Origin of the sequence: Polynucleobacter sp. IMCC30063, assembly GCF_021395235.1 — a bacterium.
Classification (GTDB): domain Bacteria; phylum Pseudomonadota; class Gammaproteobacteria; order Burkholderiales; family Burkholderiaceae; genus Polynucleobacter.
Genome location: NZ_JAJVCQ010000002.1, coordinates 344169 through 385729, shown reverse-complemented (window position 1 = coordinate 385729; position 41561 = coordinate 344169). Strand labels below are relative to the sequence as shown.

Sequence of the window (41561 nt, the reverse complement as noted above, 5' to 3'; positions counted from 1 at the left end):
GTGCGCATTCGGAATCTGCTAATGGTGTGCCGCTCACTGCGTACACCGTCCAATCGCCTTTAGGGTTTTCGCCATAAAACGCATATGAGCCTAAAGCATAAAGAGTCTGTGAGCTAATCTTGCCACCATCCCGCTGATCTTTTGTATTGCCCGTGTCGTTATAAAATAGGTTGTAGGGTGTGCTTAGAATAGAGACGGTACCTTGAGGCGACTTTAAGAAAATGCCAACGCTGCCCATACAAACCTCCGCGCTTCCTACTGCTTGCATCTGAAGTTGCACCATATCAATTTCGCCTTTTGTTGCTACGCTAAATTGCCCCACCTTTTTAACTTTTCCATAATCAAGTGACTCTTCTATAGCTGAACTAGTCTCAACTTCTTTCCATTCTGGTTGAACTAAGGCGGAAGGCTTGTAGCTTGTATAGTTCCTAGCCATTTCAACCGCTGCCCTAGCATCAGCAAGTCCAAATCCATACCAATTAGAATAGTAAATTCCGGCTTGGTTCTTTTGCCAACCATAGTCAATTCTGGCTGAGGTTTGTCCATCAACCAATTCCTTACTGGTTTGATTTGAAATCGTCGGGTTTAATGTTAAATTGACCTGATGATTGCGATACCCTTGATTGCCGTAATCAACATCGATAAGCCGTGCTGTTTTTCGCAAAATATCGCGCACATCTCGCCAACCCAAATTCGGATTAGCGCTTAACATTAATGCTACAACTCCGGTAACAGTGGGTGTTGCAGATGAAGTGCCGTTCATTTGATCAAAATCACAATTTGGGTTTTTTTCTTTATTAATGGGCGAGCCACCAATCATGAATTGAGGATTACGAACTGCAGACACCCCATTTTTGCTATAGCCTCGCTCACAACCCATTAAATCTGTAGAATAAATCTGTGGCCCCTGCTTATTGGCTGCGCTACCTGCCTCGCCGTAATTACCAATTGACCTCAGCTCTCCGCCAAGCCCTGTAATCCAGATCACCGAGCCTGCCGAGGAGTAGCTTGATTTATAGCCCATGGCATTGGCCGCTGCAGTGACAATGACTGGCAGCTCAAGGGTTTCAGTATCAGAAGATGGATTTGCACAACTGACAAGGCGATAGAAAGAATTGCCGTATTGGAATTGTGGGCAATCGTAGATTGTGGTCGAGTTTGGTTTTTCATCTTCGAAACCATTTGCGGCACCTTTAACCATGACTGCACCTTTACCACCTCGCAAATTCGGCAAGCTCTGAAGCGCTTGATTCTCTTGATAGCTAGAGGGCGTTATTGTGACGGCAGAAGAAGAATAAGATGCATTAAATACATCCGTATCCTTTGACCATTCTGCGCCACCGTAAGCGTCAAGGATATTATTTGTAGTAGTCACAAAACCCACGAATCTTGCTCCGCCCAGCGTAGCTTTAGGGGCGATTCCCATGACACCAATCCCATTTTGGGCGGCTGCAATCATCCCAGCAACATTAGTGCCATGGGCATCGTCTGGATTTGAAGGCGTTGAATCAGAAGTGCCGGTTTCAAAATTCCATGTCATTGCCGGATTGATATTGGCTTTCAGATCAATATGATTGATCTCCATCCCATCATCTAAGACCATGACATTGATGCCTTGCCCTTTAATGCCTAGCTTATGTACTGCCTCAACATTTAAATCTGTAAAACCATCGGCAACAAGGGGAAATCCAGCAAAGAAACTTTGCGCAGCATTTAAGGCCCATTGATAGGTATATAGGGGTTCTGTAGCTCCTGTTTGGCAGGCATAGGGGCCGGTTTCAGAACAAGATGAAGTACTATTGTTATCTCCGCAAGATACGAGCTGTGTTCCCAGCGTAACAATAACGAGATAAAATAAAATGGTCTTTTTCAAGCCAACCCCCTCTAGGCTGTATCTTGCTAGTAAAGGCTAATACCCATTGAATTAGCTTTAGACTTCCTTTATCAATAATGCCATAAATTGAATTTCCATGAGTTTTACTGGTGGAAACCCCCGGCCTACTGAAAAGTTGTAAAAACGCTGATTTGCCAGAACCTAGGTAGCGCAATTGGTGCGTTACACTAATCTATAATTTCCTTTAATTTAATAACCAAATATAGGTTGTGGACATGAAAAAATTTGTTCTGATTTCCGCTTTAGCCTTGTTATTAGCGCCACTTCTATGCAATTCAGCTTTTGCGCAGAAAAAGTATGCAGAAGAAATGAGGGCTGCATCGGTAGTGCAAGCCGAGTGGTACGAAAGAAGTCTGCCCTTGTTAAGCAAAAAAATTCCCGCCCATCCAAAACAAACAACTTTGGCGCAATTCGCAGATCCATCTAAGGCAGATAAAGCAGAAAAAAATGAACTGCATATATTAGTTGAAAAACGTAAAGAATATTTATCTTTGCAAACTGAAATTGCTATAAATCATGTCCGTACCCCAGGCTTAGGATATGCCTACGCTGAAGAATTAAAACAATACACTTCTAAATTAAATTTCTTATCTGAAGAATTATATTCAGGCAAAATTACCTTTGGTGAATATAACAAGAAACGAATTGAGCTAGCCAATGAAAGTTCAGCCAAGATGACTGAAGCATTTCGCATCTATCACGCTCAAGCCCATAATTTAAAATCTTAACTAGCCATATAAAGGCAAATCAATCTCATGCGTAAATTTATTCTAGCCATTTTCTTGGTAGTGCCCCTGCTGGGATGTGCAACTAATCTGGCAAAAGATGGTGGCATGCACGATGACTACGAGAACGATATCTCTAATTCTGGCAGTAGCTTTATCGGCCAATAATCATTTTTATGGCCGGTATTCTGGCGCCATTACACTTGATTAAATTTGTTTCATGCAGTCACCTTTCGCCCACCACATTAACCTCTAATGATTAAACTCAGGAAAAATAATGAGCTTAAAACCCACCAAACCTTATAAAGACATCTTATTCGAGGTTAAAGATCAAGTAGCCTGGATTACGATCAATCGGCCTCGAGTACTCAATGCATTTCGCGAGCAAACCTTAGATGAGATGATTGATGCCGTCAAGCTAACCCGTGAAGATGCATCGATTGCTTGTATTGTCTTTAGCGGCGCTGGCGATAAAGCCTTCTCAGCTGGCGGAGACTTTTATGCTATGAAGCGTCTTACCTTCACTAATGCCTCGATGTGGAATGATCGCATGCTTGGTTTAGCGATGGCTATTCGAGGCGCGCCAATTCCTGCAATTGCAATGGTCAACGGTTGGTGTGTTGGTGGTGGCCATGAGCTGGCCCTCTGGTGTGACTTAGTCATTGGCTCTGAAAAATCGATGTTTGGCCAAACTGGCGCTAAAGTGGGTGCCTGCCCTACTGTTGGAGCCACACAATATCTGCCACGTATAGTGGGCGAACGCATTGCCCGCGAAATGATTTTTCTTGCTAAGCGTTTTGATGCGAAAGAAGCTGAACGTATTGGTCTCATTAATAAATGTGTTCCAGAGTCTGAGTTATTACAAGAAACCCTCGCTTGGTGTGAAACGATTAAAAGTAATAGTGCACAAACTATTCGCATGACTAAAAAGAGTTTAAATTTTGAATCCGATCAGCTTTATGCTTCATGGCAACATGGTATGGAGCTCCTCGCCTACGTATGGGGCTCAGAGGAAAGCTTAGAAGGTATGAATGCCTTTTTAGAAGGTCGTAAACCTGATTTCCAAAAATTTCGCATGAAAAATAAAGCTGCGCTTGAAGAATATTTAGATGGCTTTCACAAAAATCTGAATGCTCCACCAGATATGCGCGATTAATTAACCTAATCATGAGTGTTCAAGGCGGTGCAGATTTGTCCACTACCAACTCAGGTGCTTTAGCTGAATTCAAAGTACTGGATCTTAGTCGGGTGCTAGCAGGCCCGTGGTGCGGCCAATTGCTGGGCGACTTAGGCGCTGAAGTTGTCAAAATAGAGTCAATTACCACTGGCGATGACACCCGAGCCTGGGGACCACCCTTTTTGGCCGGAGAGTCAGCCTATTTTTTAGGGTGTAATCGTAATAAGCGTGGCATGGCAATTGATTTTTCCCAAACTAGTGGAAAAGAATTGTTAGCTGCCTTAATTCCAAAATTTGATGTACTACTAGATAACTTTAAACTTGGCACCCTTGAAAAATGGGGCTTTGATAATGCATGGTTTGAAAAAAATGCGCCACGTGTAGTGCGTTGTTCAATTACAGGATACGGCAGTGATGGTCCCCAAGCCGATTTACCTGGCTACGACTTTATCTTGCAAGCTGAATCAGGTTTAATGAGTATTACTGGGGGAACTGAAGGCGAGCCTACTAAGTATGGGGTTGCCATTGTCGATTTAGCAACTGGCATGATGGCGGCCAATGCAATTCAAGCGGCCTTACTTGCCCGCTATCGAACAGGTTTAGGGCAAGCAGTTGAAGTTTCGCTATTCGACACAGCTATTGCATTGCTAGCCAATGTTGGTAATAGCCATCTCGCAACAGGTAATGAATCTGGGCGCTATGGCAATGGCCACCCTACTATTGTCCCCTATACAAGTTATAAGTGTTCTGATGGCATGATTGCGCTTGCCGTGGGTAACGATAGCCAATTTATGAAACTCGCGGAACTACTAAAGCACCCAGAATGGGCGCAAGATGAGCGTTTTTGTACTAATGCAGCAAGAGTTAATCACCGCGCATACGTTAATGAGTTAATTGCTAAAGCAGTAATCCATTTTTCTAGTAAAAATTTAATTCACTTACTGCGCCAAAATGGTATTCCTGTCGGCCAAGTCAATACTGTTAAGCAGGCGCTTGAAGGCGAGCAAACAAAATCAAAAAAAATGGTGCGCACCATAAAACATTCTAAGATAGGTGAATTTCAAACGCTAGGAATTCCTTTAAAAATGGATGCCACCCCTAGCTCAATTCGCCGCGCCCCTCCATTACTAGGACAGCATACTGTTGAGTTATTAAAGGAATATCTAGATTTAAGTAATAATGCTATACAAGAATTAAAAACTAAAAAAGTTATCGTATGACATCTAGGAGAGCACAATGGTGAATGTAGGTCGTCTTGCTGGCAAACAAATTCTAGTGGGTCTTGCTTTATTTGCTTGTGTTGCAGCGCCAATTTGGGCGCAAGGTAATGACAATTACCCGAGTAGACCTATTAAATTAATTATTACTTGGCCCGTGGGGGGGTTTGCCGATACACTTGGTCGAACCATTGCCACACAATTAGGTCAAATATTAGGGCAACAAGTCGTAGTAGAAAATCGCGGCGGCGCAAATGGCATGATTGGCGCAGATCTCGTTGCCAAATCTGCCCCTGATGGGTACACCCTAATGTTCCAATCCATCACTTCACACGCAATTAATCCAACCATGTACGGTAAAACGCCCTATTCAACAGAAAAGGATATCGTACCGCTTGCCGTAGTAGCTGCTGTTCCACTGCTTTTGGTTGCTAACCCGAGCTTCCCAGCAAAAAATATCAATGAGTTAATTGCCTTGGCAAAAAAAGAACCTGATCGTCTTTCGTATGCCAGCTTTGGAAATGGCAGCGCAAGTCATTTAGCTGGCGCTCTATTTACCTCTCAAGCAGGTATCAAAATGGTTCACGTGCCTTATAAAGGTGGGGGCCCTGCCATCACCGATACCTTGGGCGGGCAAATACCGCTGAGTTTTTCAGCCTTTGGGCTAGCATTACCTCATGTTAAAGCAGGTAAGTTAATGGCACTGGGAATTACCAGTAATACCCGCTCAAAACTTTTGCCTGAAACTCCAACTATTGAAGAGGCTGGTAATTTAAAGGGCTATGAAATGTCGATCATCTATGCCGTATGGGCGCCAGCAGGCGTGCCAAACTCAATTATGAATAAACTTGATAAAGCACTTGAAAGGGTTATTGGGTCAAATGCTTTCAAAGAAAAAGTAGCTAGCGATGGGGGTGAAGTAATGAACCTTGTAAGCCCGACAGAGAGCCAAGTATTTTTTCAAAAAGAAATGTTGCGCTTAGCAAAAATTGTTAAAGAAGGTAATATCAAGGCAGACTAATATGAATAAATCAAAACTCTATAAATACTTTATTACGGCTTTAATTCTCAGCCAATCGATCGGGCTAACGATAGCTCAACCAAACCCAGCAAGCACTTACCCAAATAAACCGATCCGTATTATTAACCCCCTCGCACCAGGTGGAGCGGTAGATGCCATTGCGCGAATGCTGGCCCCATCCCTACAAGAAATACTTGGGCAGCCTATTGTGATTGAAAATAAATCAGGTGCTGGGGGCACAATTGGCAGCAATTTTGTTGCTAAATCACCAGCGGATGGCTACACCATTCTGATGGTATACGACACTTTTGCTGTTAACCCTCACATTTATAAAAATCTTCCATTTGATTCTTTTAAAGATTTAACTCCAGTAATGGAAATAGTTTCAATTCCTTTGCTCTTGGTAGCCGGAAATAAATTACCTGCTAATAATTTAAAGGAATTAAGCGCGCTAGCAAAAAGCAGGCCAAATGGCATCAATTTTTCAAGTGGTGGCGCTGGTAGCTCGGGACACCTAGCTGCAGAGTTACTCAAAAATAATTTGGGAATTAACATGACCCATGTACCCTACAAAGGTGGAGGTCCTGCCTTAACCGCTACTATATCGGGAGAAACCGATATAACTATATTAGGGGCAGTCATCACCATCCCCCAAATTAAAGGTGGCAATCTCAAGGGCTTGGCTATTTTAGGCAATAAACGTACCCCCGCTTTGCCCCAACTTCTAACTGCTAGCGAGCAAGGTTTAACTAATTTTGATGTGAGCTCCTGGATTGGCATTTTGGTCCCCGCTGGAACGCCACCTGCCATCATCGAAAAAATTTATAGCGCATTTGCTCAAGCCTTAAAAAATCCTGCCGTGCAAGCGCGTATGGCTGAACAAGGAAACGAAATTATTGCCAACACACCGGCACAATTCGCAAGCTTTCTTGCTCAAGAATCTGCAAAATGGGCTAAAGTAATTAAAGATAACAATATTCAAGTAGAGTAATAGAAGTCATACCCCCTGATGAAAATAAGCCATATCAAACTTTATCCTCTGGCTATTCCCTTAATAGAACCTATTAAGATGTCGGGTGAAACAATTACGCATGCCAATACCTTATTAGTTTATTTAAAAACCAACACTGGCAAAGAGGCTTGGGGAGAAACGTCGGCGGCTCCCTTAATGACTGGCGAGACTTTGGGTGGCTTGTTGCAAAATGCTAAATATCTTGGTGAACATCTAAAGGGTTTAGATATCCCCGAGCTTAATTCAATTTCAATAGCGCTTGGTAAAATCTTATATGGCAATACTTCTGTTAAGTCTTGCTTCGAAATGGCCTTAATTGATCTTATCGCCCAAGAGCAAGAAACTAGTGTTTGGCAAATACTACGCACTCTAGCTAAAAATAAAACCCAAACTCAGCCAAGTCCGCTGCCCTTATTACGGATGCTAGGAGGTTCTTTAGATAAAGAAATTGCTGAAGCCGCTAGATATCGCGCTCAAGGATATCGGCATTGGAAAATTAAAGTTGGCATTCTGCCGCTTGCTGAAGACCTTGAAAGAGTATCAATTTTGTGCAACTTGCTAGATGGAGATACGATTTCGGCTGACGCAAATGGAGCATTTAAATTACAAGATGCAATCACTTTTTGTAGTGCTGAGCAAACTCGCAAACTATCTTTTGTCGAGCAAGCAATATCAACCCAATCTTCCCTTAATGACTTTTCTGTGCTGAAATCAAAATCGCTATTGCCAATTGCTTTAGATGAATCGATTCATGGAGTTAGTGAAATAGTATTTTTTGATCAAGCTAATGCTTTAGACGGTGCTAGCCTGAAACTAATAAAAACAGGAGGCCTATTATCTGGGCTAGAGGCTGCCTATGAATTAAAGCGACGAAACCTTAAGCTTAATCTTGCCTGTAAGGTTGCAGAAACTTCGCTTTCTGCAGCTGCTACTGCTTCTTTAGGATTTGCAATTGACTCGATTCCTTGGGGTTTTAGTATGTCTAATCAGTATCTTGAATTTGATATCTGTCCAAAGCCCTTGCATGCTGAAAATGGTTACTTAAATATCGAGCAATTAAATCCTATTGGTATTGGTGTAGTGCCAGAAATAAATTTAATTACACAGGCTCACTCAAAAGAGTATTCCCCCGTATTGTGTTAAACATTAAACTATCCCCCTAAATTAACATGCCCTTAAATCCTGAAACCCGTAATAAATTACTCAAGGTAAGTACTGCTACTTTATGCACCGCCTTGTTTAAAAAAGGGTTGCGTAACCAGTTTATTCAAGATGTGCACCCCCTTAATCCCCACCAAGCCAATATGGTGGGTGAAGCCTATACCCTGCGCTATATTCCGGCGCGCGAAGATTTGAATACCATTGATGTTTTTAAGAGCCCGCTGCACCCCCAACGACTTGCAATTGAAGATTGCCCTGCAGGCTCGGTACTCGTCATTGATAGTCGTAAAAATGCTCGCGCTGCATCTGCTGGCTCTATCCTCATTTCTCGCCTAATGAAGCGTGGGGTTGCGGGCATTGTGAGCGATGGCGGCTTTCGCGATTCGCCTGAAATTGCGCAATTAGCAATTCCAGCTTATCACCAACGCCCTAGTGCACCAACCAATCTCACCATACATTGTGCAATCGATCTTAATGTACCTATTGGTTGTGGCGATGTTGCTGTCTATCCGGGCGACATCGTGGTTGGCGATGGCGAGGGCGTTGTCATTATTCCTGCGCATTTAGCTGATGAGATTGCTAATGAAGCAGTTGAAATGACCGCCTTTGAAGATTTTGTCAGCGAAAAAGTGCTAGCAGGACAAAGCATCGTTGGCCTTTACCCGCCAACCGATGCAGCCAATATCATTGCTTTTCAACAATGGCGTATCGCTCACCAGCGGTAAATAATTAAAAGCGGGATAAGTATTATTCGGGCTTAATGCCAGCCTGCTTTATTACTGCAGTCCAACGTTGAATTTCGCTCTTAATAAACTCCGTATAAGGCTTTGAACCCTGTGGTGGAATTACAAACCCCTGTGACTCCATGCGCTGTTTTATTTCTGGAGTGCTCATCACCTGATTCATCCCAGTCTCTAACTTATCAATAATCACTTTCGGAGTACCTTTTGGTGCACTCAAACCTGACCACGAAATAGCTTCAAAGGTCGGAAAGCCAGATTCAGCAATGGTTGGCACATTTGGATAAAGCGGATTGCGTTTCTCACTTGTTACTGCTAAAGGACGTAATTTACCAGCCTGTATATGCGGATAAGCTACATCTTGATTAATAAACATCATTGGAATCTCACCACTTAAAATCGCCGTCATCATCGGACCGCCACCACGATAGGGAATGCCAACTAATCCTAATGGTAAACATTTTTCATTTTTCTTAGGCGCACTGCAAGCGGTAACGGTTTGCTTAAATAATTCCATAGCCACATGCCCAGAGGCTGCATAGGTATAGCCATAATCGAGCTTACCGGGGTTTGCGCGTGCATAATCAACCAACTCTTTTAAGGTTTTAAAAGGTGAATTTGGGTTGACCACTAATATATTAGGGCCGATATGAATTTGCGAGATGTGAATAAAATCAGTAATTGAGTTGTACTTTACATTTGGATCAAGGCCATGCGCTACAGCATTTTGGCCAACTCCCGTAAGGATTAAAGTATAGCCATCAGGCTGCACTTCAGTTGCTCGCTTAGTGCCAACAACCCCTCCACCGCCACCAATATTTTCTACGATAAAAGTTTGTTTAAAATATTTGGTTAAGCCATCTGCGACCATCCGCCCCATCACATCGCTAGTGCCACCCGCTGGAAATGGCACAATAATTTTAACTGAACGAGTTGGATAATCGGCCTGCGCAAACGCACTGCAAGATATTAATGCAAGTAAGGCAACAAAAAGCTGGCTGAACCAGTTATTAATTTTCATATTTTTCCTGATATTAGAAACAAGATTGCTTTATGCAAAGTATTTATTTTTTAGGCGCGATTGATTCTCATAAATCGAGCCCTGATTGACAGCAGGCGGCAAAGGCATGATAACTGGCGCAGGTACAATTCTGGGAACAATAGAGGCTTTGCCAGTAAGTAACCAACTGTTGAACTCGGCAAGTGAATTATAGTTTTTTAATAAGGGCCAAGCATCACCTGCTGCAAATTCAAATAACAATAAACGCCGCGGGCTAGGAGAGGTATTCGCGGCCGAACCATGTATTGCACGCGCATGGTGAAAGGATACCGATCCTGCCGGTCCAATACATGGCCGAGCAGCTGCAAAATTAATTCCGTCAGCAGTTGGATCCATAGCGCCACAAAAGTAGCCATCAACGTCATGATGACTATAAGTAGGGCCTTGGTGACTTTTAGGGATGATCATTAGTGGGCCATTTTCCATTTTGCAATCATCTAACATGATGCCAACCGCTAAAACGTCATCATTAGTGTGCGGATAAAAAGCCCAATCTTGATGCCATTCAACAGCCTCACCCCCGCCAGGCTCTTTTAAATTCAGTTTGGCGTTACGTATACGTACGCTCTCTCCCAGTAATTGTTGCAACATCGCTAATAAATTAGGGTCGGTCATTACCTGCTGAAAAATGGGGTCTACCTGGTGTGGTTGCTTAATACGACGTACCGAGGGCTTTGCTGCAGAATGATTTGGGCCTAAATCATAGATTGAGTTGTGGTCCTGAACCGTTCGCGAAGACTCAACTATTCTCGAGACCGCATCACGCATTTGCTGCACAATAGTCGGCTTAAAAACGCTGGGAATTACCACATAGCCATCTACTTGGTATTGTTTCACCTGCTCGGCATTAAGCATAATTATCCCCAAAACTTTGAATAATTATTATTGTAAACGTATCGCCAATGCCTTAATATTGTTGCTATGCATCAACAATTCTATCTCCCCAGAGCTCAAGTTCAATTTAGTCTCATAAGCAAATGAGCACCTTCATAGACAAATGGATTTTTTCACAAAAGTGGTTAGCACCACTGAAATTTAAAGTATTTCGTTCAATTTATTTAGTATGGCTTACTGCCACCATTTGCATGTGGATGAATGATGTTGCTGCAGCGTGGATGATGACTTCATTAACTACTTCAGCAACCTTAATTGCTTTAGTACAAACTGCCTCTAGTCTGCCTGTTCTGCTACTTGGCATTCCGAGTGGTGCACTTGCCGATATTCTGAATCGTAAACACTTTTTTGTCTTTACCCAACTATGGTTAGCAGCCAATGCAACTGCTCTCATGTTGTTCTTGGTTTTCGGCTTACTTAATCCCTATGTACTTTTATTTTTAACGTTTACCAATGGCATTGGCTTGGCCATGCGCTGGCCCATCTTTGCCGCCTTAGTTCCAGAATTAGTACCCCGCGATTCCTTGCAACCAGCCTTAGCATTAAATGCAATTGCAATGAATGTGTCGCGTATTGTCGGCCCGCTGATTGCGGGAATTATTATTGCCACGGCTGGTAGCCAGTATGTCTTTGCCCTAAATATGGTGCTATCACTCATTACCTCATGGGTAGTATTGCGGTGGCAATATCAATATTATGTTTCTGCCCTACCCGGCGAACGTTTTTTTGGCGCCATGCGCGTCGGCTTGCAATATGTGCGCCAATCAAATCAATTACAAGCCATTTTTATTCGTACTTTCTTATTTTTTCTGCAGTCAACTGGACTCATTGCCCTATTGCCCGTTATTGCTAAAGATCATTTTCAGGGTAATGCCCATATTTTTACCTTATTGCTGTCGTGTTTAGGCTTGGGAGCTGTTATTGCAGGCTCCCAACTACCTCGTTTAAAAATACATCTGAGCACGAATCAATTAGCCAATTATGGAATTATTCTTTTATCAGTTAGCTCAGCTGCCGTCGTGTTATCGCTCAATTTATGGCTTGCTTCGGTCTTCATGCTCATTTGTGGCATTGCCTGGATTAGTGTAGCCAACTCGCTAACAACATCAGCTCAACTCTGTTTACCTAGCTGGGTTCGAGCGCGGGGTATGTCACTTTACCAAATGAGTATTATGGGGGGCAGCGCATTAGGCGCAGCCATTTGGGGCAAAATTGCCACTGAAACTGACGTTAGCATCAGCATTGGCTTAAGTTCAATCTTTGGCATTGTCGCCTTAATCGCAGTTCGTAAATTGCAAGTAGAAGGTTTGCATCAAGAAGATATGAGCCCGGTATGTCCATTAGAGCGTCCACACCCATCTCGAAACATTGATCCAAGTGAGGGCCCAGTGATGATTTCGATTGAGTATCAAACCCACACTACCCAAAATGATACATTCAAGAAATTGATGGCTAGCACCAGAAAGTCGCGTCTCCGCCAAGGGGCGCTCTCATGGAGCTTGTTCGAAGACGCCGAACATACCGGTAAATTTGTAGAGTTCTATGTATTTGAAACGTGGGCCGACTATTTACGTCGTTTTGATCGCTTTACTGCGGATGATCTGAATATGCAGGAAGAGCGACATCGCCACCACATTGATATTGCGCCCCCAAAAGTAACTCGCCGTATTGCCTCAAGCCTGAAAAAATAATTTATTTACGCCAAACGCTTGCCAGCCAAGGCTGCTGATCACGCGGTAAGCCCGGTGGCCGATAAAAATGATCTACCTCGGTAAAGCCGGCTGCGCATAAATACGCTTGCCAAGCCTTTAGATCATGATAAGAGCCGTAGCGATCACCGTTCCAGCCCTCTTCATTTGTACCTCTTGGATTAGAGCTAAATAAAATACCTTGCGGTTTTAGGGTAGCGAATAAATTATCCAGAACTTTTGGCAATAATTGACTGGGTACATGAAATAGCGAGGCATTGGCAAAAATGCCATCGAAATAATCATTTGGCAGTTGTAGATTAAAAAAATCTTGCACCAAAACTTCACAGCCACTAAATTTACGGGCTATTGCAGCCGCTTGCGTACTGCCCTCTAGTCCAATTGCTTGATGGCCGAGTGCAGTAAATGCTTGCAAATCCCTGCCAGGACCACAGCCAAAATCTAAAATTTGAAAAGGACCAGCTCCTTTAATCGCTTTTAGTAGAGCTGCAATATTTTGACTGACATCGTGATCACGCGTACCTGCAAAAAAATCATCCGCATTAATATTGTAATGATCTACAGTTTTAGTAGCTATTTCAGCTAGCTCTGTAGCAGTTAAAGGTACCTTACCCATCATTTCAGCCAATTTATTTCGAGTTTCAATAATTTAATTCGAATCGAGGATTTTCTTCAAATTAACTGCTGAATCTCTTAAGAAACCCACATCACTGCCAGCCACAATCATTTGAAACCCAAGCTGTTTAAGCTCGGGAATAGCTCTGCCAGCAAAGGGAATAATCCCAACTGGAATTTTGGCCGACTTGCATTTAGCGACAACTGCATCGATTACTTGGTTTAACTCAATAAAATGATCTGGCCCTTCTAAATTTAAATTGGCCGATAAATCAGTTGGGCCTACAAAAGCTAAATCAACTTCTGGCAAGCCGCCAATTTCCAAGGCTAAATTCATTGCATTCAGAGACTCCAATTGAATAATCACCAAAGTATCTCTATTTGCATTATTGCGGTAGTCGGCATTGGTTCCATAAGCCGAGGCTCTCAGCGCGGGTAGAGCTAAGCCACGATCGCCTTGAGGCGGAAATTTTGCGGCGCGTGCTACCTCTAAAGCTATTTCAACACTTTCAACCCGAGGCACCATCACGCCGTGGGCACCACGGTCTAAAACACGAGCAATGAGGCTAGGATCGGCAGAAGGCACGCGTACCAGCGCGGTAGTTTCGCGACTAAAGCCGCGCAATATGCCAGGTAAATCTGCTAGACCAATTGCGCCATGCTCCATGTCAACCACCACAAAATCGAGGCCAACTGCCGATGCAATTTCAGCAAAGGCGGGATTAACCGTCATCATCCATGCGCCTCCAATACTCTTACCTTGCTGTAACTTTGACTTCAGTGAAGTTGTAACGTGCTGCATACGTTCTCCAATTTATTGAACCAATCTCAGAATTAAACTGAATTTAAATTAACACCAACCTTTTTACCTGCCTCACAAATATCTTGCCAAGTTTTATCATCAATCTCAATGCCATCTTTAATGCGTTGAGCCATCATTTTTTGTTCGGGCTCACCAGCTAGCATAACCGGCACACCCGCTTCGCTAGCTGGGCTTTGATATACCCAGTCGATAAAAGAGTTCGTTTCTAGGTCAAATTGTTCTTTAGAGCTCATGCTAGCAGGATTAATTAAAATGGATAACATGCCATTCCAAATGGCGCGTTTTTTTACTTTCGGCGGCTTCCAAGTGCCGTTGCCCGTTAATGCTCCACCTAATAATTCACAGGCAATGGCCAAGCCCGAACCCTTGTGTTCACCAAAAGGCATCAGCGCGCCCAAATTGCCAGCCGCATCGGGCCTTACTACTACGCCAGGATCGGTAGTCGGCAAGCCCTGCTGATCAATTAAATACCCAGGGCTTACTGATTTACCTGCATTATGAGCCACCCGCATCTTGCCTTGGGCTGAGCGACTAGTAGCAAAGTCTAGGATGAATGGCGCACGGTTAGCAATTGGCACACCAATACAAAATGGATTAGTACCGTGGCGACCAATACCCCCACCCCATACCGCTACAACAGGTGCAGATAGAACATTGACTAAATGAATCGACACCAAACCATCTGCCGCCGCCATTTCAGCAAAATGTCCAATACGGCCTAAGTGATGAGCACGCGATAAGGATAAAATGCAACTACCTAATTTTTTGGCTCTAGCAATTCCCATCACCATAGCCTCTTCGCCCACGACCTGACCAAAACCTTGCTGGCCATCAAGCACCAACAAGCTGCCTAAATCACTCTTCACTCGAACCGATTGGTTTGGCTGCAAAGAGCCTTCTACAAATGATTCCACGTAGCGCGGAATCATCCCAGCACCATGCGAATCATGCCCTTTTAGGTTCGCGTGAATTAGATTGGTACAAACCCGCAAAGCTTCAACCTCAGAACTACCAGTAGCCGTAATAATTTGAACAATTTTAGTTTTTAAATCTTCGGCTTGAAATATTGGCATAGTGATAGAGCTTATTGCTGCTTAGAATGTGCTAGCATAATAAAAAAATAAGGGGGGACAATGTTTAATCGGTGTAGATTACCATTCTTAGTAGTAATTGCGTTGCTCATGCAGACTTTGCCTAGTTATGCGCAATCAAACTATCCTAACAAACCCATCAAGCTCATTGTTGGCTTTCCCCCAGGTGGTGGCCTAGATTTTACCTCGCGTCTCATTGCGCCCTATCTTGGCGAGGCCTTGGGACAGCAAGTTATTGTGGAGAATAAGCCCGGTGCTGCTGGTGTCATTGCCCTAACCGAGCTAGCACGAGCTGCTCCCGACGGCTATACCTTAGTGGTGGCTAATATTGGTCCAATGGTTTTAGCGCCCAATATGATGGCAAAAAAACCTTACGATCCCTTAAAAGACTTCACCCCCATTGGGCAAATTGTTTCTACTTATTTTCTAGCCGTTGTCCCACGCGAGCTACCCGTAGACTCTCTTAAAACATTTATTCAGTGGGCTAAAAAGAATCCGAGCAAAGCCAATTTTGCTTCTGGTGGCAATGGCTCCATCACCCATTTAAATGGTGAGTTACTGAATAATGTTGGCGGCATCAAACTCACACATGTTCCCTATAAAGGTTCTGCACCAGCCATCGTCGACTTAATTTCAGGTCAAACCCATATCTTGATTGATATTACTGGCATCTTAGTGCCGCAAGTTCAGTCTGGTAACCTCAAAGCGATTGCCATTACTAGCTCTACTAGAGATAAAGATTTACCTAATGTTCCAACGGTTCGCGAATCGGGCTATGCAGAATTAGAAACTTCAGGTTGGCAAGGTTTAGTTGGTCCAGCAAATATGCCTAAAGATGTAGTGCAAAAATTGCAAGCTGCTCTCAAGAAAACCTTAGCAAATCCTGAAGTACGCGAGCGCTTTGAAAAAGCGGGTACGCCTATAACCGAACGATCGGCAAGTGAATTTGCCGCATTTATTAAAGCCGAAAACGATCGGTGGGTCGCTGTTATTAAAGAGTCAGGTGCCAAAATTGAGTAAAGCAAATCGCAAAAAACCAGAAGAGCTCCGTAGTCATCGCTGGTATGGCGTTAAAGATATGCGTAGCTTTGCGCATCGTTCGCGCACAGCGCAAATGGGCTATACCCGCAGCGATTATGCCGGCAAACCGATCATCGCTATTATTAATACGTGGAGTGATATTAACCCATGTCATAGCCATTTTCGTCAGCGCGCTGAAGAAGTAAAAAGAGGTATTTGGCAGGCCGGCGGTTTCCCAGTAGAAATGCCCGCCATGAGTTTATCCGAGCCCTTTCAAAAACCGACCACCATGTTGTATCGCAACCTGCTCGCAATGGAAACAGAGGAGTTGTTACGTTCTTACCCAGCAGATGCGTGCGTTTTGATGGGTGGCTGCGATAAAACAACGCCTGCTCTATTGATGGGTGCAATTAGTATGAACATTCCCGCCATCTTTCTGCCGGCTGGCCCGATGTTACGTGGTGATTATCGCGGTCAATTTTTGGGTAGCGGCAGCGATGTATGGAAATACTGGGATGAATTACGGGCGGGCAATATTACCGAGGCCGACTGGGGCGAAATTGAGGATGGTATTGCACGCTCAGCTGGTCATTGTATGACCATGGGTACCGCATCTACCATGACAAGTACAGTTGAAGCGCTAGGCTTATGTTTATCTGGTTATGCATCTATTCCGGCCCCCGATTCAAGACATGCGCAAATGGCTACCTTAACAGGCAGACGCATTGTCGAAATGGCTTGGGAAGATTTAAAACCATCTGACATTCTCACTGCCGGCTCTTTTGATAACGCTGTAATGACTACCTTAGCTTTATCGGGCTCTACTAATGCCGCAGTGCATTTAATTGCTCTTGCCAAACGTGCGGGCTTTGGGCTCACCTTAGAACGCTTTGACGAATTAGCACGCAAAATCCCTGTCCTTGCGAATATAAGACCTTCGGGCAAATATCTCATGGAAGATTTTTTCTATGCGGGTGGTTTACGTGCTTTACTCAAGCAACTGACCGGCTTCTTAAGTCTTGCTGAGCAAACCGTTGATGGTAAAACCATCGGCGAGCTAATCGCTGATGCCAAGGTATTCAATGATGATGTCATTCGTTCGGCAGATAAAGCACTGGTAAAAAGCGACGGCTTGGCAATTTTAAAAGGAAATCTGGCCCCAGATGGCGCAGTTATCAAGCCCCCAGCTGCTGAAGCTCACTTGCTAAAACATACTGGTAAAGCGGTCGTATTCAAAAACTATGACGATTTATCTGCACGCATTGATTCGGCCGATTTAGAAATCGATGCTAATTCAGTAATTGTTTTGCAAAATGCTGGCCCACAAGGGGCGCCTGGTATGCCAGAGTGGGGGCAGTTACCTATCCCTAAAAAGCTTTTAGAACAAGGAGTGCGCGATATGGTGCGTATCTCTGATGCACGTATGAGCGGGACTAGTTATGGCGCATGTGTTTTGCATGTCACTCCCGAAGCTTATATTGGTGGGCCCTTGGCTTTTGTACAAGATGGCGATCTCATTGAATTAGACGTACCCGCCCGCAAATTAAATGTCTTGATTTCTGAGGCGGAAATGGCCAAACGCAAAGCAGCATGGGTAGCACCAGCTCCTAAGTTTGAGCGGGGCTTTGGTAAGATTTATTTACAACACATTCAACAAGCCAATAATGGCTGTGATTTTGATTTTTTAGAAACCCAAGTACATGCTAGCAATGCTGAAAATTCACAGAAGCGCAGCAAAGGCAGTGAACCAGAAATTCATTGAAACAGATTTAAGATTAATAGCACTGCTTATTTATAAAACTGTTTATTAGCCTGCTCCAGCAACATCTCTATCTTGCCACCACTAACGGCTTTTTTAATTGCCTCTGAAAAGCCAGCCTGTAGGCTGTTGTAGCATTTAGATTTCTTCGAAAAAGCGACATACATTTCTCCATAAACCACATTTTTCGGCAAAAAATCAACTTTTGTAAGGATATTTAATTTCTTTGCCTCCAGCTTACCTGGATAGCGACCAATAATAAGGTAATCGGCTTGCTTTTTTAATAACGCCTCAAAAGCTTTGTCTACTCCATTAGCACGCGCCACTGTTAAATTTTGTGCAATATAGGTATCAAAATCATTGCCGTAACTTTCGCCTAAATTTGTTACTCCTTTTTTGGCCTTTAAATCACCCCACTCGGCATACTTAAAAGAATCACCATTACGAATCACAATAGCAACTGGGTCTTGCATATACGGTGGATCAATGTAATTCATATAAGCAACTCTTGATGAATCTTTATAGATACCAAAAATAATATCTGCTTTACCCTCTTTAATAGCATCTTGGGCTTTTTGCCAAGACCCAAAGTCAACTGAACTGATATTCTTCACTTGCAGCTGCTGGGCAATAGTCGTCACTAATTCAGCTGAAGCGCCCACAATTTTTCCATTAGCCCCCCAGGCTACTGGCGGGTAAGCTGGGTGCCCCGTAATAACCAAAGCCTCACAAACACTGCCTGTCTGCGCAAATACTGCACATGCAAAAAACTCTAATACAGCAAGCATTAAGAATAGTTTAGTTTTCATGATTACTTTCAAAGTGAGGAGCAAATGTAGTTTTATTATGACAAATTTACGTAACTAGGCTTAGCTCTATTTTTTGCTTTATTTTAAGGGGTAAGGAGGCTAAATAGCTCATTTTTTTACCTTGATTTGCTTTAGACTAGACCAACCTAACCCTTATGGCCCATATGACAACAGCGCAAACCATGACAACAATTCCGGAGTTTTTCATACGTCGTTTTAAAGAGCTGGCGGTTGATGAGGGTTTTGGAATCGTTGGAGATTATGCTCTGAAGTTATTTGCTCAACTCCACCACTGTGGCTTTCCAATACTAGTAACTACCGATGAACAAGGCGCAGCATTTGCAGCTGAGGCTTATGCGCGGATCCGAGGATTTGGGGTATGTGCCGTAACCTATTCGGTGGGCGGCTTTAAAGTAGTGAATGCTACGGCTGGGGCCTGGGCGGAAAATGTACCACTTTTAGTGCTAAGTGGTGCTCCAGGATTATCTGAAAGACAGGGGGACCCTTTACTGCATCACAAGGTTAAAAATTTTGACACCCAACTTGAGGTATTTAAAGATATCACCATCGCCCAGGCCGTGCTGACAAACCCCTTAACCGTGACTGCGGAAATAGATCGTGTTCTAGGAGCCATGATTGCAAATCAACGTCCTGGCTACATTGAAATTCCCCGAGATATGGTTGACGTTCCCGTGCTTGATTGCCTAGAGGATCTATCGATCGAGTTGCCTAAAGTCCATCCACAGCGTTTAGAACTTGCAGTAGCAGAAACATTGCAACTATTAGAGGGTGCAGGTGATGCAGTGGCTATTGCGGGTTTAATGGCGGTGCGGCGCGGACTTGGTAAAGAGCTACTAGCTTTCATGGAAAATTTTGAGGTGCCAATGGCAACCACCTCTGTTTCTAAGGGGGTAGTACCAGAAACCCATCCCTTAGCTTTGGGTGTTTATATGGGGGCAGTTAGCGCACCAGCCATTGTTCAACAAGTAGAAAATGCAAAACCTCTGATTATGTTTGGGGTTTTATATGCCGATTTAATAATGGGTGCATTTACCGATCACCTAGATCGCGGTCAGGTAATCGAATGTACGGATTACCAAGTGAGTATTGGTTTTCGCACCTATCAAGACGTTCCGCTGTGGGCCTTCTTACCTGCTTTAATTAAGGCAGCTAGCGCTAGAGGTTACAAAGAATATGGGCATGTCACCCATAAAACAATGACTTTTATTCCAATTGCTGGCCAAGGTCTCGTGGTTGAAAGAATTATGGAATGCGTATCGATCTTTCTTGATAATAAAATGCGTTTAATTGTTGAGCCAGGAGATTGTTTATTTGGCTCGATAGAACTGCCAGCGCAATCTCTAATGCTTGCCAGCGCCTATTACGCTACCATGGGGTATGCGGTGCCAGCAGCTTTGGGCGCCGCTCGCGCCGATGCTACCCGCAGACCCTTGGTATTAGTCGGAGATGGCGCCTTTTTGATGACAGGCTTAGAGGTTCTTTCTTCGGTATTTCACGGGGTAAATCCACTAGTGATAGTTGTTGATAACCAAGGTTATGGCACTCAAAGACCCATGATGGACGGCCCCTTTAATGATATTGCCTCATTGCGCTCTGAAGAACTACCAACCGTATTGGGCACTGGCAAAGGTTTCTTATGCAAAACCGAAGATGAATTATTTTCTGCATTGACTAAGGCAACTGCTTTAGATGAACTCTGTATTATTCGGGCCTGCGTACCCTTGGGAAAATATAGCCCAGGTTTATTGCGCTTAACTTCTGCGCTTAAAAAGCGTGTCTAAATAAAGTTAAGGCACGCCCACAATAAAGCCTTCAGAAAAAATATTGATGATTTTGGTCGTCTTGCTTTAGATCCCAAAATCAGAGACCTATTTACATCACTTCCACAGAAAGCCCAAACCTACGCGAACATTGGCTGCAGTAGCAGAGTATGATCCAGTTCCACCAGAGGTATAAACATTACTATATTTAATGTAGTTTGCTTCGCCAAAGCCATAGATATAGCCTTTAATAATCCAATCAAAATCGGCAATCACTTGTTTGTAGCCTAGTCCAACTAAGGGCCCCCTAACCATATCGTAATCACCACCCCCAGAATACATTCGAGTACTCGCATAACCTAACTTGGCAAAAACCAATTTATCAAGCCCAATAGGATATCCAGGCGCAACATATACACTGTAATCTTGGTTCTTGATAGCAGATACCCAATTAGTAGCGCTACCTTGCTTAAATTGGTCACTGCCACTTCCACCTGGAACGGTAATCGTGTAAGTAGAGCTTTTGGAATCCACCAGATTATATTCAGCGCCAAAGCCCAATAAGAAATTGGGATGCAATAAAAAACTATAGCCGGTAGCAGCCGAGAAGGTTAGGCTATTCGAATTGGGAGCAGAAGCGGTATAAGGCACACCCTGAAGTGGAGGTTCAGTAATCGTTCCGCCTGTAAAGGAAAACTTTAAGACTTCATAGCCCACGCCCATTTGAGTAAAGCTATCCTCAAAACGTGACTGGGCAAAGCCATTGGAGCTTACGCCAATGACTACCAAAATCATAAAAGACTTTAAAAAATGTGGCAATCTGGCCTTTAGAAATTCAATTATTATATAAATAGTAACAGACGCATGATCAGGGCGCTTAATCAACAACAAAATCAAAATAGGTCTCGGGAAATGGCTCCTTTTCATAGGTGAAATGCCACCATTCCATCTCGTATGGCTTAAAACCATGTTTGAGCATGAGCGTTCTCAGCAACAGTCGGCTAGCCCTTTGTTCTGTCAATACACCAATATATTTTGGCCATGACTCTAGCCCAAAGAAATCAAAATTAGTGCCCATATTGAGAGGTCGAAATGGCGAAGCTGATGAAATAATCGTTAAATCGATCGTACTTCCCCTGCTGTGGCCAGAGCGATCAGCAATATAGCCCTCCGAAAATAAATTTTCTTTTGCCACTTTAGGATAGTACTTCGTTTTTGTACGCGTATCTTTTAGATCTTTTGCCCAAGCGATAAAGTCATCAACCGCCCTTTGTGGTCGATAAGTATCGAAAATAAATAATTCCAGACCAAATGGTTTGAGATCAGATTGAACCTCAGCAAGTGCTTTAGCTGCTGGTTTAGTTAAGACGGCCCTTTGACTAACATAGCCGTTAATAGGCCGCCCGACGAAATTATTGCTGCTGGCATACCTTAACCCAACCCGAATGCCAGGAATTTCCTGATCAACATAAACAAATCCATCGGGAATTGCCCATGCGATAGAAACAAGTAATGCGTTGATAATAATTATGGCGATGCTATGCCGCATAAGATCCTTATCATCTTACATTAGGTTAGCGCATTAAATCTCGATAAAGATTTTCATACTCCGCCTATCCTATCAGAACAAATTCAAAGTAGCCATGACCTATCAACACCCTACCCAGCCTTAATTAATCCGTACCTATGCCCGTCTTTTTAACTAAAGCAGCATAGCTTGCTAATTGCTCTTGAATTTTTTTGCTTAATTCTTCTGGCGAGCTACCCACTGGATTAAGGCCATTAGCCAGAAGTTGTTGACGTACGGTGGGATCTTTCAATGCTTTAATCAGCTCAGTGTTTAGTTTTTGAATAATAGGCTGTGGTGTTCCTGCAGGCGCTACCAACGCAAACCAGGCGCTAAACTCAAACCCAGGAAGACCAGAATCTGCAATCGTTGGGACATTTGGATATTGCAAAGCACGTTTAGGGCTCGTAACACCAATTAATTTAAGGCGGTTCGACTTTACTAAGGTTTTAGAGCTAGCTAAAGTAATAAATGCCGCCTGCACTTCTCCTGAGGCAACCCCAATACCCGTTTGATTAATCCCCTTATAGGGGATGTGCGTCATCTTAATGCCTGCCTCGGAATCAAATAACTCCATGGCCATATGTTGGGGGCTACCGTTACCAGCTGATCCATAATTCAGTTGTCCTGGATTTTTGCGGGCAGCAGCAATCAGCTCGCCTGCGTTCGCATAGGGGGATTTAGATGGCACAACGAGGCCCCACTCCACCATCACAGCCAAAGAAATCGGGGCAAAGTCTTTAATAGGGTTCCAAGGCAGTTTGCGATTGACATTTGGCACCATAGTTAAGATGCTATCGTTGAAACCCCCTAAGGTATAGCCATCCGGGCTTGCTTTTGCAACTTTATCGGCACCAATTAAGCCAGCGGCGCCAGGAAGATTCTCAACGATAAAACCTTGTCCCATATTTTGACTCATTTTTTGCGTAACAATGCGCACGGCATTATCGGCCCCGCTGCCTGGCGCTAGCGGAATAATTACACGGATAGGATGGGCTGGGTAGGAGGCTAAATTAGGCTCGGCCGCCTGCGCTACGCCAATGAATGCTAAGCATAAGTAAACATAGGCAAACTTCACGGCGACTCCCATCTCAAATTGAACTACCTGAATATACTAAAACTTCATGACAATGGGTTGTTTCTATCTAGGTCATTCTATTTATTTGACCTATTATTAGTAAATCGGGGTTTTCTTCAGCATGATTCCCGTATTGAGCTACTCAGAATCTTCAATGCATCTTCAAATTGAGCCTCCGGAATTTTTTGAAAAGCTCACACAGCCAACCTGGAACCAAGTCTATCGAGATAAGGGCTTGAAATGGGAAAAGATTCACAGCATTGCAGCCCCTAAGAATATTGAAGCACTCTACTCGTTTCGTGTCAGCAAATCTATTCGAGGGATCGGTTTTAGAGAAAATCACTTTTTAAGAGTCTTATTGATAGAGCCAGATCATGATGCCGCTTATGGAAAAAAATAATTAGGTTGAACGGCAACTGTAAACTATGTGGTCGGTACCGGATGTAAACCATGTGTCCGGTACGTACCGTGAAAATTTGGCCTGCCCAGCACGATTCGAACGTGCGACCTACGCCTTAGAAGGGCGTTGCTCTATCCAGCTGAGCTATGGGCAGATGGAAACACGAACTGCTGGACTAAAGAATCATGGTCGGGGCGAAAGGATTCGAACCTTCGACCCTCTGCTCCCAAAGCAGATGCGCTACCAGGCTGCGCTACGCCCCGACAAGCTAGCTATTTTACATGGGCTACGCAATTTCACCGTAAAGTTGAAGCTAGAAGGTCTAATTTAGGAGCATTGGGCAATTTTTCAGTGATTTTGGCTGCAATTTGGCTGTGCGTAAATTCTGCCAAGCCTTTACGGTCTAAGCCTGTTGGGGCTATTGGCAAGAACTCAAGCGTAACCAATAAGGGTCTCGCTTGCAAAATCTTAAAGATAGACTCTATTAACCCCATTTCACCAATAAAAGCAGTTGCACTTGAGGGCTGAAGCCCATTCGATGCATCCCTAAAATACCGTATCACCACCATCGAAACAGGTGCATTACCCAGCACAGCCGCCTCGAATAAACTGGTTTTGAAGGATAAAACTACAGTGCCGTCAGTAGAAGTGCCCTCAGGAAATATACAAATACTTTCCTGCTGAAGAATCGGCAGCATATCCTGCGCTACTTTTCGACCATGAAATGCGCTATCTCTGCGAACAAATAAAGTACCCAATTGAATTGCCATCCAGCCAAAAAGTGGCCACCTAGCAACTTCTGACTTAGCAACAAAACGCATGGGTTGAAATGCCAATATCGCTTGTATGTCAACCCAGGAAATATGATTAGCAACTAATAAACAAGGCTCTTTTGGAAAAAAGTCTGCGTTAACTAAATGCAAGCGTATGCCTAGTAAAGTTAGCAACTGAAGCGCCCAATTTTGAATCTGCTGCTCTTTCGCCTTGCTACTAAGAAAAGGAAATAGAAAACAGAGAGTCAGCATGCCGCGAATAATATGCCAAGTAATTCTACTTAAGGTAAAGATGATTGAAAATGAAAATGAATTAGCCATTCAGCAATCATAAATTTCAAACAAGTCATAAAAATGACACGAAACTGTCATGCTACTTACATAACTCGGTGGCCTAATGAACTTCCATGCAGCACTACAGAGCTATTTGGATTTCAGATGTGCACCTCGGAACATCAGGGTGCCAAGCAGACTACCTTCTCGATTTTCTGAAGCACAACGAAGCAGATACATTTTATTTGGTCGGCGATATTATCGATGGTTGGCGCTTAAAAAAATCATTTTATTGGCCACAATCACATAATGATGTCGTACAAAAATTACTACGCAAAGCCCGTAAAGGTACTGAAGTAATTTACATCCCTGGCAACCATGATGAAAGTGCCCGCCAATTTTTTGGTCTCTCATTTGGAGACGTCAAGGTAGTAGAAGAATGCATTCACGTGACGGCCGATGGGAAAAAACTGTGGATTACTCATGGCGATCTCTTTGACGGAGTAATGCAATACGCCAAGTGGCTGGCGTACGTTGGCGATAGCCTTTATACCCTCATTCTTCACATGAACCGTTACTTCAATCACATTCGCATGAAGATGGGTTTGCAATACTGGTCTTTATCGCAGTATTTAAAGCACCAAGTAAAAAATGCCGTTAGTTTTATTGCCGACTATGAACATATGATGGCCCGCGAAGCGCGCATGCGCAATTGCGATGGGGTCGTTTGTGGACATATTCATAAAGCCGAAATTCGGCACATAGATGGACTACTTTATTGCAATGATGGCGACTGGGTTGAAAGCCTTACTGCTCTAGTTGAGACCAACACCGGTGAATTAAAAATTATTCATTGGCCAAAAATTAAAGGCGATCCAGTCTTATCGCTCGAACAACCATTAGAACCAATATCAACCCTTCCAAATGAGGTATTCGCATGAGAATCATGATCATTACAGATGCATGGGAACCACAAGTAAACGGCGTAGTGCGCACCTTAAAGCAAACTCGGTCTGAACTTATTGCCATGGGGCATCAGGTCGATATGATTACTCCCCAAGAATTTAAAACCATCCCCTGCCCTACTTACCCCGACATTTCTTTATCCTTATTTCCAGGTAAAAAATTAGCTGAACGAATTAAGGAATTTTCACCTGATGCTATGCATATTGCTACTGAAGGCCCATTAGGTCTGGCAGCCCGCGCCTACGGGGTACGTAATCATTTACCCTTTTCTACAGCCTATCACACGCGTTTTCCTGAATATGTTCAAGCGCGCACAAAAATTCCGGTGGGTATCACCTATCGTTTTTTAAGGTGGTTTCACAAACCTTCTATGGCTGTAATGGCGCCAACGATAGTGGTTAAAAATGATCTTGAAAAGTATGGTTTTGCTAATGTAGTTTTATGGTCGCGCGGTGTTGACCTCAATATTTTTAAAATGCAACCCTCTAAAGTGCTCAATTCAGCCCACCCAATTTATCTTTATGTCGGACGAGTTGCTATTGAAAAAAATATAAATGCCTTTTTAGAAATCAATCTACCAGGCTCAAAATGGATTGTCGGCGATGGGCCTGCATTAGCAGGTATTAAGCAAAAATATCCTGAAATTCATTATTTAGGTGTACTTGATCAAGTTGAGCTTGCTCAAGTTTATGCTGCCGCCGATGTCTTTGTATTTCCCAGCAAAACAGATACTTTTGGTCTAGTTTTGCTCGAAGCAATGGCATGCGGTTTGCCAGTAGCAGCTTACCCAGTAACTGGCCCAATTGATGTGCTTGGTAAATCGAATGCTGGCGTAATGCATGAAGATTTAAAAGAAGCCTGCCTACAGGCCCTTAAAATTCCTCGGGAGCGCGCTCGTGAACATGCAGAAAAATTCTCCTGGCGTGCCGCAACTGAACAATTTGCAAGTCATCTTCAGCCCGTTCCAAATCCCGACTTACATCAAACCGCTTTAGCGTGAATATCCCCAATTGAAAATGCCATATCACATCAATCAAAACCCTCATAAGGGTAATCGGGGTATTTCCCGTGCTTGGCATGCAGCTAAAAATTCTTGGTGCGGCGTTGTTTATGCATTTCAGGAGGAAAGTGCATTTCGACAAGAACTTACCTTGCTAATTATCCTTACCCCAATTGCACTTTTAATTCCCGCTACCCATCTTGAAAAAGCACTAATGGTCGGATCTTTGCTGATGGTGCTAACGGTTGAGCTATTAAATTCTAGCGTTGAGGCTGCAATTGACCGTATTTCATTTGAGCATCATGATCTTTCTAAAAGAGCTAAGGATTTTGGCTCGGCGGCAGTCATGCTGACACTATTATTCGCCTTATTAATTTGGCTTACGATAATTATTCCGATTTTTATTAATTAATTTCGACTAAATATTGAAAGATTTTTCTTATGAAAGAAGTTCCAAATCCATTTATTCATTTAGATAGTCTAATTGTTTTCGATAAAGCAAGGTGGGGGAAAAAATTAAAGCCCCTAAAAAAGATCTTTTCTAAAAAGATTGCAAAAAAACTATTTGGTAAGAAGTTTGCTCTTAAATCGCGAGCATCTCTATTAGCTCAAGTTGAAATCCTTGAGCCCAATATAAAATCAGTAAAATCAAAAAAGCCTACGCTACAAATTTCATGGGCCATCAACTCACAAGAAATAGGTGAGGCCCAGCGCTTACGTTATTCAGTATTTGCTGAGGAGATGGGTGCGCAATTGTCTCCTAATAGCACGGGTCTAGATATCGATGAGTTCGATGCGTATTGCGAGCACCTACTGATACGCGATCAAGAAAGCCTTCAGGTGGTTGGTACTTACCGTGTTTTACCACCCCATAAAGCACAGGAAATCGGACGCCTTTATTCCGACTCCGAATTTGATCTCACTCGGTTGAATCATTTACGCCCTAAATTAGTTGAGGTAGGACGTTCTTGTGTACATGCTGATTACCGCTCTGGCGCAGTCATTATGGCTTTGTGGAGCGGTCTAGCCCAATACATGCAATTACATCAATATGAAATTATGTTGGGCTGTGCCAGCATCCCAATGGCGGATGGCGGTCATTTTGCTGCGAGCTTATTCAATTCATTAAAAAATGAACAGATGGCGCCAATTGAAAATCATGCATTTCCTCATGTTCCGCTACCTTTAGAGCGATTAAATGGCGGCTTAGAGGTCGAACCGCCACCGCTAATTAAAGGCTACTTAAAGCTAGGCGCCAAAATTTGTAGTGCCCCGGCTTGGGACCCTCAATTCAATACCGCAGATGTGCTCACCATTTTGCGCCTTAATGAAATTAACCCGCGTTATGCAAAGCACTTCTTTGGCAGCTAAGAATAGTTGACTTTTACTTGGCTAGTTTTTATTTCAATTTAATTCGATAACTACGGCCAATACGCTCCCATTCTAAAGCTTCTTTTTTTAAACTAAATTCAGTTAAAGGATGGTCATTAGCCCAAGCTTTGGGTAAGCTCACAACAAATCCATCATCTTCGAGTGAAACTTTAACAGCCGGTAAATCGGCATCGATTCGTCCCCGACTTAACACGTGAGCCAAGCGCAAACTAAAGAGCATGCGCCAATCTAAAAAACCCTCACTAGTCGCTAATTTTCCTAGCTTACCCGTATGACCCAATAGTAAAGTTGCTAGGCGCGCTTGATCTTTTTTCGAAAAGCCAGGCATGTCGGCATTACCCGCAATATATGCAGAGTGCCGATGGTAGCCGTTATGCGAAATCGATAAACCAATTTCATGTAAATTAGCAGTCCACTCTATTAGCGCCAAATTATCACTGCGATTTTCTAGGTTCGGCTTGGGTAACTGCTCTAAAAAATCGGTAGCCAATTTACCAACTCGCTGTGCCTGGTTTCGATCAACAGTATAGCGCTGCATAAATTGCTCAACGGTTACAAAGCGCATATCGTGATGCTGAGCACGACCTAGTAAATCATAGAGTACCCCGATGCGTAAGGAGCCGTCGGTTACTTCCATCGAATCAATTCCTAGCTCATTAAATACTGCCAACATAATCGACAGCCCGCCAAGTAAAACTAAACGCCGATCATCTTTAAGACCAAGTAATTCAACTTCACCAACATTATCAAATTGGAGTAAAAGCTTTTTAAGTTGTTTTAATCCTTCTCGTGTAATTAAGCCTTCAGGGTGGTTAACTTTGTCATTTAAATTATTTTCTATAATTAAGTCGGCTAAAGCTCTAGCGGTGCCGGAAGAGCCAACTGCCTGTCGCCAGCCTGCTTTTAAAAAGGCACCTGAGATCACCTGAATTTCACGTTGAGCGGCTAATTCAGCTTCCTTAAAAGCGTGCGCATCAATTGCCCCCTTAGGGAAAAATTGCATGCTATGCGATACACAGCCAATATAAAGACTTTCTAAAAGTTGCGGGTCATAACCCGCGCCAATAATAAATTCGGTTGAACCACCCCCAATATCTACCACCAAGCGATTGCCCTGCACAGCTGAAGCTTCATGTGAGGCGCCAATATAAATTAAGCGCGCCTCCTCAACCCCAGCAATCACTTCAATTGGAAACCCTAAAGCCTGCTCCGCATCAGCAATGAAGTTTGCTGAATTACGTGCCACCCGTAAAGTGTTGGTTGCAACTGCCCTGACTTTGCTGGGATCAAAGCCGCGCAAGCGCTCACCAAATCGATGAATTGCATTGAGGCCCCGCTGGTAAGCATCGTGACCTAATAATTTATTTTCGGTTAAACCCGCGGCTAATTTTACAGATTCACGCAAGGTATCAATTGGGCGTAATTGGGTGCCAGAGGAGGTATTAATTGGCTGAGCCACCAACATACGAAAGCTATTTGAGCCTAAATCAACTGCAGCGATTAGATTAGAGCCCAGCGGGGTAGAAATATTAGGGGAAGTGGGCAAAAGAGCTAAACCAGTGAAAAATAAGAGATAAGCTTATATTATGAAATAAAAGTGACACATTAATGAAATATAACCAAAAAATATGGTGACCCCCCTTCTCAACCGTGAAATCGGTATTCTGGAATTCAATTCACGGGTCTTATCACAGGCTGAAGACCCCCAAAACCCATTACTTGAGCGCTTGCGCTTTTTAAGCATTGTTTCTAATAATTTAGATGAGTTTTTTGAAGTGCGGGTTTCGGGGCTTAAAGAACAGCTATTAAGCCAACCCCTTAAACTTGAGCCAGATGGCCTAACGATTCAAGATTGCTACCAACGGGTGGCTGAATATTCCCATCACTTGGTCGCCCGCCAATATGAGATTTATCAAAAAATCATTATTCCCCAATTGGCAACCGCTGGTATCCGTTTCTTAAGGGGCGAAGATTGGACAGTGCAGCAACGTCGTTGGGCCAACGATTTTTTTCGTGCAGAAATACTACCTCTCCTAACTCCAATTGCTCTCGATCCCGCGCATCCTTTTCCACGTGTTGGGAATAAAAGTTTAAATTTTATTGTGTCTTTAACTGGTAAAGATGCCTTTGGTCGTGATGCCAACTTAGCCGTAGTTCAGGCGCCGCGTGCTTTACCTCGAGTTATTCAAATTCCTAAGCGAATTTCTGATTGTGATTATTCTTTTGTCTTGCTTTCTGCTTTGGTGCAATCCTTTGTAGCTGAACTTTTTCCAGGCTTAACTATTTTACAAGCTCATGCCTTTCGAGTAACACGAAATTCAGAATTATTTGTCTCAGATGATGAGGCTACTGATTTACGCGAAGCCTTGCAAGGCGAACTGCCAACCCGCCATTTGGGGGATGCAGTACGGCTGGAAGTATCAGCAGATACCCCGAGCGAATTATTAGAATTCCTGCGCCTATCCACTCAATTAGAAGTAACAGATTGTTACCGCGTTAATGGGCCGGTTAATTTAGTACGACTCTCGCAAATACCCGATTTCATCGACCGGCCGAATTTAAAATTTCCGATTTATCAAGCTGCCGTATTAAAAGCTATTCCTGATGAGTCGCTCTTTCATAAAATTCATCAGGGTGATATTTTGTTACATCATCCTTACGAGAGTTTTGAGCCGGTTTTGCAATTACTGCGGGAAGCTGCCCAAGACCCAGATGTCTTAGCCATTAAACAAACGGTTTACCGCACAGGTGATGAATCACCCGTAATGGAGGCGCTGATGGAAGCGGCTCGCAATGGTAAAGAAGTTACTGTAGTGCTCGAGCTCTTAGCGCGCTTTGATGAGCAAACCAATATTAATTGGGCATCTAAACTGGAATCCGTGGGCGCGCACGTAGTTTACGGTGTGGTGGGTCATAAATGCCACGCTAAAATGTTGTTAATCGTGCGCCGCGAAATCATACCCAGTATCAATTCTAGTTCGAGTAAAGCGGCACCAAAATATATCTTACAACGCTACGTTCATTTGGGCACCGGTAACTACCATCCCCGCACGGCAAAACTGTACACTGACTTTGGTCTGATGACCTGCAATCCCGATATGACAAGCGATGCTCATCAACTTTTTCAGCAGTTAACGGGCACTGGCTTGCAATCCAAAACCAAGGAACTGCTTGAGGCCCCATTTACTCTCTTAAGCGAACTGATTAAACTGATACGCACTGAAGCACGTGCTGCACGGGATGGAAAAAAAGCCCTGATCATAGCAAAAATGAATGCACTATTAGAGCCCACTATCATTGAAGAGTTGTATAAGGCCTCTCAAGCGGGTGTCAAAATTGAACTTATTGTTCGGGGTGTGTGCGCCCTTAAGCCAGGTGTAAAAGGTTTATCCGACAATATTCAAGTACGGTCGATTATTGGCAGATTTTTAGAACATCATCGCATTTATTATTTTTATAATAGCGGTAATGAATTGGTCTATTTATCTAGTGCTGATTGGATGGAGCGTAATCTTTTACGCCGCGTTGAGGTGGCATTTCCAATTAAAGATGCTTTTTTAAAACAAAAAGTCATTCAAGAAGGCTTAAAAGTTCTACTTTCTGATAATGCCTCTGCGTGGCAAATGAACTCCGACGGCAGTTACCAGCAACTGCATGCCAAGGCCAAGCAAAAACCCATTATTGGCCAAAATGTCCTGATGGCTCAATTTTCCAATTCCTAGTTTGTCATGTTTGCGAGTTAGAATGCACCAATATGGATTCATTGCATCAAGACCATCAAGAATTCGAGCTAAAACTCGTCTTTCCAGCCGAAAAACTGCCGGCAATTGAAAAATTTCTTCGTAGCAAAGGTGCCCTGAAACGGCAACACTTGCAAGCTGCTTATATAGATACTGACGACTTTCGCTTAGCCCGTGCTGGCATTGCTTTGCGGCTGCGCAAAGAAGGCCGTCAATGGGTGCAGACCCTTAAAACAGGCACCTCAAGCAACTTTGCCCGGCTTGAACATGAAATAGTGATACCCCATCGCGGGGGTGGTATTCCAGCATGGTCCTTAGCTGCCCACGCCGAGCATCCTGCTGGAGCCGAACTAATGAAGGCGCTGGTTAATACCTCGGCAGAGGGCTTAGCAGTGCGGTATTCCACCGATATATGGCGTCGTAAGGCCCACCTTAAGGCGCGCAACGGCTTGGTTGAATATGCGCTTGATCTTGGTCAAATTAAAGCATTTGATTCCCAAGGCACAGAAAAAACAGTGCCCGTAATGGAGCTCGAAATTGAACTCTTAAGTGGGCAACGCAGTGCGGTCATTGCCCACGCATTAATGATGGTGAAGCGATTTGGCGCCTCTATTGATACGCGGGGCAAAGCTCAACAAGGCTTTACCTTGGCTAATGGTATTCAATCCATCCCTCCGGTGCGGGCGGAGTTAGCCCATTTTGCTAATTCCAAGCCAAGCGATACTGAAATTATTTCCACCATTGTGCAATCCTGTTTAGCGCAAATTTTGCCAAATTTAAGTGAAATAAATGCAGGTATTAATCTTTATGATGAGCACTTACACCAGCTTAGAGTGGGTTTACGGCGCTTTAAATCGGCTTTGAAAATTTTAGCGCTGAATCATACCTATATGACCGAACTGCAAATTCAAACACTCGAGCAGGTATTCCAATTACTAGGCACATATCGAGATAGCAATTTTATTGCTGAAAAGTTAAGTCCTGCCTTAAAGGCCTCGAAAGGTCCCGCCATTCAATTAGAAATTATGGCGCCGCAAAAACATCCTAGTACATTTTTACGTGCGAAGCCATTTCAAGAACTGCTATTGGCCATCATCGCCCTTGGAAATCATAATGCGGAGTCTAGCCTGCCTAACAGCCTATTAAAAAAACGGATTATTGCCATGCTCGATAGCACCTTCCGTGATACCAAAAAACAAGCTGCTCACTTTAAAACTATCGACGATCTCAAGCGTCATCGTTTACGCAAAAAATTAAAATTTTTACGTTACTCGCTCGAGTTTTTTGGAGATTTTTGTCAGCGTAATAAACGTAGCAAATACCTGAAGGTGATGGCTACTGCCCTAGAAAGTTTGGGTAACTATAACGACATCTGCGTGGCGATTCATGAGTTAGGGCCAAGCGTAGAAAAACATTCTCAACATTGGTTTGCCATGGGCTGGTTAAGTGCAGAACAAAATCGGGTACGCGAGCAAAGTAATGAAAACCTTAAATCGCTATATAGCTTAAAAAAAATCTGGTAACTTTGTAAACTAACCGTGATGAAATTTAAATCTCCCGTCAAAAAAGTAAAAAATAAAAAATTAGATTACGAGGCTGAACTTTATTTATTACAAATTGAACTCGTTAAGTTGCAACGTCACTTCATTAAAAATGGCGAACGTATTCTAGTTATTTTTGAGGGCCGCGATGGCGCAGGTAAAGACGGCAGCATTAAGCGCATCGCTGAACATTTGAGCCCTAGAGAAACTCGGATTGTTGCGCTAGGTAAACCGTCCGATCGAGAAACCGGCGAATGGTACTTCGAACGCTACGTAGCGCAGTTACCCAGCAAAGGTGAATTCGCCTTGTTTAATCGTAGTTGGTATAACCGCGCAGGCGTTGAGCATGTCATGGGGTTTTGCACTGAAAAAGAGTATCTTGAATTTATGAAAACGGTAAATGGCTTCGAGGCTATGTTAGTAGGCTCTGGCATCAAGTTAATTAAATACTATTTGGATATATCTAAAAAAGAACAGGCAGAGCGTTTGCTAGATCGCATCAAAGACCCGCTGAAACAATGGAAAACGAGTCCTATTGATCAGCAGGCGCAAAAAAAATGGCTAGCCTATAGCAAAGCGCGCGATGCAATGCTGAAAAAAACGAATAATAGCGCTGCGCCGTGGACTGTGATTCGGGCTAATGACAAAAAAATAGCGCGCATTAACCTAATTCAACATCTCTTATCGACACTAAGCTACCCCAATAAAAATAAGAAAATTTTGAAATTTGACCCACAAATTGTGGTGCAATGGCCAAGCAATTCCCCACAACTCCCGCGATTAGAGCCCTAAATGGGGCTAAAGTTAGCTGTCATATTAATGTCATAATTAAATATAAGAATTGACTTATCAATTGCCCCCCAAACACAGCTTAATGCCACCCATATCTTCCCCTATGAACGAATCCGACCTTTACCGCCGTGCTCAAGAAGAGTTAATGGATAGCTTTGATGAAGAGCTTGAAATGGAGCTTGATGATGACCGACATAACCCAAATCCTCTCACCCCCGATGAGCGCAAGGCCCGTCGATATTATTTTACAGAGCTCATTCGCCTGCAAAGTGAATTAATTAAATTGCAAGACTGGGTAGTGCTGAATCAATTAAAAGTAGTTGTGCTATTTGAGGGTCGTGATGCAGCCGGCAAAGGTGGTGCGATTAAACGCTTTACCCAACGCCTTAACCCTAGAGTATGTCGAGTAGTTGCGTTATCAGCCCCAAGCGAGCGGGAGCGATCGCAATGGTATTTTCAGCGCTACATCAGCAATTTACCTGCTGCTGGTGAAATAGTTCTCTTCGATCGCAGTTGGTATAACCGTGCAGGAGTTGAGCGAGTAATGGGGTTTTGTAATGATGCAGAGTATGAAGAGTTCTTTCGCTCTGTACCAGAGTTTGAAAAAATGCTAGTTCGCTCGGGAATTATTCTAATTAAATATTGGTTTTCAATTACTGATGATGAGCAACATTTGCGCTTTATGACCCGTATTCATGATCCCTTAAAACAATGGAAATTAAGCCCCATGGATTTAGAGTCGCGGCGACTATGGGAAGCCTATACCAAGGCAAAAGAGACCATGATTGAACGCACGCATATTCCTGAAGCACCATGGTGGATAGTAGCCGGAAACGACAAGAAAAAAGCCCGCCTAAATTGTATCCATCATTTCCTGCAACAAATTCCCTATCAAGCAATTGAGCACGCACCAATTATCTTGCCCAAGCGAGTGCACAATGCCGACTACACTCGCGACCCGATTCCAGACTCGATGTATATCCCTAAAATCTACTAAATAGTTACTACCCTTTGGGTAGGAATTTGTAGAGAAAAGGTGCTGCCCTTACCTGGTACGCTAGTAATAAGTAGTTGTGCCTGATAGCGGTTTGCAATGTGCTTCACGATCGCCAAACCTAACCCAGTACCTCCAGTTTCCCTCGATCGACTACGGTCTACTCGATAAAAACGCTCAGTTAGGCGAGGTAAATGTTCTGCCGAAATACCTGGACCAGTATCTTCAACAGAAAAAACTCCTTGACCAACTTCGTTGACCACCAAGGAAATCTTTATTTTTCCCCCTTCAGGCGTATAGTGCACAGCATTAGCCACTAGATTACTAAATGCGGAAAGTAATTCCTTTTGATTGCCCAATAAATCATGGCCTTGATCGCAACTAAATTCAAAAATATGTTTACCTTGAGATAAGGCTTCAGCATCATTTTTTAATAAAGCCATGAGCGCTGGCATATCAATGGCTTGTAAAATAGGCGGTTGCAAATTAGCCTCAAGATTGGCTAGAGTTAGCAAATCTTCAACTAAGCTCTGCATGCGCTTTGCCTGCAATTGCATCATCTCTAGGTAGCGAGTTCTTTGCACCTCATCTAAATCTAAATTAAGTACTGTTTCTAAAAAACCTAACATAACCGTTAATGGGGTTCTCATCTCATGAGAAACATTAGCAACAAAATCGCGCCGCATAGCCTCGGTTTTGCGCAAGTCAGTTATATCTTGAGCAAATAGTAAATGGCGGTTTTCGGAAAAAGGAAAAAGCTGCAGCAGCAGCGTTAAATTGCTTGCTTGGCCCATTTGCTCAATTAATAGGGGCTCATCAAAATTACGTTGACTTAAGTAGCGGACAAATTCAGGGCGACGAATTAAATAATTGATTTGCTGTAAAGCATCACGCTTAAAATTTAAGCCAAAATAACTTTCAGCAATCGCATTACACCATTCAATTTGATCACGATCATCAAGCATGACGATGCCATTTGGTGAGGCTTGGAAGGCTTGAATAAAGCGCTCATGCTGCGCCTCAATTTGATGTAATTGTTGGCGTTGCCCACGTAAAAAACGTTGTAGGCGAAATAACACATCTTCCCATTTGCCACTCGTAGAGGGTAAATTTTCAATCTCACCTTGCATAATATATTTACGCAGACGGGCTAAATTAATATAGGAATAAGCTAATGGCAGACCTACTATTGCGAGTGCAATACCTAAGCCGACTTGCTCGCTAAAAAATGACTTACCTACCCCAAATGCAATTATTGCTAGGATTAGGAGAAAAATAAAACGGAAAAGGATTGCAACCATACCGCTATCTTAGTGGGATTTAGGAAAGCGGTCTAGAATACGACTTATAAATGAAATTTATACATGCAATTGTGCTTAATCTATTGCTGATGGGTCTGGCCCACGGGGAATCATTTCGTTTTGTGGCGCTTGGCGACATGCCCTACAACAACGCGAATGATGAGTACCGCTACCTCAACCTTATTCAAGCGATTAATCAATCTCACCCTAAATTTAGCCTATTTGTTGGCGATACTAAATCAAGTGAAACACCGTGTAGCGATGCTGCCACTGAAAAAATTGCAAGTTTTTTTAAACGCTATGAAGCCCCAGTAATTTATAGTATTGGCGATAATGAATGGACCGACTGTTATCGCCCATTATCGGGCTCGTACGATCCAATTGAACGTCTTGCTAGTATTAGAAAAAAATTCTTTAGCTCAAATCAAAGCTTAGGTAAAAACACCCTGACCTTAATACGACAAGCTGATGTCATGAGTGACTTTAAGCTTTATGTTGAAAATTCATACTGGATTCAGGATCAATTTCTTTTTGTGAGTTTAAATATCCCTGGATCGAATAATGATTTTGAGAGAAATATTTTGGCTGTCAAGGAATATTTTAAACGCAACGAAGCCAATTTAGCCTGGATTAATTACACTTTTCAATTGGCTACGGAAAAAAAATTAGCTGGGATTATTTTTGCTTTTCAAGCCGATATGTTTACGGGCCAGATTCAATCTGATGATTTAGCAAATGGCTATCGCGATACTGTTCTTAGTCTATCTTCCCATGCTGAGAAGTTTAGCAATGCAGTACTTTTGATTCATGGTGATACCCATCGCTTAAGAATTGATCAGCCACTAAAGACAAGTGATCAAAAATATGTGTTAGAAAATGTTATTCGGGTTGAATTAATGGGAGAGGAAGAGATTCAAGCGCTCGAAATTACAGTAGATGCTAGGCAAAATTCCCCATTTAGCTTTCGGCCTTTAATAGTTAAAAGGAACAGTGAATTTTCTAATTCTGCGCGAAGTAAGTAAGTTACCTTAGCATCCAAGCTAATTCTGGATTGGGTTTTTAGTAACTCGATAACCGCTACCCCGCACAGTTTCAATGAAGTGATCACACTCGGTGAAAGCCAATGCCGCTCGCAAGCGTTTGATATGCACATCTACAGTGCGCTCTTCGATATAGACCTCATTACCCCATACTCGATCGAGTAGAACCGAACGAGAATGAACCCGCTCTGGATTCGACATTAAAAATTGTAATAAACGAAATTCAGTTGGCCCTAAAGCAATAGCTTGCGGCTCGGAATGAGGTGAGGTTGCCATTAAACGATGGGCTACAGGATCTAACTTCAAAGGCCCTACAGTGAGGGGTACTTCATCAGTAGACGGTAGTTGTCTGCGTAAGATTGCTTTAACTCGAGCAATTAATTCCTTTGGCGAAAAGGGCTTAGTTACATAATCATCAGCTCCAGCATCAAGGCCTAAAACCTTATCCGCTTCTTCACTTTTAGCAGTTAGCATTAAGATGGGCAGTGCAATAGTCTTGGGGTTACTTCGCAACTCTTTAGCAAATTGCACGCCCGATTTGCCTGGCAACATCCAATCCAGAACGAGTAAATCTGGCATAGCCTCTTTCATCATCAGTACAGCTTGATCGGCCTGAAACGCTCGCTCTACCTCATAACCTGCGTGAACTAAATTAATTGCAATTAATTCAGCAATTGCTGGCTCGTCTTCAATAATTAAGATCTTTATACCCATAAAATACTACGCACTCGAATTAAACAATTTAGTTTTGCTTACCGATAAACTTCACGCACTAAATCTGCATGAGGAAGATGGCGTACATCAGCACCCTTAACAATATAAATCACAAATTCAGCAATATTTTTAGAGTGATCACCAATGCGTTCGATTGCTTTAGCTATCGTCAACATATCAAGGCCCGTAGTAATTAAGCTGGGATCTTCCATCATATAGACGATTAATTTGCGCACAAAGGCGCGAAATTCTTCGTCAATTTGCTTGTCTTCTTTTACCACTTCTGCCGCTGCAATAGTATCTAAGCGTGCAAATGCATCTAAGCTACGCCGCAATAATGAAATAGCCATTTGTCCCGATAATTTAATTTCCGCCACATTAATATTATGGTTAAGGCCCGACTCAATAATACGTTTAGTACGTTTTGCAACTCGCTCAGCTTCATCACCAGCACGCTCTAAATTTGTAATTGCCTTAGAAACTGCCATCACTAAGCGCAAATCTCGTGCCGTCGGCTGACGGCGGGCAATAATTTCTGTACAAGCAGAATCGACTTCAATTTCAAAATCGTTGACCGCTTTTTCACGTTCAATAACTTGATTACAAATTTCTAAATCCATTTCAGTAAATGCGCGCATGGCAGTAGAGGTTTGTGATTCAACCATACCGCCCATTTCTAATAACTTGCTACAGAGCGAATTTAGATCCGAATCGAATTGCGACGAAAGGTGTTTATCTGGCATATGCCCTCTTAATTAGCCAAATCGGCCCGTAATGTAATCTTCTGTTTCTTTCCGCTTGGGTTTAATAAAAATTTCATCAGTTTTACCAAATTCAACCAATTCCCCTAAGTACATATAAGCCGTGAAATCTGATACGCGGGCCGCTTGCTGCATATTGTGAGTCACAATTGCAATGGTGTACTCATTTTTCAATTCATTAATAAGCTCTTCAATTTTCCCTGTGGAAATTGGATCTAAGGCAGATGTGGGCTCATCGAGTAATAATACTGCTGGCTTAACTGCGACACCACGAGCGATACATAAACGCTGCTGCTGACCGCCCGAAAGCGATAAGCCGCTTTGCTTCAATTTATCTTTTGCCTCACCCCATAATGCTGCTTTCTTGAGGGCCCATTCAACCCGCTCATCCATCTCAGCCTTCGAAAGTTTTTCGTAGAGACGTACACCAAAAGCAATATTTTCATAAATCGACATTGGAAATGGGGTTGGCTTTTGAAAAACCATTCCAATCCGTGAGCGCAATAAATTGAGATCTTGCTTCGGGGCAAGAATATTTTCTCCATAAAATAGAATTTCACCTTCAGCGCGTTGACCGGGGTAAAGGTCGTACATACGATTAATTGAGCGTAATAGAGTTGACTTGCCGCAACCCGAGGGACCAATAAATGCAGTTACCTTTTGCTCTTGAATATTGAGATTAATATTTTTTAAGCCTTGATAAGAGCCATAAAAAAAATTTAGATTCTTAATTTCAAGTGCATTAGTCAAAATAAAAGAATTTGTCTCGGTTAAATTGTCGATCAGGGTATCAGTCAAAATCTGTGCCTCTTGATTTTGGTTGGCATTAAAAACGGTTCGCATACTTTTCATCCTTGTACCTTTTCCCTAAATACGACTCGAGCTAAGATATTAAGCCCTAAAACCGCAAAGGTAATTAAAAGTGAGCCGCCCCACGCTAAGCTCACCCAATTATCGTATGGGCTCATCGCGAATTGGAAAATTACCACCGGCAAATTGGCCATTGGGGCATTCATATTGGTCGAAAAGAATTGATTATTCAACGCCGTAAATAGTAAGGGTGCGGTTTCTCCGCTGATGCGGGCTAGTGCCAGCAAAATACCCGTGATGACCCCGCTTTTTGCCGCTCGTAAGGTAATCCAAAAGGCCACCTTCCATTTAGGTGTGCCTAAAGCATAGGCGGCCTCTCGTAAACTGCCGGGTACCAGCTGCAACATATTCTCAGTTGTTCTTACCACTACAGGTATTGCAATTAAAGCCAAAGCAATCGTACCGGCCCAGCCTGAAAAATGGCGCACTTGAGCCACCACTAAAGCATAGACAAAAAGACCAATAACAATGGATGGGGCAGACAGCATAATGTCGGTAACAAAACGGGTAATACCGGCAACTTTGCTTCGATCACCATATTCCGCCAGATACAGGCCAGCCAAAACACCAATTGGGGTGCTAATTAGGGTACAGCAACCAATCAGCATCATGCTTCCGACAATTGCATTAGCCAAACCACCTCCCTCCGATCCTGGAGCAGGTGTGCTGGCAGTGAACATAGCCCAATTAATTGCCGAAAATCCTTTAATAAATAAAATACTTAAGATCCATAATAAAAATAACATGCCTAGGGTCATGGCCGCCATCGATAAAAATAGGCCAATGGCATTGGTACGCTTACGCACCGCAAATACTGCCTGATTAATATGATTAACTTGATTCATGACTTTAGCCCTTGCTTTTCTTCCATGCGCGCTAACATCCATTTGGCCAGCGCCAAGACAATAAAAGTAATCACAAATAGCGCCAAACCCAATGCAAATAGGGATGAAAAATGCAAGCCCGGGGCGGCCTCACCGAATTGATTGGCCAAGGTAGAGGCAATTGAACTACCTGGCGCAAATAAGGATGGTGATAAACGCAGGGCATTACCGATAACAAAAGTAACGGCCATAGTCTCGCCGAGTGCTCGCCCTAGCCCCAACATAATGCCGCCAATTACACCAGCCTTGGTATACGGAAAAACAATTTTACTAACAACTTCCCAGGTAGTGCAACCAATGCCATAAGCCGATTCTTTAATCACTGGGGGCACGATTTCAAATACATCGCGCATAACCGAGGCAATAAAAGGCAAAATCATCATGGCTAAAATTAAACCAGCGCATAACATACCAATTCCATTAGCTGGCCCTGAAAAAAGTAGACCAATCAGTGGAATTTTCCCCAAAGTTGCTGCAAGTGCAGGCTCGATATAGTCGGCAAAAATCGGCGCAAAAACAAAGAGGCCAAACATCCCGTAAATAATCGAGGGTACTGCGGCCAATAATTCTACTGCCGTACCTAAGGGTCGCCGCAAATACCCTGGACAGATTTCAGTTAAAAAAACAGCAATGCCGAAGCTCAGAGGAACGGCTATTAACAAAGCAATCAGCGACGTGACAACCGTGCCATAAATAGCAATTAAACCACCAAATTTATCTTTACCAATATCCCACTCTGGATCAATAAAAAAACCAAAACCAAATTCATGTAAAGCTGGCCAAGCATTAATTAGCAACGAGGCAATAATTCCTAACAATGCAAATAAAACGAGCATGGCAAAAAATTGAGTCACACGATGAAACAAAAAGTCTTGTACGCGCTGCAATTTAGCGACTCTAATTGCCCGACTAGAAGGCATTGCTGAATTTAAAGCCGCTAAATGCATTACGTCATCGCCTCAATTAA

The 41561-nt window shown here is 43.1% G+C and carries 40 protein-coding genes and 2 tRNA genes; 22 read left to right on the top strand and 20 right to left on the bottom strand.

Annotated elements, in window-relative coordinates; translation table 11 throughout:
• The coding region (locus LZG75_RS06540) for a S8 family serine peptidase (RefSeq protein WP_233936440.1) at positions 1-1873 on the bottom strand (1873 nt) is incomplete at its 3' end.
• A 236-nt stretch (positions 1874-2109) separates the two neighbouring features.
• Between LZG75_RS06540 and LZG75_RS06535 the strand changes: the two genes are divergently transcribed.
• From LZG75_RS06535 to LZG75_RS06500, 8 genes are all read left to right on the top strand, one after another.
• Positions 2110-2622 carry a hypothetical protein gene (locus LZG75_RS06535; protein ID WP_233924076.1) on the top strand — a complete coding sequence of 171 codons (513 nt, stop codon included), beginning with the start codon at positions 2110-2112 and terminating at the stop codon, positions 2620-2622.
• Between the two features lie 27 nt (positions 2623-2649).
• Positions 2650-2787, top strand: coding sequence for a hypothetical protein (locus tag LZG75_RS06530; RefSeq protein WP_233924075.1), 138 nt, complete (start codon positions 2650-2652; stop codon positions 2785-2787).
• 109 nt (positions 2788-2896) lie between these two features.
• The gene (locus tag LZG75_RS06525; protein WP_233924074.1) at positions 2897-3775 is read left to right on the top strand and encodes an enoyl-CoA hydratase-related protein; all 879 of its coding nucleotides are present in this window, start codon (positions 2897-2899) and stop codon (positions 3773-3775) included.
• 11 nt (positions 3776-3786) lie between these two features.
• Positions 3787-5016 carry a CaiB/BaiF CoA-transferase family protein gene (locus LZG75_RS06520; protein WP_233924073.1) on the top strand — a complete coding sequence of 410 codons (1230 nt, stop codon included), beginning with the start codon at positions 3787-3789 and terminating at the stop codon, positions 5014-5016.
• Positions 5017-5032: 16 nt separating this feature from the next.
• The gene (locus tag LZG75_RS06515) at positions 5033-6034 is read left to right on the top strand and encodes a tripartite tricarboxylate transporter substrate binding protein (protein ID WP_233936439.1); all 1002 of its coding nucleotides are present in this window, start codon (positions 5033-5035) and stop codon (positions 6032-6034) included.
• Between the two features lies 1 nt (position 6035).
• A complete protein-coding gene (locus tag LZG75_RS06510) occupies positions 6036-7025 on the top strand; it encodes a tripartite tricarboxylate transporter substrate binding protein (RefSeq protein ID WP_233936438.1) in 990 nt (329 codons plus the stop codon).
• An 18-nt stretch (positions 7026-7043) separates the two neighbouring features.
• On the top strand, positions 7044-8189 hold the full coding sequence (locus LZG75_RS06505) for a mandelate racemase/muconate lactonizing enzyme family protein (RefSeq protein WP_233936437.1): 1146 nt from the start codon (positions 7044-7046) through the stop codon (positions 8187-8189).
• Between the two features lie 26 nt (positions 8190-8215).
• On the top strand, positions 8216-8932 hold the full coding sequence (locus LZG75_RS06500; RefSeq protein WP_233936436.1) for a ribonuclease activity regulator RraA: 717 nt from the start codon (positions 8216-8218) through the stop codon (positions 8930-8932).
• Between the two features lie 22 nt (positions 8933-8954).
• Here the strand turns inward: LZG75_RS06500 and LZG75_RS06495 are convergent, their stop codons facing one another.
• Positions 8955-9968, bottom strand: a complete 1014-nt coding sequence (locus LZG75_RS06495; RefSeq protein ID WP_233936435.1) for a tripartite tricarboxylate transporter substrate binding protein — start codon at positions 9966-9968, stop codon at positions 8955-8957.
• 30 nt (positions 9969-9998) lie between these two features.
• A complete protein-coding gene (locus LZG75_RS06490) occupies positions 9999-10862 on the bottom strand; it encodes a phytanoyl-CoA dioxygenase family protein (protein ID WP_233936427.1) in 864 nt (287 codons plus the stop codon).
• Positions 10863-10984: 122 nt separating this feature from the next.
• Between LZG75_RS06490 and LZG75_RS06485 the strand changes: the two genes are divergently transcribed.
• Positions 10985-12592, top strand: a complete 1608-nt coding sequence (locus LZG75_RS06485) for an MFS transporter (RefSeq protein WP_233924061.1) — start codon at positions 10985-10987, stop codon at positions 12590-12592.
• Between the two features lies 1 nt (position 12593).
• On the opposite strand, the gene LZG75_RS06480 is transcribed toward LZG75_RS06485, so the two are convergent.
• The 3 genes from LZG75_RS06480 to LZG75_RS06470 are packed head-to-tail and all read right to left on the bottom strand — an operon-like array spanning position 12594 to position 15121.
• Positions 12594-13226, bottom strand: coding sequence for a bifunctional 2-polyprenyl-6-hydroxyphenol methylase/3-demethylubiquinol 3-O-methyltransferase UbiG (locus tag LZG75_RS06480; RefSeq protein WP_233936425.1), 633 nt, complete (start codon positions 13224-13226; stop codon positions 12594-12596).
• 33 nt (positions 13227-13259) lie between these two features.
• Complete coding sequence (locus LZG75_RS06475) at positions 13260-14027, bottom strand: HpcH/HpaI aldolase/citrate lyase family protein (protein WP_233936423.1); 768 nt, start codon at positions 14025-14027, stop codon at positions 13260-13262.
• 32 nt (positions 14028-14059) lie between these two features.
• On the bottom strand, positions 14060-15121 hold the full coding sequence (locus LZG75_RS06470) for a malate/lactate/ureidoglycolate dehydrogenase (protein ID WP_233924058.1): 1062 nt from the start codon (positions 15119-15121) through the stop codon (positions 14060-14062).
• A gap of 108 nt (positions 15122-15229) precedes the next feature.
• Here LZG75_RS06470 and LZG75_RS06465 point away from each other — a divergent pair, with 108 nt between their 5' ends.
• A complete protein-coding gene (locus LZG75_RS06465; protein WP_233936412.1) occupies positions 15230-16159 on the top strand; it encodes a tripartite tricarboxylate transporter substrate binding protein in 930 nt (309 codons plus the stop codon).
• The gene (araD, locus tag LZG75_RS06460; protein WP_255698808.1) at positions 16152-17921 is read left to right on the top strand and encodes an L-arabinonate dehydratase; all 1770 of its coding nucleotides are present in this window, start codon (positions 16152-16154) and stop codon (positions 17919-17921) included. The genes LZG75_RS06465 and araD overlap by 8 nt, the downstream gene beginning before the upstream one ends.
• A 26-nt stretch (positions 17922-17947) precedes the next feature.
• Here araD and LZG75_RS06455 read toward each other — a convergent pair whose 3' ends face one another.
• Positions 17948-18727 (bottom strand): ABC transporter substrate-binding protein, encoded by a 780-nt coding sequence (locus tag LZG75_RS06455; protein ID WP_233936410.1) that lies wholly within the window; start codon positions 18725-18727, stop codon positions 17948-17950.
• 164 nt (positions 18728-18891) lie between these two features.
• On the opposite strand from LZG75_RS06455, the gene LZG75_RS06450 reads away from it, so the two are divergent.
• On the top strand, positions 18892-20529 hold the full coding sequence (locus LZG75_RS06450; RefSeq protein WP_233936408.1) for a thiamine pyrophosphate-binding protein: 1638 nt from the start codon (positions 18892-18894) through the stop codon (positions 20527-20529).
• A gap of 96 nt (positions 20530-20625) precedes the next feature.
• On the opposite strand, the gene LZG75_RS06445 is transcribed toward LZG75_RS06450, so the two are convergent.
• From LZG75_RS06445 to LZG75_RS06435, 3 genes are all read right to left on the bottom strand, one after another.
• The gene (locus tag LZG75_RS06445; protein ID WP_233936398.1) at positions 20626-21303 is read right to left on the bottom strand and encodes a hypothetical protein; all 678 of its coding nucleotides are present in this window, start codon (positions 21301-21303) and stop codon (positions 20626-20628) included.
• Positions 21304-21385: 82 nt separating this feature from the next.
• Positions 21386-22057 carry a M15 family metallopeptidase gene (locus tag LZG75_RS06440; protein WP_233936394.1) on the bottom strand — a complete coding sequence of 224 codons (672 nt, stop codon included), beginning with the start codon at positions 22055-22057 and terminating at the stop codon, positions 21386-21388.
• A gap of 124 nt (positions 22058-22181) precedes the next feature.
• Positions 22182-23153: a tripartite tricarboxylate transporter substrate binding protein gene (locus LZG75_RS06435; RefSeq protein ID WP_233936391.1), complete on the bottom strand. Its 972-nt coding sequence runs from the start codon at positions 23151-23153 to the stop codon at positions 22182-22184.
• Between the two features lie 154 nt (positions 23154-23307).
• Between LZG75_RS06435 and LZG75_RS06430 the strand changes: the two genes are divergently transcribed.
• Positions 23308-23553 (top strand): hypothetical protein, encoded by a 246-nt coding sequence (locus LZG75_RS06430; RefSeq protein WP_233936389.1) that lies wholly within the window; start codon positions 23308-23310, stop codon positions 23551-23553.
• A 77-nt stretch (positions 23554-23630) separates the two neighbouring features.
• Here the strand turns inward: LZG75_RS06430 and LZG75_RS06425 are convergent.
• The 3 genes from LZG75_RS06425 to LZG75_RS06415 all read right to left on the bottom strand — a co-directional run bounded on the left by LZG75_RS06425 (position 23631) and on the right by LZG75_RS06415 (position 24647).
• Positions 23631-23707, bottom strand: a tRNA-Arg gene (locus tag LZG75_RS06425).
• Positions 23708-23739: 32 nt separating this feature from the next.
• Positions 23740-23816 (bottom strand) — tRNA-Pro (locus LZG75_RS06420).
• Between the two features lie 33 nt (positions 23817-23849).
• Positions 23850-24647 (bottom strand): 1-acyl-sn-glycerol-3-phosphate acyltransferase, encoded by a 798-nt coding sequence (locus LZG75_RS06415; RefSeq protein ID WP_233924043.1) that lies wholly within the window; start codon positions 24645-24647, stop codon positions 23850-23852.
• Between the two features lie 86 nt (positions 24648-24733).
• Here LZG75_RS06415 and LZG75_RS06410 point away from each other — a divergent pair, with 86 nt between their 5' ends.
• From LZG75_RS06410 to LZG75_RS06395, 4 genes are read left to right on the top strand one after another with little or no spacing between them, the layout of a single operon-like run.
• Positions 24734-25540 (top strand): UDP-2,3-diacylglucosamine diphosphatase, encoded by an 807-nt coding sequence (locus LZG75_RS06410; RefSeq protein WP_233924042.1) that lies wholly within the window; start codon positions 24734-24736, stop codon positions 25538-25540.
• Positions 25537-26565 carry a glycosyltransferase family 1 protein gene (locus tag LZG75_RS06405; protein ID WP_233924041.1) on the top strand — a complete coding sequence of 343 codons (1029 nt, stop codon included), beginning with the start codon at positions 25537-25539 and terminating at the stop codon, positions 26563-26565. The genes LZG75_RS06410 and LZG75_RS06405 overlap by 4 nt, the downstream gene beginning before the upstream one ends.
• A 16-nt stretch (positions 26566-26581) precedes the next feature.
• Positions 26582-26977 (top strand): diacylglycerol kinase, encoded by a 396-nt coding sequence (locus LZG75_RS06400; protein ID WP_233924040.1) that lies wholly within the window; start codon positions 26582-26584, stop codon positions 26975-26977.
• A 29-nt stretch (positions 26978-27006) separates the two neighbouring features.
• The gene (locus tag LZG75_RS06395) at positions 27007-27936 is read left to right on the top strand and encodes a GNAT family N-acetyltransferase (RefSeq protein WP_233936387.1); all 930 of its coding nucleotides are present in this window, start codon (positions 27007-27009) and stop codon (positions 27934-27936) included.
• Between the two features lie 28 nt (positions 27937-27964).
• On the opposite strand, the gene LZG75_RS06390 is transcribed toward LZG75_RS06395, so the two are convergent.
• Positions 27965-29422, bottom strand: coding sequence for a Ppx/GppA phosphatase family protein (locus LZG75_RS06390; protein ID WP_233936446.1), 1458 nt, complete (start codon positions 29420-29422; stop codon positions 27965-27967).
• A gap of 163 nt (positions 29423-29585) precedes the next feature.
• Here LZG75_RS06390 and ppk1 point away from each other — a divergent pair, with 163 nt between their 5' ends.
• From ppk1 to ppk2 (LZG75_RS06370), 4 genes are all read left to right on the top strand, one after another.
• Positions 29586-31679 (top strand): polyphosphate kinase 1, encoded by a 2094-nt coding sequence (gene ppk1, locus LZG75_RS06385; protein ID WP_233936385.1) that lies wholly within the window; start codon positions 29586-29588, stop codon positions 31677-31679.
• Positions 31574-33220 (top strand): CHAD domain-containing protein, encoded by a 1647-nt coding sequence (locus LZG75_RS06380; RefSeq protein WP_233936376.1) that lies wholly within the window; start codon positions 31574-31576, stop codon positions 33218-33220. Before ppk1 ends, LZG75_RS06380 begins: the two co-directional genes overlap by 106 nt.
• An 18-nt stretch (positions 33221-33238) precedes the next feature.
• Positions 33239-34030: a polyphosphate kinase 2 gene (ppk2, locus tag LZG75_RS06375; protein ID WP_233936364.1), complete on the top strand. Its 792-nt coding sequence runs from the start codon at positions 33239-33241 to the stop codon at positions 34028-34030.
• Positions 34031-34133: 103 nt separating this feature from the next.
• Positions 34134-35027 (top strand): polyphosphate kinase 2, encoded by an 894-nt coding sequence (ppk2, locus tag LZG75_RS06370; RefSeq protein ID WP_233924035.1) that lies wholly within the window; start codon positions 34134-34136, stop codon positions 35025-35027.
• Here ppk2 (LZG75_RS06370) and phoR read toward each other — a convergent pair.
• Positions 35024-36325, bottom strand: coding sequence for a phosphate regulon sensor histidine kinase PhoR (gene phoR / locus LZG75_RS06365; protein ID WP_233924034.1), 1302 nt, complete (start codon positions 36323-36325; stop codon positions 35024-35026). The genes ppk2 (LZG75_RS06370) and phoR overlap by 4 nt on opposite strands.
• A 50-nt stretch (positions 36326-36375) precedes the next feature.
• Here phoR and LZG75_RS06360 point away from each other — a divergent pair, with 50 nt between their 5' ends.
• A complete protein-coding gene (locus LZG75_RS06360; RefSeq protein ID WP_233936354.1) occupies positions 36376-37347 on the top strand; it encodes a hypothetical protein in 972 nt (323 codons plus the stop codon).
• A gap of 18 nt (positions 37348-37365) precedes the next feature.
• Here the strand turns inward: LZG75_RS06360 and phoB are convergent, their stop codons facing one another.
• From phoB to pstC, 5 genes are read right to left on the bottom strand one after another with little or no spacing between them, the layout of a single operon-like run.
• A complete protein-coding gene (phoB, locus tag LZG75_RS06355; RefSeq protein WP_233924032.1) occupies positions 37366-38079 on the bottom strand; it encodes a phosphate regulon transcriptional regulator PhoB in 714 nt (237 codons plus the stop codon).
• Between the two features lie 38 nt (positions 38080-38117).
• Complete coding sequence (gene phoU, locus LZG75_RS06350) at positions 38118-38822, bottom strand: phosphate signaling complex protein PhoU (RefSeq protein ID WP_233936350.1); 705 nt, start codon at positions 38820-38822, stop codon at positions 38118-38120.
• A gap of 12 nt (positions 38823-38834) precedes the next feature.
• Positions 38835-39683 (bottom strand): phosphate ABC transporter ATP-binding protein PstB, encoded by an 849-nt coding sequence (pstB, locus tag LZG75_RS06345; RefSeq protein ID WP_233924089.1) that lies wholly within the window; start codon positions 39681-39683, stop codon positions 38835-38837.
• A gap of 5 nt (positions 39684-39688) precedes the next feature.
• Positions 39689-40555 carry a phosphate ABC transporter permease PstA gene (pstA, locus tag LZG75_RS06340; protein ID WP_233924030.1) on the bottom strand — a complete coding sequence of 289 codons (867 nt, stop codon included), beginning with the start codon at positions 40553-40555 and terminating at the stop codon, positions 39689-39691.
• Positions 40552-41541: a phosphate ABC transporter permease subunit PstC gene (gene pstC, locus LZG75_RS06335; RefSeq protein ID WP_233924029.1), complete on the bottom strand. Its 990-nt coding sequence runs from the start codon at positions 41539-41541 to the stop codon at positions 40552-40554. Before pstC ends, pstA begins: the two co-directional genes overlap by 4 nt.
• Positions 41542-41561 lie beyond the last annotated feature (20 nt).

What these genes read in the sequence shown, in the direction of transcription:
- LZG75_RS06475 (WP_233936423.1), bottom strand. Translation starts at nt 14,027, where the DNA reads ATGCAGCACGTTACAACTTCACTGAAGTCAAAGTTACAGCAAGGTAAG.
- LZG75_RS06450 (WP_233936408.1), top strand. Translation starts at nt 18,892, where the DNA reads ATGACAACAGCGCAAACCATGACAACAATTCCGGAGTTTTTCATACGT.
- LZG75_RS06535 (WP_233924076.1), top strand. Translation starts at nt 2,110, where the DNA reads ATGAAAAAATTTGTTCTGATTTCCGCTTTAGCCTTGTTATTAGCGCCA.
- LZG75_RS06400 (WP_233924040.1), top strand. Translation starts at nt 26,582, where the DNA reads ATGCCATATCACATCAATCAAAACCCTCATAAGGGTAATCGGGGTATT.
- LZG75_RS06480 (WP_233936425.1), bottom strand. Translation starts at nt 13,226, where the DNA reads ATGGGTAAGGTACCTTTAACTGCTACAGAGCTAGCTGAAATAGCTACT.
- ppk1 (WP_233936385.1), top strand. Translation starts at nt 29,586, where the DNA reads ATGGTGACCCCCCTTCTCAACCGTGAAATCGGTATTCTGGAATTCAAT.
- LZG75_RS06525 (WP_233924074.1), top strand. Translation starts at nt 2,897, where the DNA reads ATGAGCTTAAAACCCACCAAACCTTATAAAGACATCTTATTCGAGGTT.
- LZG75_RS06455 (WP_233936410.1), bottom strand. Translation starts at nt 18,727, where the DNA reads ATGAAAACTAAACTATTCTTAATGCTTGCTGTATTAGAGTTTTTTGCA.
- LZG75_RS06485 (WP_233924061.1), top strand. Translation starts at nt 10,985, where the DNA reads ATGAGCACCTTCATAGACAAATGGATTTTTTCACAAAAGTGGTTAGCA.
- LZG75_RS06395 (WP_233936387.1), top strand. Translation starts at nt 27,007, where the DNA reads ATGAAAGAAGTTCCAAATCCATTTATTCATTTAGATAGTCTAATTGTT.
- LZG75_RS06415 (WP_233924043.1), bottom strand. Translation starts at nt 24,647, where the DNA reads ATGGCTAATTCATTTTCATTTTCAATCATCTTTACCTTAAGTAGAATT.
- LZG75_RS06445 (WP_233936398.1), bottom strand. Translation starts at nt 21,303, where the DNA reads ATGATTTTGGTAGTCATTGGCGTAAGCTCCAATGGCTTTGCCCAGTCA.
- LZG75_RS06500 (WP_233936436.1), top strand. Translation starts at nt 8,216, where the DNA reads ATGCCCTTAAATCCTGAAACCCGTAATAAATTACTCAAGGTAAGTACT.
- LZG75_RS06520 (WP_233924073.1), top strand. Translation starts at nt 3,787, where the DNA reads ATGAGTGTTCAAGGCGGTGCAGATTTGTCCACTACCAACTCAGGTGCT.
- LZG75_RS06410 (WP_233924042.1), top strand. Translation starts at nt 24,734, where the DNA reads ATGCAGCACTACAGAGCTATTTGGATTTCAGATGTGCACCTCGGAACA.
- LZG75_RS06495 (WP_233936435.1), bottom strand. Translation starts at nt 9,968, where the DNA reads ATGAAAATTAATAACTGGTTCAGCCAGCTTTTTGTTGCCTTACTTGCA.
- phoB (WP_233924032.1), bottom strand. Translation starts at nt 38,079, where the DNA reads ATGGGTATAAAGATCTTAATTATTGAAGACGAGCCAGCAATTGCTGAA.
- ppk2 (WP_233924035.1), top strand. Translation starts at nt 34,134, where the DNA reads ATGAACGAATCCGACCTTTACCGCCGTGCTCAAGAAGAGTTAATGGAT.
- LZG75_RS06440 (WP_233936394.1), bottom strand. Translation starts at nt 22,057, where the DNA reads ATGCGGCATAGCATCGCCATAATTATTATCAACGCATTACTTGTTTCT.
- phoR (WP_233924034.1), bottom strand. Translation starts at nt 36,325, where the DNA reads ATGGTTGCAATCCTTTTCCGTTTTATTTTTCTCCTAATCCTAGCAATA.
- LZG75_RS06510 (WP_233936438.1), top strand. Translation starts at nt 6,036, where the DNA reads ATGAATAAATCAAAACTCTATAAATACTTTATTACGGCTTTAATTCTC.
- LZG75_RS06490 (WP_233936427.1), bottom strand. Translation starts at nt 10,862, where the DNA reads ATGCTTAATGCCGAGCAGGTGAAACAATACCAAGTAGATGGCTATGTG.
- pstC (WP_233924029.1), bottom strand. Translation starts at nt 41,541, where the DNA reads ATGCATTTAGCGGCTTTAAATTCAGCAATGCCTTCTAGTCGGGCAATT.
- LZG75_RS06405 (WP_233924041.1), top strand. Translation starts at nt 25,537, where the DNA reads ATGAGAATCATGATCATTACAGATGCATGGGAACCACAAGTAAACGGC.
- pstA (WP_233924030.1), bottom strand. Translation starts at nt 40,555, where the DNA reads ATGAATCAAGTTAATCATATTAATCAGGCAGTATTTGCGGTGCGTAAG.
- phoU (WP_233936350.1), bottom strand. Translation starts at nt 38,822, where the DNA reads ATGCCAGATAAACACCTTTCGTCGCAATTCGATTCGGATCTAAATTCG.
- pstB (WP_233924089.1), bottom strand. Translation starts at nt 39,683, where the DNA reads ATGCGAACCGTTTTTAATGCCAACCAAAATCAAGAGGCACAGATTTTG.
- LZG75_RS06515 (WP_233936439.1), top strand. Translation starts at nt 5,033, where the DNA reads ATGGTGAATGTAGGTCGTCTTGCTGGCAAACAAATTCTAGTGGGTCTT.
- LZG75_RS06360 (WP_233936354.1), top strand. Translation starts at nt 36,376, where the DNA reads ATGAAATTTATACATGCAATTGTGCTTAATCTATTGCTGATGGGTCTG.
- LZG75_RS06430 (WP_233936389.1), top strand. Translation starts at nt 23,308, where the DNA reads ATGCATCTTCAAATTGAGCCTCCGGAATTTTTTGAAAAGCTCACACAG.
- LZG75_RS06530 (WP_233924075.1), top strand. Translation starts at nt 2,650, where the DNA reads ATGCGTAAATTTATTCTAGCCATTTTCTTGGTAGTGCCCCTGCTGGGA.
- LZG75_RS06465 (WP_233936412.1), top strand. Translation starts at nt 15,230, where the DNA reads ATGCAGACTTTGCCTAGTTATGCGCAATCAAACTATCCTAACAAACCC.
- LZG75_RS06505 (WP_233936437.1), top strand. Translation starts at nt 7,044, where the DNA reads ATGAAAATAAGCCATATCAAACTTTATCCTCTGGCTATTCCCTTAATA.
- LZG75_RS06470 (WP_233924058.1), bottom strand. Translation starts at nt 15,121, where the DNA reads ATGCCAATATTTCAAGCCGAAGATTTAAAAACTAAAATTGTTCAAATT.
- LZG75_RS06390 (WP_233936446.1), bottom strand. Translation starts at nt 29,422, where the DNA reads ATGTTGGTGGCTCAGCCAATTAATACCTCCTCTGGCACCCAATTACGC.
- ppk2 (WP_233936364.1), top strand. Translation starts at nt 33,239, where the DNA reads ATGAAATTTAAATCTCCCGTCAAAAAAGTAAAAAATAAAAAATTAGAT.